At 77.7% G+C, this 57,671-nt stretch carries 4 protein-coding genes (2 of these 4 only partly in view); all 4 read left to right on the top strand.

All coding sequences use genetic code 11. The annotated features are described in order from the left end of the window. On the top strand, positions 1-19,369 hold the 3' portion of the coding sequence (locus AB2U05_RS29975) for an SDR family NAD(P)-dependent oxidoreductase (RefSeq protein ID WP_369184799.1). It extends 5,705 nt beyond the left edge of the window; 19,369 of the gene's 25,074 nt are visible here — the last part of the coding sequence; its start codon lies off the left edge, out of view; the stop codon is at positions 19,367-19,369. A gap of 88 nt (positions 19,370-19,457) precedes the next feature. Continuing rightward, a complete protein-coding gene (locus AB2U05_RS29980; protein WP_369184800.1) occupies positions 19,458-41,642 on the top strand; it encodes an SDR family NAD(P)-dependent oxidoreductase in 22,185 nt (7,394 codons plus the stop codon). Between the two features lie 61 nt (positions 41,643-41,703). Further along, the gene (locus tag AB2U05_RS29985; protein ID WP_369184801.1) at positions 41,704-51,984 is read left to right on the top strand and encodes a type I polyketide synthase; all 10,281 of its coding nucleotides are present in this window, start codon (positions 41,704-41,706) and stop codon (positions 51,982-51,984) included. Positions 51,985-52,032: 48 nt separating this feature from the next. Then, a protein-coding gene (locus tag AB2U05_RS29990) for a type I polyketide synthase (protein ID WP_369184802.1) crosses the window boundary here: on the top strand, positions 52,033-57,671 show its 5' portion. It continues 52 nt past the right edge of the window; the window shows 5,639 of its 5,691 coding nt (coding positions 1-5,639); the start codon lies at positions 52,033-52,035; the stop codon falls past the right edge of the window.

Consider the following 57,671-nt stretch of genomic DNA (forward strand, 5'->3'; position numbering starts at 1 on the left):
CGGCCCCCGGCAGGTCGACCTGCCCACCTACGCCTTCCAGCGCCGCCGCTACTGGCTGACCGCCGGGCCCGCGCAGACCCGCCCCGCCGACCTCGGCCTCGACGCCGTCGACCACCCGCTGCTCGGCGCCGTCACCACCACCCCGGACGGCACCACCCTGCTCACCGGCCGCCTCGCCGCCGACACCCGGCCCTGGCTGCCCGACCACGCCGTCACCGGCACCGTCGTGCTGCCCGGCACGGCCTTCCTCGACCTGGCGCTCCGGGCCGGCGCGCTCACCGGCTGCCCGCACGTCGAGGAACTGACCCTGGAGGCCCCGCTGGTGCTGCCCGGCACCGGGCGGGCGCAGCTGCGGGTGGCCGTCGCCCCCGCCGACCCGGAGGGCCGGCGCGCCGTCACCGTGGACTCCCGGCCGTACGAGTGTGCGGACGAGCCCGGCGAGCGGCCCTGGACGCGGCACGCCTCCGGCACGCTGACGGCCGCCGAGGTGGCCACCGTCCCGGCCGGGCAGGGCAGTTGGCCGCCGCCCGGCAGCGAACCGCTCGACCTCGCCGACGCCTACCAGCGCCTCGACCGGCTCGGCTACGGCTACGGCCCCTGGTTCCAGGGCCTCACCGCCGCCTGGCGCACCGGCGGCCACCTGTACGCCGAGGTCCGGCTGCCCGCCGAACCCGGCGGGGACGACGCCGGGCACGGCGTCCACCCCGCCCTGCTCGACGCCGCGCTCCACCCGCTGCTGCTGGCCGCCGAGGGCCCGGCCGCCGGGGCCCCGCGCATCCCGTTCTCCTTCACCGACGTCCGGCTGCACGCCACCGGCGCCACCGCGCTGCGCGTCCGGCTGACGCCCGCCCCGGACGGCACCACCGCGCTCACCGCCGAGGACACCACCGGCGCACCCGTCCTCACGGTCGGCGGCCTCGGCCTGCGCGAACTGCCCGCAGGGCGGCTGGCCCCGGCCGAACCCGCCCCGCGCGACGCGCTCTTCGCCCTGCGCTGGACGGAACTGTCCGCGCCCACCGCCGCGTTGGACGGCCCGGACTGTGCGGTTCTCGGCGCGGACGACCTGGGCCTCGGGGCGCGGGTTCTCCACCCGGACCTCGCCGCGCTCGACGCCCGCACCGCCGCCGGGCACCCCGCGCCTGCTCTGGTGGTCGCCCCCGTCCCCGCCACGCCCGGCGGCGACACCGCCGAGGCCGCGCACGCCGCCGCCCGCTGGGCCCTCGACACCGTCCGGGCCTGGCTGGCCGCCGACCGCCCGGCCGACACCCGCCTGGTCCTCGTCACCCGGGGTGCGGTCGCGGCCCGGGCCGGGGACACCCTGCCGGGCCTCGGCCAGTCCCCGGTCTGGGGCCTGCTGCGCACCGCCCAGTCCGAGCACCCCGGCCGCTTCGCCGTGATCGACCTCGACGACCCCGCCCGCTCCGGCCGCGCCCTGCGGTCCGCCCTCACCACCGGTGAACCCCAACTCGCCCTCCGCGACGGCATCCTGTACCGCCCCCGGCTCGTCCCGGCCGGGGCCCCGCCCGCCGGACGCCCGCTCGACCCGGAGCGTACGGCCCTGATCACCGGCGGCACCGGCACTCTCGGCGCGCTGATCGCCCGCCGACTGGTCACCGACCACGGCCTGCGCCACCTGCTGCTGGTCAGCCGGGCCGGGCAGAGTGCCGCCGACGCCGAACCGCTGCGCGCCGAACTGGCCGCGCTCGGCGCCGAGGTGACGATCGCCGCCTGCGACGTCGCCGACCGCGAGGACCTGGCGGCCCTGCTCGCCGCCGTCCCCGCCGCGCACCCGCTCGGCCTCGTCGTCCACGCCGCCGGCGTCCTCGACGACGGCACGGTGGAGAACCTGGACCCCGAGCGGCTGGCCGCCGTGCTGCGCCCCAAGGCGGACGCGGCCTGGCACCTGCACGAGCTGACCCGTGGGCAGGACCTGGACGGGCTCGTGCTGTTCTCCTCCGTCACCGCCGTCACCGGCAACGCCGGCCAGGGCGCCTACACGGCCGCGAACGCCTTCCTCGACGCCCTGGCCGAGCACCGCCGCGCCGCCGGACTGCCCGGCAGCGCGCTCGCCTGGGGCCTGTGGGCCGAGAGCAGCGGCATGACCCGCCACCTCGCCGCCGCCGACCGGGCCCGGCTCGCGCGCGGCGGCATCGGCCTGCTGTCCACCGAGGACGGACTCGCGCTCTTCGACGCCGCCCTGCGGTACGACCTGCCGTACGCCGTCACCGCCCGCCTCGACCGCGCGGCCCTGCGCGACCTCGCGGCCGCGGGCAGCGTGCCGCCCGTGCTCTCCGGCCTGGTCCGCGCCCCGCTGCACCGGGCGGCGCTCGGCCCGGCGGCGGTCCCGTGGACCGGGGACGCGCCCACCTGGGCGCGCCGGATGGCCGCACTCCCCGAGGACCGCCGCGCCCGCGCGGCCCTGGACCTCGTCCGGTCCCAGACCGCCGCCGTGCTCGGCCACGCCGAGCCGGACACCCTCGACGTCCAACGAGCCTTCCGCGAGCTGGGCTTCGACTCGCTCACCGCGCTGGACCTGCGCAACCGGCTCACCACCCTCACCGGCCTGCGGCTGCCCGCCACCGTCGTCTTCGACCACCCCAGCGCGACCGCGCTCGCGGCGCTCCTGGTCCGGGAGGCGGTCGGCGCCCCGGCCGTGCCCGAGGCGCCCTCCGCTGCCGTGCACGACGACGACCCGATCGTGATCGTCGGCATGGGCTGCCGCTACCCCGGCGGTGTCACCGGGCCCGAGGACCTATGGCGCCTCGTCGAGCAGGAGACCGACGCGGTCGGCGACTTCCCGACCGACCGCGGCTGGGACGTCGACGCCCTCTACGACCCGGACCCGTCCCGCACCGGCACGGTCTACACCCGGCACGGCGCCTTCCTGTACGACGCGGGCGACTTCGACGCCGAGTTCTTCGGCATCTCCCCGCGCGAGGCCCGCGCGACCGACCCGCAGCAGCGCCTGCTGCTGGAGACCTCCTGGGAGGCACTGGAACACGCCGGCATCGACCCGAGGTCGCTGCGCGGCTCCCGCACCGGCGTCTTCACGGGCGTCATGCACCACGACTACGCCTCCCGCCTGCACCGCGCGCCGGACGGCTACGAGGGCATGCTGCTCGCGGGCAACGTCGGCAGCGTCGTCTCCGGCCGGGTCGCGTACGCGCTCGGGCTGGAGGGCCCGGCGGTGAGCATCGACACGGCGTGCTCGTCCTCGCTGGTCGCCCTGCACCTGGCGGCCAACGCGCTGCGCGGCGGCGAATGCGACCTGGCGCTCGCGGGCGGCGTGACCGTCATGGCGACGCCGCACGTGTTCGTGGAGTTCGCCCGGCAGCGCGGCCTGGCGGCGGACGGCCGGTGCAAGCCCTTCGCGGCGGGCGCGGACGGCACGGGCTGGGGCGAGGGCGTGGGCCTGCTGGTGGTGGAGCGGCTGTCGGACGCGGTGCGGCACGGGCATCGGGTGTTGGCGGTGGTGCGGGGGTCGGCGGTCAATCAGGACGGTGCAAGCAATGGGTTGACGGCGCCGAACGGTCCGTCGCAGGAGCGGGTGATCCGGGCGGCGCTGGCGAGCGGGGGGCTGTCGGCGTCGGACGTGGACGTGGTGGAGGCGCACGGGACGGGGACGGCGCTGGGGGACCCGATCGAGGCGCAGGCGCTGCTGGCGACGTACGGGCGTGAGCGGGCGGGTGCGGGTGCGCCGTTGTGGCTGGGGTCGGTGAAGTCGAACATCGGGCACACCCAGGCGGCGGCGGGTGTGGCCGGGGTGATCAAGATGGTGATGGCGCTGCGGCACGGCCGGATGCCGAAGTCGCTGCACCTGGACAGCCCTTCACCGCACGTGGACTGGTCGGTCGGCGGGGTCGAGCTGCTGGCGGAGTCGGTGGACTGGCCGGACGCGGGCCGACCGCGCCGGGCCGGGGTGTCCTCGTTCGGGATCAGCGGGACCAACGCGCACGTGATCCTGGAGGAGGGGCCGGCGGCGGTCGTCTCGGAAGCGGTGAGCCCGGGCGGGGTGGTGGTGCCGTGGGCGCTGTCGGCGGGGTCGGGTGCGGCGTTGCGGGCGCAGGCGGAGCGGCTGCGGGCCTGGCTGGCCGACCGGCCGGACGTCGATCCGGCGGCGGTGGCGCGGACGCTCGCGTCGGGGCGCGCGGCACTGGAGCACCGGGCGGTGGTCGCCGGTCGGACGGTGGCGGAACTCGCCGAGCGGCTGGGTGAGGTGGCCGAGGGGGAGTCGGTTCCGGCTTCCGGTTCGGGTGCGGTGTTCGTGTTCCCGGGGCAGGGGTCGCAGTGGGCGGGCATGGCCGTCGAACTCCTCGCCGCCAGCCCGGTGTTCGCCGCCGCCGTCGAGGAGTGCGCGGCGGTGATGGATCCGTTGACGGACTGGTCGCTGGTGGACGTGCTGCGGGACGGTTCGGGCGCGCTGCTGGAGCGGGTCGACGTCGTGCAGCCCGGGCTGTTCGCCGTGATGGTCGGGCTGGCGCGTTGGTGGGAGTCCTGCGGGGTGCGGCCGTCCGCCGTGATCGGGCACTCGCAGGGGGAGATCGCGGCCGCGCATGTGGCCGGGTTGCTCTCGCTCGAAGATGCGGCCCGGGTGGTGGTGTTGCGCAGTCGGGCGCTGCGGCAGGTGTCGGGCGGCGGGATGCTGTCGGTCGGCGTCAGTGCTGCGAAGGCTGCCGAACTCATCAGTGGTGATGGCCGGTTGTCGTTGGCGGCGGTCAACGGCCCGTCCAGCGTAGTGCTGTCGGGTGACACCGAGGCCCTGGCCGCTGTGGTGGAGCGCTGCGAGCGCGAGGGCGTGCGGGCGCGCATGATCCCGGTCGACTACGCCTCGCATTCGGCGCACATGGACGCGGTGCGCGACGAGGTCGCCGAACTGTCCGCGAGCGTAAGGCCGTTGGCTGGCCGCATCGCGATGTACTCCACGGTCACCGGTGAAGTGGTCGCCGACCCCGAGCGGTTGGCGGGTTCGTACTGGTTCGACAACCTGCGCGGCACCGTCCGCCTGGACACGGCGGTCGCATCGGCGGTCGCGGACGGCCACACCCTGTTCCTGGAGTGCAGCTCCCACCCCGGCCTCACCATCCCCCTCGCCGACCAGCTGGAGGACACCCCCGGCGCCGCCGTCCTGGAGACCCTGCGCCGCGACGAGGGCGGCCCGGAACGCCTGGTGACGGCCCTGTCCGCCGCCTTCGGCGCCGGCCTGCCCGTCGACTGGGCCACCCAGCTGCCCGCCGGCCCCCGGGCCGACCTGCCGACCTACCCCTTCCAACGCCGCCGCTACTGGCTCGACGCCCCGCCCGTGGCGGGCGCCGCGCGGGACCTCGGCCTCACCGAGGTCGGCCACCCGCTGCTGGGCGCCGCCGTGCGCTCGCCCGAGGACGGCGGGACGTCGTACACCGGCCGCCTCTCCCGGTCTGCCCACCCCTGGCTCGCCGACCACGCCGTGCACGGCACCGTCCTGGTGCCGGGTACCGCCTTCCTGGACCTCGCGGCCTGGGCCGGCGCCGAGGCCGGCTGCCCGGTGGTCGACGAACTCACCCTGCACGAGCCGCTGGTGCTGCCCGACCGGGCCGGCGTACGGCTGCACGTGGCCCTGGCCGCGCCCGATGCGAACGGCGGGCGTGCGCTGGCCGTTCACTCCCGACCCGAGGACGCCCCCGAGGACGAGCCGTGGACGCGGCACGCCACCGCTGCCCTGTCCGAGGCCGGGTCGCCGCCCGCTGCCGATGACCTGCTGCCCTGGCCGCCCCCGCAGGCCGAGCCCGTCGACACGACCGCGCTCTACGACCGCCTGGCCGAGTTCGGCTACCACTACGGCCCGGCCTTCCAGGGCGTGCGGGAGGCCTGGCGGCGCGGCGACGACCTGTTCGCCGAGGTGGAACTCCCCGGGGAGTCCGACCGGTTCGCCCTGCACCCCGCCCTCCTGGACGCCGCCCTGCACCTCGCCGCGCTGGACGCGGCGGAGACCACGGGCCGCACCCTGCTGCCCTTCGCCTGGACGGGCGTCACCCGGGAACCGACGGCCGAGCCCGTGACCGCTCTGCGCGTACGGCTGCGGCGCACCGGCGCCGAGGCGCTGTCACTGCTGGCCACCGACCACGGCGGCGCCCCGGTGACGCGCGCCGAGTCGCTGGTGCTGCGCCCGCCGGCCCCCGGCCGGTTCGCGGACCCGGCAGCCGCCGACCCGGCCTGGTTGCACCGGGTGGACTGGACACCGACCGCCCTGCCGGACGCGGAACCCGGCCCGCACCGTCGCTGGGCACTGCTCGGCGCGCACCCGGACCACGAGCTGCCCGCCCACCCCGACCCGGTCGCGGCCGCCGAGGCCGGGACGGACGTCGCCGTCCTGCTCTGCCCGCCCGCGGACGGCACCGGGCCCGCCGCCGTCCCGGCTGCCGTCCACACCGCCCTAGGCGCCCTCCGCGACTGGCTCGCCGAGGAACGCCTGGCCGCGGCCCGCCTGCTGGTCGTCACCCGGGGCGCGATCGCGTCCGACCCGTCCGAGGACGTGCCGAGCCCGGCCCACGCGGCGGTCTGGGGCCTCCTCCGCAGCGCCCAGACCGAGCACCCGGACCGCTTCGTCCTCGTCGACCTCGACCCCGCCGACCCCGCCCAATCCGCCGACCCCGCCGACCCCGCCGGACCCGCTCTCCCGCTGGACCTGCTGCGCGGCGTCCTGGCGGCCGGCGAGGCCCAGGCGATCGTCCGGGACGGCGCCGTGCTGACCCCGCGCCTGGTCCGCGCGGGCGCCGAGGGGCCGCTGGTGCTGCCGGACGGGCCCGCGCCCTGGCGCGTCGAGTCCGGCCCGCGGCACACCGTCGACGCCCTCGCCGTGGTCGACCACCCGGCGGCGGCCGAACCGCTCGCCGCCGGGCAGGTCAGGGTCGCGGTGCGCGCGGCCGGGGTGAACTTCCGCGACGCGCTGATCACGCTCGGCATGTACCCCGGCCGGGCCGTCGTCGGCGCCGAGGCCGCCGGCGTCGTGGCCGAGGTCGGGCCGGGCGTCACGACCCTCGCGCCGGGCGACCGGGTGATGGGCCTGTTCGACGGCGCCTTCGGCCCGCTCGCCGTCACCGACCACCGCCTGCTCGCCCGCGTGCCCGCCGGCTGGTCGTACGCCCGGGCGGCCTCCGTGCCGGTGGTCTTCCTGACGGCGCTGTACGGGCTGCGCGACCTCGGCGGGCTGCGGAGCGGCGAGACCGTCCTGGTCCACGCGGCGGCCGGCGGCGTCGGCATGGCCGCCGTCCAGCTCGCCCGGCACTGGGGCGCCACCGTCCTCGCCACCGCGAGCCCCGCGAAGTGGCCGGCCGTGCGGGGCCTCGGCATCCCCGAGGAGCGGATCGCCTCCTCCCGCGACACCGGCTTCGAGCGGCAGTTCGCCGGGCCCGCCGGCGGCCGGGGCGTCGACGTCGTCCTGAACTCGCTCGCCGGGGAGTTCGTGGACGCCTCGCTGCGCCTGCTCGCGGACGGCGGCCGGTTCGTCGAGATGGGCAAGACCGACGTGCGCGGCCCCGAGGCCGTCGCGGCCGACCGCCCGGACGTCCACTACCGCGCCTTCGACCTCATCGACGCCGGCCCGGACCGGATCGCCGAACTGTTCGCCGAACTCGTCGAGCTCTTCGAGACGGGCGCCCTGCGGCCGCTGCCCGTCCGCACCTTCGACCTGCGCCACGCCCGCGAGGCGGTGCGCTTCGTCAGCCGCGCCCGGCACACCGGCAAGGTCGTGCTGACCCTGCCCCAGCCGCTCGCCACGGACGGCACGGTGCTGATCACCGGCGGCACCGGCACCCTCGGCGCCCTGCTGGCCCGCCACCTGGTCACCCGGCACGGCGTCCGGCACCTCCTGCTGCTCGGCCGATCCGGCCCGCAGGCCCCCGGCGCGGCCGACCTCGCCGCCGAACTCGCCGACCTCGGCGCCGCCGTGCGCATCGAGGCCTGCGACGCGGCCGACCGCGACGCCCTCGCCCGGGCGCTCGCCACCATCCCCGCCGAGCACCCGCTCACCGCCGTCGTCCACGCCGCCGGCGTCCTCGACGACGGACCGGTCGAGGCACTGACGCCCGACCAGGTCGACCGCGTCCTGCGCGCCAAGGCCGCTGCCGCCGCCCACCTGCACGACCTCACGCAGGACCGCGAGCTGGCCGCCTTCGTGCTGTACTCCTCCGCCGCCGGCGTCCTCGGCACCGCCGGCCAGGCCGGCTACGCCGCCGCCAACGCCTACCTGGACGCCCTCGCCCACCACCGGCGCGCCCGCGGCCTGCCCGCCACCTCCCTGGCCTGGGGCCTGTGGGCCGAACGCACCGGACTGACCGCACACCTCGCGCCCGCCGACCTCCAACGGCTCGCCCGCGCCGGGCTGCTGCCCTTCGCCACGCCCCAAGGGCTCGCCCTGTTCGACGCCGCCTGGCGGCGCCCCGAGGCGGCCCTCGTCCCCGCCCGGCTCGACCTCGCCGCGCTGCGCACCGCCACCGGCCCGGTGCCGCCGCTGCTGCGCGCACTCACCGGCCCGGCGGCACCGCGCCGCGGCGCGGACGGCGCGGACGGCGACCTGCCGTGGGCCCGGCGGCTGGCCGCCGCCTCCGCCGAGGAACGCGCGGACCTCGCGCTGCGCCTGGTGCGGACCGAGGCGGCCGTGGTGCTCGGCCACGACTCGGCGGAGCGCGTGCGCGCCGGGACGACCTTCCGCGACCTCGGCTTCGACTCGCTGACCGGCGTCGAGCTGCGCAACCGGCTGACCGGTGCCACCGGCCTGCGGCTGCCGTCGACGCTCGTCTTCGACCACCCGACGCCGCTGCGGCTCGCGGACTTCCTTGCCGCCGCCGTCCAGGGCGTGGCCGCCTCCGCCGCGGTGAGCCCGGCGACGCGTACCGACGAACCCGTGGCGATCGTCGCGATGGGCTGCCGCTTCCCGGGCGGCGTCGCCTCGCCCGAGGACCTGTGGGAGCTGGTCGCGGGAGGCACGGACGCGATCGGGGACTTCCCGACCGACCGGGGCTGGGACGTCGACGCGCTCTACGACCCCGACCCGGCGGCCACCGGGAAGAGCTACGTCCGGCGCGGCGGATTCCTGTCCGGCGTGGCCGAGTTCGACGCCGAGTTCTTCGGGATCTCGCCGCGCGAGGCGCTGGCCATGGACCCGCAGCAGCGCCTGCTGCTCGAAACCGCCTGGGAGACCTTCGAACGGGCCGGCATCGACCCGAGGTCGCTGCGCGGCAGCCGGACCGGCGTCTTCGCCGGAATGGCCGGGCACGACTACGCGACCGGCGGCATGCCGGCCGGCGTCGAGGGGCACGTGCTCACCGGCAACGCCACGAGCGTCGCCTCGGGCCGCGTCGCCTACACCTTCGGGCTGGAGGGCCCGGCGCTGACCGTGGACACGGCGTGCTCGTCCTCGCTGGTCGCCCTGCACCTGGCGGCCAACGCGCTGCGCGGCGGCGAGTGCGACCTCGCGCTCGCGGGCGGCGTCACGGCGATGTCCACCCCGGACTTCTTCGTCGAGTTCTCGCGGCAGCGCGGACTGTCCGTGGACGGGCGGAGCAAGGCCTTCGCGGCGGCGGCCGACGGCATGGGCGCGGGCGAGGGCGTGGGCCTGCTCCTGGTGGAGCGGCTGTCGGACGCCGTGCGGGCCGGGCATCGGGTGTTGGCGGTGGTGCGGGGGTCGGCGGTCAATCAGGACGGTGCGAGCAACGGGCTGACGGCGCCGAACGGGCCGTCGCAGGAGCGGGTGATCCGGGCGGCGTTGGCGAGCGGGGGGCTGTCGGCGTCGGACGTGGACGTGGTGGAGGCGCACGGGACGGGGACGGCGCTGGGGGATCCGATCGAGGCACAGGCGCTGCTGGCGACGTACGGGCGTGAGCGGACCGAACGGCCTTTGTGGCTGGGGTCGGTGAAGTCCAACATCGGGCACACCCAGGCGGCGGCGGGCGTGGCCGGGGTGATCAAGATGGTGATGGCGCTGCGGCACGGGGTGCTGCCGAGGACGCTGCACGTGGACGAACCCACGTCGCACGTGGACTGGTCGGCGGGCGCGGTGGAACTGTTGACGGACGAGGTGCCGTGGCCTGCGGGCGGTTCGCGGGTCCGGCGGGCCGGGGTGTCCTCGTTCGGGATCAGCGGGACCAACGCGCACGTGATCCTGGAGGAGGGGCCGGCGGCGGTCGTCGCGTCGGGTGATGTCCCGGGCGGGGTGGCGGTGCCGTGGGCGCTGTCGGCGGGGTCGGGTGCGGCGTTGCGGGCGCAGGTGGCGCGGCTGCGGGAGTGGGCGGCGGCGCATCCCGGCGCCGACCCGGTGGCGGTGGCGCGGACGCTCGCGTCGGGCCGGGCGGTGCTGGAGCACCGGGCGGTGGTGTCGGGGCGGGATCTGCCCGAACTCGTGGCGCGGCTGGGTGAATTGGCCGAGGCGGATTCGGTTCCGGCTTCCGGTTCGGGTGCGGTGTTCGTGTTCCCGGGGCAGGGGTCGCAGTGGGCGGGAATGGCTGTCGAACTCCTCGCCGCCAGCCCGGTGTTCGCCGCCGCCGTCGAGGAGTGCGCGGCGGTGATGGGTCCGTTGACGGACTGGTCGCTGCTGGAGGTGCTGCGGGACGGTTCGGGTGCGCTGCTGGAGCGGGTGGATGTGGTGCAGCCTGCACTGTTCGCGGTGATGGTGGGGCTGGCCCGGTGGTGGGAGTCGTGCGGGGTGCGTCCGGCGGCCGTGATCGGGCACTCGCAGGGGGAGATCGCGGCCGCGCATGTGGCCGGTCTGTTGTCGCTCGAAGATGCGGCCCGGGTCGTGGTGTTGCGCAGCCGGGCGCTGCGGAAGGTGTCAGGCGGCGGGATGCTGTCGGTCGGCGTCGGCGCCGAGCGTGCCGCTGAACTCATCGAAGCGGACGGCCGGTTGTCGTTGGCGGCGGTCAACGGCCCGTCCAGCGTGGTGCTGTCCGGCGACACCGAGGCCCTGGCCGCTGTGGTAGAGCGCTGCGAGCGCGAGGGTGTCCGGGCGCGCATGATCCCGGTCGACTACGCCTCGCACTCGGCCCACATGGACGCGGTGCGCGACGAGGTCGCCGAACTGTCGGCGAGCGTAAGGCCGTTGGCTGGCCGCGTCGCGATGTACTCGACTGTGACCGGCGAAGTCGTCACCGATCCGGAGCTGTTGTCGGGTTCGTACTGGTTCGACAACCTGCGCGGCACCGTCCGCCTGGACACGGCGGTCGCATCGGCGGTCGCGGACGGCCACACCCTGTTCCTGGAGTGCAGCTCCCACCCCGGCCTCACCATTCCCCTCGCCGACCAGCTGGAGGACACCCCCGGCGCCGCCGTCCTGGAGACCCTGCGCCGCGACGAGGGAAGCCGCGAACGCCTGGTGACGGCCCTGTCCGCCGCCTTCGTCGCCGGCCTGCCCGTCGACTGGGCCACCCAGCTGCCCGCCGGACCCCGGGCCGACCTGCCGACCTACCCCTTCCAGCGCGAGCGCTACTGGGTGACGGCCGCCGACGCCGCGTCCTCCGGCGCCGGGTGCGGCCAACTCGCCGTCGACCACCCGGTCCTGGGTGCCGCCGTCGAGCTGGCGGACGGCTCCGGGACGGTGCTGACCGGTCGCCTTTCCCTCTCCACCCACCCCTGGCTCGCCGATCACGCCGTACTCGGCACGGTCATCGCCCCCGGCACGCTGTTCGTCGAGCTCGCCCTGCAGGCCGGACACCAGGTCGGCCTCGGCGAGATCGCCGAACTGACGCTGCTTTCACCGCTCGTGCTGCCCGAGACGGCCGGCACCCGGCTCCAGGTCGTCGTCGGCGCGCCGGGCGCGGACGGCGCCCGCGAGATCGGCATCCACTCCCGGCCGGAGGGCGCACCCGCCGAGGAACCCTGGACCCGGCACGCCACCGGCACCCTGGTCGGGCCGGCCGAGGGGGCCGACGCCGACGCGCCGGACCTCACCGCCTGGCCGCCGCCGGGCGCCTCGCCCGTCGCGACCGACGGCGTCTACGAGCGGCTGGGCGTGGCCGGCTTCGACTACGGGCCGGCCTTCCAGGGCCTGCGCCTGGCCTGGCGGCGCGGCGACGAGCTGTTCGCCGAGGTCGAACTCCCCGGGGGTCCCGACCGGTTCACCCTGCACCCCGCCCTGCTGGACGCCGCCGTCCACGCGCTGGCGATCGCCCGGATGCCCGAGGCACAGGGCGCCGGGGCGCGGGTGGCCTTCGCCTGGCGCGGCGTCCGGTGGGCGGCGCGCGCCTCCCGCCTGCGGGTCCGGCTGGCGCCCGCCGGGACGGACGCGGTGTCGCTGCACCTGGCGGACGACACCGGGGCGGGTGTCGCGTCGGTGGCGGCGCTCACCGTCCGCCCGGTCACGGCGGACCAGCTGCGCCCGGCGGGCCCGTCGCACCGCGACGCGCTGTTCCGGGTGGAGTGGCGGGAGCAGCCCGCGCCCGGCTCGGTGTCGGTGCCGCCGTGGGCGCTGCTCGGCCCGGACGCGTCGGGCCTGGCCGCGCGGCTGCCCGAGGAGCACCGGCCGATCGCCCGGTTCGAGGACCTGGCGGCTGCTGCCGGGGCCGACGAGCCGGTCCCCGCGACGGTCGTGGTGCCCGTCCCGGCGGCGCCCGAGGCCGGGGAGGACGTCCCCGCCCGGACCCGCAGGCTGCTGGGTTCGGTGCTCGGCCTGTTGCAGGCCTGGTTGGCGGAGGACCGGTTCGACGGTTCCCGCCTGGTCGTCGCCACCACCGGCGCGCTCGCCGCCCGCCCCGGCGAGCCCGTCGCCGACGTCGCGGCGGCCGCGGTCCAGGGCTTGGTGCGCTCGGCGCAGTCGGAGCACCCCGGCCGGTTCGGGCTCCTCGACCTCGACGGCGGCGACGCCTCGCTCACCCGGTGGCCGCTCGCGCTGGCCGCCGAGGAGCCGCAACTGGCGCTCCGGGACGGGACGTTGCTCGTGCCCCGGCTGGTCCGCGCGACCCCCTCGCCGACCGCCGAGCGCCGGCTCGACCCGGCGGGCACCGTGCTGGTCACCGGAGCCACCGGCGGCCTGGGCGCGCGCGTCGCCCGCCACCTGGTGGCGAAGCACGGCGTGCGCCGGCTCCTGCTGCTGTCCCGGCGCGGCACCGCCGCCCCGGACGCCGCCGCACTCCTCTCCGAGCTCGCCGAGCTGGGCGCCGAGGCCACCCTGCTGGCCTGCGACCTCGCCGACCGGGCGGCTCTGGCCGGGGCCCTCGCCCGGGTGCCCGCCGAGCACCCGCTGACCGCCGTGGTCCACACCGCGGGCATCGTCGACGACGGACTGGTCGAGACCCTGACGGCCGACCACCTGGACCGGTCCCTCCGGCCCAAGGCCGACGGCGCGCACCACCTGCACGAGCTCACCCGGGACGCCGAACTCGCGGCCTTCGTGCTGTTCTCCTCCGGAGCGACCACCTTCGGCGGCCCCGGCCAGGGCAACTACGCCGCCGCCAACGCCTTCCTGGACGGCCTGGCGCAGCACCGCCGGGCCCTCGGCCTGCCGGCGATCTCCCTCGCCTGGGGCCTGTGGGGCGGCGAGCTGGGCATGGGCGGGCGGCTGAGCGAGGCCGACCTGGCCCGCTGGGCGCGGACCGGCGCGGTGGCGATGCCCGCCGAGGAGGCACTGGGCCTGTTCGACCTCGCGCTCGCCGATTCGGCCGACACCCTCGTGCCCGCGCACCTGGACCTCCCGGCCATCCGCGCCCGGGCGGCCTCCGTGCCCGCGCTGTTCCGCGACCTGCTGGGAACGGCGGGCCTCCGCCGCGCCCCGGAACCGACCGGCGGACCGACGGCCGCCCGGATCGCGGCGCTCGCGGCGGACGAACGCGAACCGGCTCTGCTGGAGCTCGTCCGCACCGAGGCCGCGGGCGCGCTGGGCCACCGGTCCGCGGACGCGGTGCACGCGGCCCGCGCCTTCAAGGACCTCGGCTTCGACTCGCTGACCGGTGTCGAGCTGCGCAACCGGCTGGCCGGCGCCACCGGCCTGCGGCTGCCGTCGACGCTCGTCTTCGACTACCCGACGCCCGCCCGGCTCGCCGCCCACCTCCTGGAACGGCTGCTCGGCGCCGCACCGGACGCCGCGCCCCCGGCGGTCGCCGCCGCACCCCTGGACGGCGACCCGGTGGTGATCGTCGGCATGGGCTGCCGCTTCCCCGGCGAGGTCGGCTCGCCGCAGGACCTCTGGGACCTGGTCGCCGCCGGCCGCGACGCGATCACCGACTTCCCGACCGACCGGGGCTGGGACGTGGGCGCGCTGTTCGACCCCGACCCGGAGGCCAGCGGGAAGAGCTACGTCCGGCGCGGCGGATTCCTGTCCGGCGTCGCCGAGTTCGACGCCGAGTTCTTCGGGATCTCCCCGCGCGAGGCGCTGGCCATGGACCCGCAGCAGCGCCTGCTGCTGGAGGCCTCCTGGGAAGCGGTCGAACGGGCCGGCATCGACCCGACCTCGCTGCGCGGCAGCCGGACCGGGATCTTCGCGGGCGTCATCGACAACGACTACGGCTCGCGGCTCGACCGCGTCCCGGAGGAGGTCGAGGGCTACGTCGGCTACGGCAGCGCCAGCAGCATCGCCTCCGGCCGGGTCGCGTACGCGCTCGGGCTGGAGGGCCCGGCGGTGAGCATCGATACGGCCTGCTCGTCCTCGCTGGTCGCCCTGCACCTGGCGGCCAACGCGCTGCGCGGTGGCGAGTGCGACCTGGCGCTCGCGGGCGGCGTCTCGGTCATGTCGACGCCCGAGTTCTTCGTCGAGTTCTCCCGCCAGCGCGGACTGTCCGTGGACGGCCGCTGCAAGGCGTTCTCGGCGGCGGCCGACGGCATGGGCGCGGGCGAGGGCGTCGGCCTGCTCCTGCTGGAACGGCTGTCGGACGCGGTGCGGCACGGGCACCTGGTGCTGGCGGTGGTGCGCGGGTCGGCGATGAACCAGGACGGCGCGTCCAACGGGCTGTCCGCCCCCAACGGGCCGTCCCAGCAGCGGGTCATCCGGCAGGCGCTCGCCAACGCGGGCCTGACCGCGGCGGACGTCGACGTGGTGGAGGCGCACGGGACGGGGACGGCGCTGGGGGATCCGATCGAGGCGCAGGCGCTTCTGGCGACGTACGGGCAGGGCCGGTCGGGCGAACTACCGCTGCGGCTGGGCTCGGTGAAGTCCAACATCGGGCACGCCCAGGCGGCGGCGGGTGTGGCCGGGGTGATCAAGATGGTGATGGCGCTGCGGCACGGGGTGCTGCCGAGGACGCTGCACGTGGACAGCCCTTCACCGCACGTGGACTGGTCGGCGGGCGCGGTGGAGCTGTTGACGGACGAGGTGCCGTGGCCTGCGAGCGGTTCGCGGGTCCGGCGGGCCGGGGTGTCCTCGTTCGGGATCAGCGGCACGAATGTGCACGTGGTGCTGGAGGAGGCGCCGGAGACGGTCGTGCCGGAGGCGGTGAGCCCGGGCGGGGTGGTGCCGTGGGTGGTGTCGGCGCGGTCGGGTGCGGCGCTGCGGGCGCAGGCGGAGCGGCTGCGGGAGTGGGCGGTGGCGCATCCCGACGCCGAGCCGGCGGACGTCGGCCGGGCGCTGGTGACGGGGCGGGCGGTGTTCGAGCACCGGGCGGTGGTGGCGGGGCGGGATCTGGCCGAGCTCGTGGCGCGGCTGGGTGAGGTGGCCGAGGGGGAGTCGGTTCCTGTTTCCGGTTCGGGTGCGGTGTTCGTGTTCCCGGGGCAGGGGTCGCAGTGGGCGGGGATGGCCGTCGAACTCCTCGTCGCCAGCCCGGTGTTCGCCGCCGCCGTCGAGGAGTGTGCGGCGGTGATGGATCCGTTGACGGACTGGTCGCTGCTGGACGTGTTGCGGGACGGTTCGGGTGCACTGCTGGAGCGGGTCGACGTCGTGCAGCCCGCGCTGTTCGCGGTGATGGTCGGGCTGGCGCGCTGGTGGGAGTCGTGCGGGGTGCGTCCGGCGGCCGTGATCGGGCACTCGCAGGGGGAGATCGCCGCCGCGCACGTGGCCGGGTTGCTCTCGCTCGAAGACGCGGCGCGGGTGGTGGTGTTGCGCAGTCGGGCGCTGCGGCAGGTGTCGGGCGGCGGGATGCTGTCGGTCGGTGTCGGTGTCGAGCGGGCGGCTGAACTCGTGGAGGCCGATGGCCGGTTGTCATTGGCGGCGGTCAACGGTCCGTCCAGCGTGGTGCTGTCGGGTGACACCGAGGCCCTGGCCGCCGTGGTCGAGCGCTGTGAGCGCGAGGGCGTGCGGGCGCGCATGATCCCGGTCGACTACGCCTCGCATTCGGCGCACATGGACGCGGTGCGTGACGAGGTCGCCGAACTGTCGGCGAGCGTACGGCCGTTGGCTGGCCGGATCGCGATGTACTCCACGGTCACCGGTGAAGTGGTCGCCGACCCCGAGCGGTTGGCGGGTTCGTACTGGTTCGACAACCTGCGCGGCACCGTCCGCCTGGACACGGCGGTCGCATCGGCGGTCGCGGACGGCCACACCCTGTTCCTGGAGTGCAGCCCCCACCCCGGCCTGGTCGTCCCGATCGCCGACCAGCTGGAGGACACCCCCGGCGGCGCCGTCCTGGAGACCCTGCGCCGCGGCGAGGGCGGCCCCGAGCGCCTGGTGACGGCCCTTTCCGCGGCCTTCGTCGCGGGCCTGCCTGTCGACTGGGCCACCCAGCTGCCCGCCGGACCCCGGGCCGACCTGCCGACGTACGCCTTCCAGCGTCGCCGCTACTGGCTCGACCAGGGTGTCCGGACGGGCGACCCGGCCGGGCTCGGGCTGGCGTCGGCCGGGCACCCGCTGCTGGGTGCGGCGGTCAGCTCGGCGCACGACGGCACCGTGCTGTTCACGGGCCGCCTCTCCACGGCCGCTCACCCTTGGCTCGCCGACCACGTCGTCCTGGGCGCGGCGATCGTGCCGGGGACGCTGTTCGTCGAGCTGGCGGCCTGGGCGGGCGGCGAGGTCGGCAGTCCGACCGTCGAGGAACTGACCCTGCACACCCCGCTCGTCCTGCCCGACACGGACGCCGAGGCGCTGTGGATCCAGGTCGTCGTGGGCGCGCCGGACCCGGCCGGCGTCCGTACGGTCAGCGTGCACTCGCGGCCGGAGCACGCGCCGGCCGAGGAGCCCTGGACGCGGCACGCGGACGGCACGCTGGCGGACGGCACGCTGGCGGACGGCGCGCCGGTCGACGGCACGCTGGCCGACGCCGCCGATCCCGCGTGGGCGAGCTGGCCGCCGACCGGCGCCGAGCCGCTGGACGTCGGCGACTTCTACGAGCGCCTGGCGGCCGCCGGGGTCGACTACGGCCCCGCCTTCCGGGGCCTGCGCCAGGCCTGGCGGCACGGCGACGACCTGTTCGCCGCCGTCGAACTCCCCGCCGAGCAGGAGCGCGAGGCGGCCGGTTTCGCCGTGCACCCGGCCCTGCTCGACGCCGGGGTGCAGGCGCTGCGGGCGGGCGCCGGTGCGGACGAGGAGGTGCGGGTGGCGTTCTCCTGGCGCGGCGTCCGCTTCTCCGGCGCGGGGCCGGTCGGCCTGCGGGTCCGGCTGTCCCCGGCCGGGGAGGGCGCGGTCTCGATGCGGGTCGCGGACGCGGCGGGCCGCCCGGTCGCCGTCGTCGAGTCGCTGTCCGTCCGCCCGGTCTCCGCCGAGCAGCTGCGCGCGGCCGGCGGGGTGCACCGGGACGCGCTCCTCCGACTGAGCTGGGACGCGTGCGAGGCGGCCGAGCCGCACTGCGACGCGCCCGGACACCTCGCCCTGCTCGGCGCGGCGGACGACCTCGAAGGCCTCGACGGCGTCGATGCGGTGCTCCGGTGTGCGGACGTGGCGGCGCTCGCCGCCGCCGTCGCGGCCGGTGAGCCCGCACCGGACGTCGTGGTGCTCGCCGCGACCGACCCGGGCTGTACCGTGGCCCAGGTCGCGGCCTGGGCGGCCGCACCGGGGCTGGCGGAGAGCAGGCTCCTGCTGGTGACCCGGCAGGCCGTCCGCGCGGCCGCCGAGGACCGGGTGCCCGACCCGGCGAGGGCGGCCGGGTGGGGGGCGGCGTGCGCGCTGCAGGCCGCGCACCCGGACCGGATCCTGCTCGTCGACCTGGACGACGACCCGGCCTCGGCCGCCGCGCTGCCCGTACTGGCGTCCAGCGGCGAACCGAGGCTCGCCCTGCGCGGCGGACGGCCGTTCGCCCCGTCCCTGGTCAAGGCCTCGGCGGACCAGCCGGCCACGGACGGGCCGCAGTTGGCCGGTGGCGGCACGGTGCTGATCGGCGGCGCGGACACCCCGCTCGCCGCCGTGCTGGCCGGACACCTCGTCGCCGCCCACGGCGTCCGCCGCCTCGTCCTCCTGCCGAGCGACAACACCGGCACCGGCACCGGCACCGGCACCGGCACCGACGCCGTGCGCCGGCTCGCGGGCCGGCTGGCCGAGGCGGGCGCCGAGGCCGAGGTCGTCACCTGGGCCTCCGGCGACCGCGAGGGGCTGAGCGCCGCGCTGAAGGCCGCCACCGCCGAGCACTCGGGCGCGCTCCTCCTGGCGCTCTCCCCGGCGAACGGGCTGCTCGGCGTGCCCGAGCAGCCCGAGGCTGCTGCGGCCGCCGCCTTCGCCGAGGCGCTGGCAGCCGCCCGGCACGCCGAGGGACTGCCCGCCGCGGTCCTTGCCTGGGGGCCCGTCGCGCTCGGCGGACACGACGCCGAACCCCCGGCAGGGCTCCTGGAGTTGACCGAGGCCGAGGCGGTCGCCCTCTTCGACGAGGCGCTGCGCATGGCCGGTGGTCCCGGACTGGTCCTCGCCCGGCCCGACCGCGCGGCGCTGCGCACCCGCCCGGAGGCCGTCCCCGGTCCGCTGCGGCACCTGCTGCGCGGCCTGGCGGCGCGACGCCAGGCGGGGGCCGCCGGGGCGGCCGAGACCCCGGGCGGCGAGGCCCTGCAACGGCGGCTGGCGGCGCTGTCCGGGGAGGAGCGCGAGCGCGAACTGGTCACGCTCGTCCGGACTTTGGCCGCCGCCGTGCTGGGCCACCAGGGAGAGGACCAGGTCGGGCCCGAGCGGGCGTTCAAGGAGGTCGGCTTCGACTCCCTGATGGCGGTCGACCTGCGGAACCGCCTGATCCGCGCCACCGGGGTGCACCTGCGCTCGACCCTGGTGTTCGACTACCCGAACCCGGTCAGCCTGGCCCGCCACGTCGTGACGCGTCTCGCCGAGGACGCCTCGGAGGCCACCCCCGTGCTCGCCGACCTGGACCGGCTGCACGAGGCCCTGCCGGCGGTCCTGGCCGAGGCTGGCGCCCGCGACCGGGTCGCCGAACGCCTGCGCGAGCTCCTGGCGTTGTGCGCGGACACCGGCGCGGACGCGGACGGCGGGGCGGAGGGGGCCGACGCGGACGACCTGCGGTCCGCCACCGACGACGAGCTGTTCTCCCTCGTCGACCAGGGCTTCGAGTGATCCCCGGGCACCGGCAGGACCGGCAGGACCGGCACCACCAGCACCAGACCAGCGACAACGACCGTTCGATCGAGGAGTCGGAGTAGACGTGGCCGAGTCGGAAGAGAAGCTGCGGTCGTACCTCAAGCGGGCCGTCGCCGACGCGCGGGACGCGCACCGGCGGGTGCGGGAGCTGGAGGAGCAGGGCCGCGAGCCGATCGCCATCGTGGGCATGGCCTGCCGCTTCCCGGGCGGGCTGTCGACACCGGAGCGGCTGTGGGAGTTCGTGGCGGGCGGCGGCGACGCGATCGGCCCCTTCCCGACCGACCGGGGCTGGGACCTGGAGGCCCTGTACGACCCCGACCCCGACACCCCCGGCACGGCGTACGTCCGCGAAGGCGGATTCCTCTACGACGCCGCCGAGTTCGACGCCGGCTTCTTCGGGATCTCGCCGCGCGAGGCGCTGGCCATGGACCCGCAGCAGCGCCTGCTGCTGGAGATCTCCTGGGAGGCGTTCGAGCGCGGCGGCATCGACCCGACGAGCCTGCGCGGCAGCCGCACCGGGGTCTACACCGGGATCAACTGGCTCGACTACACCACCGTCCTCGCCCGCACGGCCAAGGGCCGCGACGGCACGCTCGGCATGGCCAACGCCGCCAGCCTGCTGGCCGGCCGGGTGTCCTACGTCCTCGGCCTGGAGGGGCCGGCCGTGACCGTGGACACCGCGTGCTCCTCGGCGCTGGTCGCGCTGCACCTGGCGGTCGGCGCGCTGCGCTCGGGGGAGTGCGACCTCGCACTCGCGGGCGGCGCCACCGTGATGTGCACCCCGGAGACCTTCGTCACCTTCGCCCGCCAGCGCGGCCTCGCCCCGGACGGCCGCTGCAAGCCGTTCTCGGCCGCCGCGGACGGCTTCAGCCCGGCGGACGGGGCCGGGCTGCTCGTGGTCGAGCGGCTGTCGGACGCGCGGCGCCACGGACACCCCGTCCTCGCGGTGGTGCGCGGCAGCGCGGTGAACCAGGACGGCGCGTCCAACGGACTGACGGCGCCGAACGGCCCCTCGCAGGAACGGGTGATCCGGGCCGCCCTGGAGGCCGCCGGCCTGGCCGCTCGCGACGTCGACGCCGTGGAGGCGCACGGGACGGGCACGGCACTCGGCGACCCGATCGAGGCGCAGGCGCTGCTGGCCACGTACGGGCGGAGCCGCCCCGAGGACCGGCCGCTCTGGCTCGGCTCGGTGAAGTCCAACATCGGGCACACCCAGGCGGCGGCGGGCGTGGCCGGGGTGATCAAGACGGTGCTGGCGCTGCGGCACGAGGAACTGCCGCCGACCCTGCACATCGACGCCCCCTCACCGCACATCGACTGGGCGACGGGCAACGTCCGGCTGCTGACCGAGCCGGTGGCCTGGCCGCGCTCGGAGCGCCCGCGCCGGGCCGCCGTCTCGTCCTTCGGCGCGAGCGGCACCAATGCGCACGTGGTGCTGGAGGAGGCGCCGGACGCGGCGGACCCGTCGGCGGGCGAGACCGTCCGCGGGGTGGTGCCGTGGGTGCTCTCGGCACGGTCGGGTGCGGCGCTGCGGGCGCAGGCGGAGCGGCTGCGGGAGTGGGCGGCGGCGCATCCCGGCGCCGACCCGGTGGCGGTGGCGCGGACGCTCGCGTCGGGCCGGGCGGTCCTGGAGCACCGGGCGGTGGTGGCGGGGCGGGATCTGCCCGAACTCGTGGCGCAGCTCGGCGGGTTGGCCGAGGCGGAGTCGGTTCCGGCTTCCGGTTCGGGTGCGGTGTTCGTGTTCCCGGGGCAGGGGTCGCAGTGGGCGGGCATGGCCGTCGAACTCCTCGCCGCCAGCCCGGTGTTCGCCGCCGCCGTCGAGGAGTGTGCGGCGGTGATGGATCCGTTGACGGACTGGTCGCTGCTGGACGTGCTGCGGGACGGTTCGGGTGCACTGCTGGAGCGGGTCGACGTCGTGCAGCCCGCGCTGTTCGCCGTGATGGTCGGGCTGGCTCGCTGGTGGGAGTCCTGCGGGGTGCGGCCGTCCGCCGTGATCGGGCACTCGCAGGGCGAGATCGCCGCCGCGCATGTGGCCGGTCTGCTCTCGCTCGAAGACGCGGCCCGGGTGGTGGTGTTGCGCAGCCGGGCGCTGCGGCAGGTGTCGGGCGGCGGGATGCTGTCGGTCGGCGTCGGCGCCGAGCGTGCCGCTGAACTCATCGAAGCGGACGGCCGGTTGTCGTTGGCGGCGGTCAACGGCCCGTCCAGCGTGGTGCTGTCGGGTGACACCGAGGCCCTGGCGGCCGTGGTAGAGCGCTGTGAGCGCGAGGGTGTCCGGGCGCGCATGATCCCGGTCGACTACGCCTCGCACTCGGCGCACATGGACGCGGTGCGCGATGAGGTCGCCGAACTGTCGGCGAGCGTACGGCCGTTGGCTGGCCGTGTCGCGATGTACTCGACCGTGACCGGCGAAGTCGTCACCGATCCGGAGCTGTTGTCGGGTTCGTACTGGTTCGACAACCTGCGCGGCACCGTCCGCCTGGACACGGCGGTCGCATCGGCGGTCGCGGACGGCCACACCCTGTTCCTGGAGTGCAGCCCCCACCCCGGCCTCACCATCCCCCTCGCCGACCAGCTGGAGGACACCCCCGGCGCCGCCGTCCTGGAGACCCTGCGCCGCGACGAGGGCGGCCCGGAACGCCTGGTGACGGCCCTGTCCGCCGCCTTCGGCGCCGGCCTGCCCGTCGACTGGGCCACCCAGCTGCCCGCCGGACCCCGGGCCGACCTGCCGACGTACGCCTTCCAACGCCGCCGCTACTGGGTCGAGCCCGACGCCTCGGACCTCGGCGGCGTCGGCTGGGGCCAGTCGGCCGTCGACCACCCCGTGCTGGGCGCCGCCGTCGAGCTGGCGGATGGCTCCGGGACGGTGCTGACCGGCCGCATGTCCGTCGCCACCCACCCCTGGCTCGCCGACCACGCCGTGCTCGGCACGGTCATCGTCCCCGGCACGGCCTTCCTCGAACTCGCCCTCCGGGCCGCTGCCGAGACCGACTGCCCGGTGGTCGACGAACTCACCCTGCACACCCCGCTGGTGCTGCCCGACACCGAGGCCGTGCGGATCCAGGTCACCGTCGAGGACCCCGACGACACCGGGGCCCGTACCGTCAGCGTGCACTCCCGGCCGGAGGGCGCACCCGCCGACGCCGCCTGGACCCGGCACGCGACCGGCCTGCTCGCCGCCGCGCCCGAGGACCCGGCCGCCGGGGCGGCCCCCGAGCCGTGGCCCCCGACCGGCGCCCGACCGGTTGACGCGGACGGCCTCTACGACCGCGCGGCGGCGGCCGGGTTCGACTACGGCCCGCTGTTCCAGGGCCTGCGGCGGGTCTGGCGGCGCGGCGCCGAGCTGTTCGCCGAGGTCGAGATCCCCGACGAGGGCGGCGCGGACGCCGACCGCTTCCTCGTCCACCCGGCGCTGCTCGACGCGGCCGTGCACCCGATGCTGGCCCGGGACGACACCGACGCCGACACGGACGCCGACACCGGCGCCGAGCTGCAGCCCGGCCTGCCGTTCTCCTGGACGGCCGTCCGGCTGGACATCCGCCACGCCCGCGCGCTGCGGGTGCGGCTGACGGCGGGCGCCGCCGGCGAGGTCGCGCTGAGCGCGTACGACGAGGACGGCCGACCGGTCGTGTCCATCGGCTCGGTGGTCGTCCGACCCGTCTCCGCCGAGCAGTTGCCGACCGCCGGGGCCTCCGACCGCGACTCGCTCTTCGAACTCAGCTGGACGGAACGGGAGTTCCCCGCAGACGAGGCCCCGGGCCGGACCGTCGCCCTGGACGACGCCGCCGCCCTCCTCGACGAGCCCGAGGCGCCCCTCCCCGAGGCCGTGCTCGTCCGCCTCCCCGCGTCCGAGGACCCGGAGCCCGCGCGGGCGCACGCGCTCACCGCGCGCGTCCTCGACCTCCTGCGCCGCTGGCTCGCCGACCCCCGGACCGCCGACACCCGCCTGGTCCTGCTGACCACCGGCGCGGTCGCGGTCGACGCGGACGAGCAGGTCGCCGACCTCGCCTCGGCCGCCGTCTGGGGCCTGGTCCGCTCCGCGCAGGCCGAGCACCCGGGCCGCTTCGCCCTGATCGACGTCGACGCCGACACCCCCGACGAGGCCGCGCTCGCCCACGCCGCCTCCGGCGAGGACCAGCTCGCGCTGCGCCGAGGCACCGCGCTCGTCCCCGGCCTGGTCCGGGCGGCCGCCACCCGCCCCGAGGACACCGGCTTCGCGCCCGCTCCCGAAGGCACCGTCCTGATCACCGGCGGCACCGGCACCCTCGGCGCCCTGGTGGCCCGCCACCTGGTCACCGAGCGCGGCGTGCGGCACCTCCTGCTGCTCAGCCGGCGCGGCCCGCAGGCCCCCGGCGCGGCCGCGCTGGCCGCCGAACTCGCCGACCTCGGCGCCGACGTGCGCGTCGAGGCCTGCGACGCCGCCGACCGCGAGGCCCTCGCCCGGCTGCTCGCCACCGTCCCCGCCGAGCACCCGCTCACCGCCGTCGTCCACGCCGCCGGCGTCCTCGACGACGGCGTGGTCCAGGCGATGACCCCCGAACGGCTGGCCGCCGTGCTGCGCCCCAAGGCCGACGCCGCCTGGAACCTGCACCAGGCCACCCGGGGCCTGGACCTGGACGCCTTCGTCCTGTTCTCCTCGGCCGCCGGCCTGATCGGCAACCCCGGGCAGAGCAACTACGCCGCCGCCAACGCCTACCTGGACGCCCTCGCCCGCCACCGCCGCGCCCACGGCCTGCCCGCGACCTCGCTCGCCTGGGGCTGGTGGGCGGACGGCAGCGAGATGACCGCCGGGCTCGGCGCGGCCGACCGGCGGCGGATGACGGTCCTCGGCGTCCTGCCGCTCTCCGCCGAGCAGGGCTGTGCGCTGCTCGACTCGGCGACCAACCGCGCCGAGCCGGTCCTCATGCCGGTGCGGATGGACCTCGCCGTCCTGCGCCGGGCCGGCGCCGACGCGGTGCCCGCACTTCTGCGCGAGCTCGCCCGGGGTGCCCGCCGCCGTGGCGCGGCGGCCGCCGGGAGCAGCGCCCTGGCGGCCCGGCTGGCCGGCCTGTCGGCGGCCGAGCGCAGCCACCTGCTGGTGCGGACCGTGTGCACCCACGCGGCCGCCGTGCTCGGACACGCCGACGAGGACGGCATCGAGGAGGCCCGGGCGTTCCGCGAGCTGGGCTTCGACTCGCTCACCGGGCTCGAACTGCGCAACCGGCTGAGCCGCGCAGTCGGCCTGCGCCTGCCCGCGACGCTGGTCTTCGACTACCCGAACCCGAGGCTGCTGGCCGCCCGTCTGGCCGACCTCCTCGCCGACGGCCCGACCCCCGCGGCCCCCGCGGCCACGGCGGCTTCGGCGGGTTCGGACGAGCCGATCGCCATCGTCGGCATGGGCTGCCGGCTCCCGGGCGGCGTGACCTCCCCCCAGGAGCTGTGGGAGCTGGTCGCGGCCGGCGTCGACGCGCTCACCGACTTCCCGACCGACCGTGGCTGGGACACCGACCGGATCTTCGACCTCGACCCCTCGCGCCCCGGCAGCACCTATGTGCGGACCGGCGGATTCGTCGACGGCGCGGCCGAGTTCGACGCCGAGTTCTTCGGCATCTCGCCGCGCGAGGCGCTGGCCATGGACCCGCAGCAGCGCCTGCTGCTGGAGACCGCCTGGGCGACCGTCGAGCACGCCGGCATCGACCCGGAGTCGCTGCGCGGCAGCCGCACCGGCGTGTTCGCGGGCGCGATCTACTACGACTACGCGACCCGGCTGAACCGGGTGCCGGACGAGCTGGAGGGCTACCTCGGCAACGGCAACGTCGGCAGCGTCGCCTCGGGCCGGGTGGCCTACGCGCTCGGCCTCGAAGGCCCGGCGGTGACCGTCGACACGGCCTGCTCGTCCTCGCTGGTCACCCTGCACCTGGCCTGCCAGGCGCTGCGCGCCGGCGAGTGCGACCTGGCGCTGGCCGGCGGTGTGACCGTGATGTCGACCCCCGCCGTCTTCGTCGACTTCGCCCGCCAGCGCGGCCTGGCGGCGGACGGGCGGTGCAAGCCGTTCGCGGCGGGCGCGGACGGGACCGGTTGGGGCGAGGGGGTCGGCCTGGTGCTGGTGGAGCGGTTGTCGGACGCGGTGCGCAACGGGCACCCGGTGCTCGCGGTGGTGCGCGGCAGCGCGGTGAACCAGGACGGCGCGTCCAACGGGCTGACGGCGCCGAACGGCCCCTCGCAGGAGCGGGTGATCCGGGCGGCGCTCGCGAGTGGGGGCCTGACCACGGCGGACGTCGACGCGGTGGAGGCGCACGGGACGGGCACGACGCTCGGCGACCCGATCGAGGCGCAGGCCCTGCTGGCGACGTACGGGCAGGGCCGCGCGGCCGAACTGCCGCTGCTGCTCGGCTCGGTGAAGTCCAACCTCGGGCACACCCAGGCGGCGGCGGGTGTGGCGGGTGTGATCAAGATGGTGATGGCGCTGCGGCACGGGGTGCTGCCGAAGTCGCTGCACGTGGACGCGCCGTCGCCGCACGTGGACTGGTCGGCGGGCGCGGTGGAGCTGCTGGCGGAGGCGGTTCCGTGGCCGCGGACGGGTCGGCCGCGGCGGGCCGGGGTGTCCTCGTTCGGGATCAGCGGCACCAACGCGCACGTGATCCTCGAACAGACCCCGGAGTCACCGGAGTTGCCGCCGGAGCCCGCCGTTCCCGCCCCGTGGGTGGTCTCCGCCCGCACCGAACCCGCCCTGCGGGCCCAGGCGGCCCGGCTGCGCGACTGGGCGATCCAGCACCGGGAGGCCCGACTCGCCGACGTGGCGGCCGTGTTGGCCTCGGGGCGTACGGCGATGGCGCACCGCGCGGTCGTGCTCGGTGGGGACCCGGCGGAACTGGCCGCCGGCCTGGCCGCGTTGGCGGCGGGCGAGCCCGAGCCCGCCGGCGTGGTGACCGGCGTCGTGCCGCGCGGTGCCGGGCGGACCGCCCTGGTGTTCACGGGGCAGGGGGTGCGGGTCGCGGGTGCGGGGCGTGAACTGTACGACGCGTTCCCGGTGTTCGCGGCGGCGGTGGACGAGGTGTGCGGGGCGTTCGAGGGGGTGGTGCCGTTCTCGGTGCGGGAGGTGCTGCTGGGGGAGGCCGAGGGCGACGAGGAAACCGGTGTGGTGCAGCCGGTGTTGTTCGCGTTCGAGGTGGCCTTGTACCGGTTGTGGCGTTCGTGGGCCCCGGTGCCGGAGGTGGTGCTGGGGCATTCGCTGGGCGGGATCACGGCGGCGTACGTGGCCGGGGTGTTCTCGTTGGAGGGTGCGGTCGCTCTGGTGGCGGCGCGGGCCCGGTTGATGGGCGAACTGCCGTCCGGTGGGGGGATGCTGGCGGTGGGGGCGAGTGAGGCGCAGGTGGTGGCGCTGCTGGCGGAGTGCCGCCCGGGGGTGGTGGGGGTCGCGGCGGTGAACGGCCCGGCGTCGGTGGTGGTGTCGGGTGCGGCCGAAGCCATCGATGCGGTACGGGAGTTGTGCAGGGAACGTGGCTGGCGGGCGAAGCGCCTCGCGGTGTCGCACGCGTTCCATTCGGTGCTGATGGAGCCGGTGCTGGCCGGGCTGCGGGAGGTGGTGGCGGGCATCGAGCTCGCGGAGCCGTCGATCCCGTTGGCGTCGGACGTGACGGGCCGCCTCGCGACTCCGGCGGAGGTGTGCGATCCGGAGTACTGGGTGCGTCAGGTCTGCGAGCCGGTGCGTTTCGCCGACGCGGTGGGCGCGGCCCGGGCCGAAGGCGTGTCGGTGTTCGTGGAGTTGGGGCCGGAGGCGGCGCTGACGCCGATGGTCGCCGAGTGCACGGCCGGCACGGACGCCATCGCCATCCCCGTCCAGCACCGCGAGCGGGGCCGAGCCGAGACCCTCCGCACGGCGTTGGCCCGGGTGTTCGTCCGGGGCGGTGCGGTCGACTGGACGGCGCCGACCGGTGTCGACCTGGCCGCAGCCCGTGCCCGCGTCGGCGCGCTGCCGACGTACGCCTTCGAGCGGCAGCGCTACTGGCTCGACGCGGGCACCGGCACCGGCGACGCCGCCGGGCTGGGCCAGGGCGCGGTGGACCACCCGCTGCTCGGCGCGGTGGTCGGCCTCGCGGACGGCAACGGCGCGCTGTTCACCGGGCGCCTCTCGCTCGACACCCACCCGTGGCTCGCCGACCACGCCGTGCTCGACACGGTCCTCGTCCCCGGGACGGCCTTCCTCGAACTCGCGCTGCACGCGGGTGCCCGGCTCGACTGCCGGGGCGTCGACGAACTGACGCTGGTGGCGCCGCTCGCCGTGCCGCCGGCCGGGGGAGTGCAGCTGCAGGTGGCGGTCGGCGCGCCCGACGCCTCCGGCCTGCGGCCGATCACCGTCCACGCCCGCCCCGAGCCCACCGACGAGGGCCCGGACGCCCCCTGGACCTGCCACGCCACCGGCGCGCTGACGCCCGTCCGGGACCAGCAGGGCCCGGACGACCGGGCGCCCTGGCCGCCCGCCGGCGCGGAGTCCGTCGAGGTGGACGAGCTGTACGCCGACGCGGCCGACGCCGGGGTGCGCTACGGCCCGTCCTTCCAGGGCCTGCGGGCGGCCTGGCAGCTCGGCACCGAACTGTTCGCCGAGCTCGCCCTCCCCGAGGAGGCGGCCGGCGCCGGGTTCGCCCTGCACCCGGCCCTGCTCGACGCCGCCCTGCACCCGCTCGGGCTGACCGCACCGGTCGAGGATCCCGGCACCCGGGTCCGGCTGCCGTTCTCCTGGCGCGGCGTGCGGCTGCACGCGGCCGGCCCCCGGGCGCTGCGGGTGCGCCTGCGGCCGCTGGGCGCCGACACGGTCGCCGTCTCGGTGGCGGACGCGGACGGCCGGGCCGTGCTCTCGGCGGAGACCATGACGGTGCGGGCGCTCTCCCGCGACCAGCTGCCGGGCGTCGCGGCACCCGCCGCCGAGTACCTCTTCGACCTGGAGTGGGCCCCCGCCCCGGCCGTCGAGCCGCCCGCGCGCTGGGCGGTCGTGGGCGGTCCGACTGCCGATCCGGACCAGGCCGCCTTCGCGGCCCGTTTCGACGCCCGCCGGTACCCGGACCTGGCCGCGCTCGCGGCGGCCGTGGACGCCGGAACCCCGCCGCCCGAGGCCGTCCTGCTCGCCGCGCCGCCCGTCCGGGACCAGGCCGCCGACCACGAGGCCGTCCGGGCCGCCGTGCACGACGCGCTCGCCACCGCCCAGGCCTGGCTCGCCGACGAACGGTTCGCCGCCGCCCGCCTGGTGGTCACGCTGCGCGGCGCGCTCGCCGTCAGCGCCGACGACCTGCCCGACCCGGCCGCCGCCGCGGCGTGGGGCCTGCTCCGCGCCGCCCGCTCGGAGCACCCCGACCGCTTCGCGCTGCTCGACCTGGAGCCGGGCCCCGAGCCCGCCGACCCCGACGCGATCGCCGCCGCCGGCGCACTTCCCGAGGCGGCCCTGCGCGGGACGGCCCTGCTGGTGCCCAGGCTGCGCCGGGCACCGAGCCTGCCGACCGCCCCGCCCCCGCCGGAGCTCGACGCCGACGGCACCGTCCTGCTCACCGGCGGTACCGGCGCCCTGGGGGCCCTGGTCGCCCGGCACCTGGTCGCGGCGTACGGCGTGCGGCACCTGCTGCTGGTCTCCCGGCGGGGCGAGGACGCCCCCGGCGCGCGGGAGTTGCGGGAGGACCTCGCCGCGGCCGGAGCGCGGGCGACCTTCGCCGCCTGCGACGTCGCCGACCGCGCCGCGCTGGCGCGGGTGATCGCCGCCGTCCCCGCCGAGCACCCGCTGACCGCGCTGATCCACCTGGCGGCCGTGGTCGACGACGGCCTGCTCCCGGCGCTGACCCCCGAGCGGGTGGAGCGCGTCCTGCGGCCCAAGGCCGTCGCCGCCCTGCACCTGCACGAGCTGACCCAGGACCTCGACCTGCGGGCCTTCGTGCTGTTCTCCTCGGGGGCCGGTCTCACCGGCAGCCCGGGCCAGGGCGCCTACGCCGCCGCCAACCTGGTGCTCGACGCGCTCGCGCAGCGGCGGCGCGCGCTCGGTCTGCCCGCCCTCTCGCTCCAGTGGGGCCTGTGGGAGCAGGACAGCGCGCTCACCGCCGCCCTCGGCGCCGCCGACCGGCAGCGGATGGCCCGTTCCGGGATCCGGCCGCTGGACGCCGGGCTCGGCCTCGCCCTGTTCGACGCGGCACTGGCCCGCCCGGAGGCCGTCCTGGCGCCGGTCCGGCTCGACCTGGCCGGTCGCCACGCGGCCGAACTGCCGCCGCTCCTGGCCGGACTGGCCACCCGCCGCCCCGGAACGGAGCGGACGGCCCCCGACACCGGCCGCGCCCTCGCCCGCCGGCTGGCCGCCGCCCCGGCGGCGGAACAGCAGCGGCACCTGGTCGACCTGGTGCGCACCCACGCCGCCGCCGTCCTCGGGCACCCGGACGGCGGGGCGATCGACCCGGACCGCGCGTTCAGCGAGCTGGGCCTGGACTCGCTCGCCGCGCTCGAACTGCGCAACCGGGTCAACGCGTTCACCGGTCTGCGGCTGCCCGCCACCGTGCTGTTCGACCACCCGTCGGCGAGCGCCCTCGCCGCCCACCTGCGCGCCGAACTGCTCGACGGGCCGCGCCGCCCGCGCGCCGCCGCCCCGGCCGGTCCGGGTCCGGTGCCGAGCGACGAGCCGATCGCGATCGTCGCCGCCGGTTGCCGCTACCCCGGCGGGGTGGCGAGCCCGGAGGACCTGTGGCGGCTGGTGCGGGAGCGCGCCGACGCCATCGCGGGCTTCCCCGACAACCGCGGCTGGGACCTGGCCAACCTGTACCACCCCGACCCGGACCACCCCGGCACCTCGTACGTCCGCGAGGGAGGCTTCCTGTTCGACGCGGACCGCTTCGACCCCGGCTTCTTCGGCATCTCGCCGCGCGAGGCGCTGGCCATGGACCCGCAGCAGCGGCTGCTGCTGGAGGTCTCCTGGGAGACCATCGAGCGGGCGGCCGTCGACCCGCGCTCGCTGCGCGGCAGCCGCACCGGCGTGTTCGCCGGCCTGATGTACGCCGACTACGCCTCCCGGCTGGCCGCCGCCCCCGAGGGCGTCGACGGCTACCTCGGCAACGGCAGCGCCGGCAGCATCGCCTCCGGCCGGGTCGCCTACACCCTGGGTCTGGAGGGCCCGGCGGTGACGGTGGACACCGCCTGCTCCTCCTCGCTGGTCGCCCTGCACCTGGCCTGCCAGGCGCTGCGCCAGGGGGAGTGCGACCTCGCCCTGGCGGGCGGGGTGACGGTGATGTCGAGCCCGGCGACCTTCGTGGAGTTCTCCCGGCAGCGGGGCCTGGCCCCGGACGGGCGCTGCAAGTCCTTCGCGGCCGGCGCGGACGGCACCGCCTGGTCCGAGGGCATCGGCCTGCTGCTGGTGGAACGGCTCTCCGACGCGCGGCGCCACGGCCACCCCGTGCTCGCCGTGGTCCGGGGCAGCGCGGTCAACCAGGACGGCGCGAGCAACGGCCTCGCCGCGCCCAACGGCCGCGCCCAGGAGCGGGTGATCCGCGCCGCGCTCGCCCAGGCCGGGCTCACGTCGGCCGAGGTCGACGCCGTCGAGGCGCACGGCACCGGCACCGCCCTCGGCGACCCGATCGAGGCGCACGCGCTGCTCGCCACCTACGGCCAGGACCGGCCGGCCGAACGGCCGCTGTACCTCGGCTCGGTGAAGTCCAACCTCGGCCACACCCAGGCCGCCGCCGGCGTCGCCGGCGTCATCAAGACGGTGATGGCGATGCGGCACGGCGAACTGCCCGCCACCGTGCACGTGGACGCGCCCTCCCCGCACGTCGACTGGGCGTCCGGCGCCGTCGCCCTGCTCACCGAGCCGGCCGACTGGCCGGACACCGGCCGGCCCCGCCGGGCCGGGGTGTCCTCCTTCGGCGTCAGCGGCACCAACGCCCACGTGATCCTGGAGCAGGGCGACCCGGCCGAGGAGCCGGCGAGCCCGCTGCCCGACCCGGACGGGGACCCGGCCGCGCTGGCCTGGCCGCTGTCCGGCGCGACCCCGGCCGCCCTGCGCGAGCAGGCCGCCCGGCTGCGCGCCCACCTGGCGGCGCGCCCCGCCGTCCGGCCCGCCGACACCGCCCACGCGCTCGCCACCACCCGCGCCGCGCTCGACCACCGCGCCGTGCTCGTCGCCGCCGACCCCGCCGAACTCCTCGCCGCCCTCGACGCGTTGAGCACCGGCGCGCCCCACCCCGCGCTGGTCACCGGCACCGCCGGGCAGCCCGGCCGGACGGCCTTCGTGTTCGGCGGCCAGGGCTCCCAGTGGGCCGGCATGGGCGCCCGACTGCTGGACGAGTCCCCGGTGTTCGCCGAACGGATCGGCGCCTGCGCCGCCGCCCTCGCCCCGCACACCGACTGGTCGCTGCTCGACGTGCTGCGCCGGCGCCCCGGCGCGCCCTCGCTGGAGCGCGTCGACGTCGTCCAGCCCGCGCTGTTCGCCGTCATGGTGTCCGTCGCCGCCGTGTGGCGCTCGCTCGGCGTCGAACCGGCCGCCGTGGTCGGCCACTCCCAGGGCGAGATCGCCGCCGCCCAGGTGGCCGGCGCGCTCACCCTCGCGGAGGCCGCCCGGATCGTCGCCCTGCGCAGCCGCGCCCTGCGGTCCGTCGCGGGCGGCGGCGGCATGATGTCGGTGGCCGCCCCGGCCGCCCGGGTCGAGGAGCTGAGCCCCGGACTCGCCCTCGGCATCGCGGCCGTCAACGGCCCCGGCGCGGTGGTCGTCTCCGGCGAGGCCACGGCCCTGGACGAACTGCGCGAACGCTGCGCGGCCCAGGGCGTGCGGACCCGCCGACTGCCCGTCGACTACGCCGCGCACTCCGCGGCCGTCGAGCGCGTCCGCGCCGAACTCCTCGCCGGCATCGGCGAGATCACGCCGAGCGCGACCCCGGCGGTGGCGTTCTACTCCACCGTCACCGGCGAACCGCTCGACGGCACCGCCCTGGACGCCGCCTACTGGTACCGCAACCTGCGCGAGACCGTCGCCTTCGAGCGGGCCACCCGGGCCCTGCTGCGCGACGGCTACACCACGCTGGTCGAGACCAGCCCGCACCCGGTGCTCGCCCCCGCCGTCGAGCAGACCGCCCAGGAGACCGGCACGGACGCCCTGGTCGTCGGCTCGCTCCAGCGCGACGCCGACACCCTGCGGCGCCTGCTGACCGCCGCCGCCGGCCTGTCCGTGCGCGGCGTGCCCGTCGACTGGGCGGCCCCGCACGCGCACCGCACCCCGCCGCGCACCGACCTGCCCACCTACGCCTTCCAGCGCGAGCGCTACTGGCTGGACCCGGCCCCGGCCGCCGCCGACGTCGAAGGCCTCGGCCTGCGCTCCGCCGACCACCCGCTGCTCGGCGCCGCCCTCGCCCAGGCCGGGGACGACCGGCACCTGCTCACCGGCCGGATCTCGCTGCCCACCCACCCCTGGCTCGCCGACCACGCCGTCCTCGGCACCGTGCTGCTCCCCGGCACGGCCTTCGTCGAACTCGCCCTCCAGGCCGGGCAGTCGGCGCACTGCACGGTGATCGAGGAGCTCACCCTGGAGGCCCCGCTGCCCCTGGCGGAGCGCGGCGCCGTCCAGCTCCAGGTGCAGCTCGACGCCCCCGACCGGGACGGGCGCCGCGCGCTCACCGTGCACGCCCGCCCCGACACCGCCGAGCCGGGCCCGTGGACCCGGCACGCCGCCGGCGTCCTCGCCCCCGCCCGGCCCGGCGAGGAGCCCGCCGCCGAGGGCGGCGCGTGGCCGCCGGCCGGCGCCGAACCGCTGGACACCGAAGGCCTCTACGAGCGGCTGGCCGCCGCCGGCTACGGCTACGGCCCGCTGTTCCGGGCCGTCCGCGCCGCCTGGCGGCACGGCGACGACCTGCTCGCCGAGGTCGCCCTGCCCGGGGACGACCACGACGCCGGGCGGTTCGCCCTCCACCCCGCGCTGCTCGACGCCACCCTGCACGCCGCCGCCCCGGACCGGACGGACCCGACCGGCGTCGGCCTCCCCTTCGCCTGGACGGGCGTGCGGCTGTACGCGGTCGGCGCCCGCACCCTGCGCGTCCGGCTCGGCCGCACCGGCCCGGACACCGTCACCCTCGCCCTGACCGACCCGGCCGGCGCCCCCGTCGCCACCGTCGACTCGCTGCTCTCCCGACCGCTCGCCCCGGGCGGCCTCACCCCCGCCGGCCCCGGCGCCGCCGACGGCCTCCACCACGTCGCCTGGCCGCCGCTGACGCTGCCGCGGCCGGCCCCGCTCGGCCACTGGCAGCTGGCCGGGCCCGACGAACTCGGCGCCGGCGCGGCCCTGCGCGCGGCCGGCGCCACCGTCACCACGGCGCCGGACCCGGCCGCACCCGACCCCGACGCCCCGCCGCCGGACGCCGTCGCACTGAGCTGCGCCACCGACGGCTCCCCGCAGGCCGTCCGCGCCGCCACCCGGCGGGTCCTGGCGTTCCTGCAGACCTGGCTCGCCGCCGAGCGCCCCGCCGCCACCCCGCTGGTGGTGCTCACCCGCGGCGCCGTCCCCGGCCCGTACGGGCAGGACGTCGACGACCTCGGCGCGGCCGCCGTCTGGGGCCTGGTCCGCTCCGCGCAGACCGAGCACCCCGGCCGGATCGTGCTCGTCGACCTCGACCGGCACCCCGACTCCTACGCCGCCCTCGGCACCGCCCTGGCCTGCGGCGAACCCCAACTCGCCCTGCGCGCGGGCACCGCGGCCGCTCCCCGGCTCACCCGGGCCGACGCGGCCGAACGCCTCGCCGTGCCCGCCGGCACCGCCGCCTGGCGCCTCGACCTGACCGGCACCGGCACCATCGACGGCCTCGCCCTGCTCCCGCACGAGGACGGCGCCCGCCCGCTCGGCCCCGGCGAGGTCCGGGTCGCGCTGCGCGCCGCCGGCCTCAACTTCCGCGACGTCGTGGTCGCCCTCGGCATGGTCGCCGACACCCGCCCGCCCGGCGGCGAGGGCGCCGGCCTGGTGGTCGAGGTCGGCGCCGACGTCCACGACCTCGCCCCCGGCGACCGCGTCATGGGCCTGTTCTCCGGCGGCACCGGCCCGCTCGCGGTCACCGACCGCCGCCTGCTCGCCCCCGTCCCGGCCGGCTGGACGTACCCGCAGGCGGCGAGCGTCCCGGTGGCGTACCTGACGGCCTACTACGGCCTGGCCGACCTCGGCCGGGCCCGGCCCGGCGAGTCGCTGCTGCTGCACGCCGCGACCGGCGGCGTCGGTACGGCCGCCCTGGAACTCGCCCGGCACTGGGGCCTGGACGTGCACGGCACCGCCTCGCCCGCCAAGTGGCCGGTGCTGCGCGCCCTCGGCCTGGCCGAGGACCGCATCGCCAACTCCCGCGACCTCGACTACGAGCAGCGGTTCGCCGCCGCCCGCGCCGGACGGGGCTTCGACCTGGTGCTCAACTCGCTGGCCCAGGAGCACGTCGACGCCTCGCTCCGGCTGCTCGCCCCCGGCGGGCGGTTCCTGGAGATGGGCAAGACCGACATCCGCGACCGCGACGCCGTGCGCGCCGCCCACCCCGGCACCGACTACCGGGCCTTCGACCTGATGGACGCCGGCGCCGACCGCATCCAGCAGATCCTCACCGAACTCGGCCCGCTGTTCGCCGCCGGCACGCTCGCCCCGCTGCCCGTCACCACCTGGGACGTGCGCGACGCCGTCGCCGCCTTCCGCCACCTCGGCCAGGCCCGGCACACCGGCAAGGTCGTGCTCACCCTGCCGCCCACCCTCACCGCCACCGCCACCGGAGCCGTCACCGGCGCCGCCGACCCGCACGGCACCGTGCTGGTCACCGGCGGCACCGGCACCCTCGGCGCCCTGCTCGCCCGCCACCTCGTCACCGAGCACGGCGCCCGGCACCTGCTGCTGACCAGCCGCCGCGGCCCGGCCGCCGAGGGCGCGGCCGAACTCGCCGCCGACCTCACCGCCCTCGGCGCCGAGGTCCGCATCGAGGCCTGCGACGCCGCCGACCGCGCCGCGCTCGCCGCCCTGCTCGCCACCGTCGACCCCCGGCACCCGCTCACCGCCGTCGTGCACGCCGCCGGAGCCCTCGACGACGCCGCCCTGCACGCGCTCACCCCCGAGCAGCTCGACCGCGTGCTGCGCCCCAAGACCGACGCCGCCCGCCACCTGCACGACCTGACCCTCGACCAGGACCTCGCCGAGTTCGTGCTCTTCTCCTCGATGGCCGGCACCTTCGGCGGCGCCGGCCAGGCCAACTACGCCGCCGCCAACGCCTACCTGGACGCCCTCGCCCAGCACCGGCGCGCCCGCGGCCAGGCCGCCACCGCCCTGGCCTGGGGCCTGTGGGCGCAGGCCAGCGGCATGACCGGCCACCTCGACCGGGCCGACCTCGACCGGATCGCCCGCACCGGCGCCGCCGCCCTGGAGACCGGCGACGCGCTCGCGCTCTACGACGCCGCGCGCGCCGCCGACCACCCCACCGCCGTGCTCGCCCGCCTCGACCTCGCCGCGCTGCGCCGCACCGACCGCGCCCCCGCCCTGCTGCGCGACCTGCTGGGCGCCCTGCCGGGCTCCCGGCCCCGGCGGGCCGCCGCCGGCCCCGACCCGGACACCGCCGCCTTCGCCCAGCGCCTCGCCCGGCTCCCCGAGGACCGGCGCCGGCAGACCCTCACCACCCTCGTCCGGCAGGAGACCGCCGCCGTCCTCGGCCACGCCGGCGCCGACACGATCGAACGCGGCCGCCCGTTCAAGGCGCTCGGCTTCGACTCCCTCACCGCCGTCGAACTGCGCAACCGGCTCACCGCCGCGACCGGGCTGCGGCTGCCCGTCACCCTGGTCTTCGACCACCCGACCCCGGAGGCGCTGGCCGAGCACATCGGCGCCGAACTCCTGGGATCCGCCGAGCAGGTCGAGCCCGCCGCGGTGCGCACCCCCGAGACCGCCGAGGACCCGGTGGTCGTCGTCGGCCTCGGCTGCCGCTACCCCGGCGGCGTCGCCGACGAGCACGGCCTGTGGCGGCTGCTCGCCGAGGGCACCGACGCCATCACGCCGTTCCCGCGCGACCGCGGCTGGCCCCTCGACACCCTCTTCGACCCCGACCCCGACCGCCCCGGCAAGTCCTACGTGCGCGAGGGCGGCTTCATCGACGACGCGGTCGGCTTCGACGCCGAGTTCTTCGGCATCTCGCCGCGCGAGGCCGCCGCGATGGACCCCCAGCAGCGCGTCCTGCTGGAGACGGCGTGGGAGACCTTCGAACACGCCGGCATCGACCCCACCACGCTGCGCGGCTCCGCGACCGGCGTGTTCGTCGGCGCGATGGCGCAGGACTACCACACCGCCTCGGGCGCGGTCGCCGAGGGCCAGGAGGGCTTCCTGCTCACCGGCACCGCCACCAGCGTGATCAGCGGGCGGGTCTCGTACGTGCTCGGCCTCGAAGGCCCGGCCGTCACCGTCGACACCGCCTGCTCCTCCTCCCTGGTCGCCCTGCACCTCGCGGCCGCCGCGCTGCGCTCCGGCGAGTGCGACCTGGCGCTGGCCGGCGGCGTCGCGGTGCTCACCTCGCCGCACGCCTTCGTCGAGTTCAGCCGCCAGCGCGGGCTCGCCCCGGACGGCCGCTGCAAGCCCTTCGCGGCGGGCGCCGACGGCACCGGCTGGGGCGAGGGCGCCGGCCTCGTGCTGGTCGAGCGGCTGTCCGACGCCCGGCGGCGCGGGCACCGCGTCCTCGCCGTGCTGCGCGGCTCCGCGACCAACCAGGACGGCGCCAGCAACGGGCTCACCGCGCCCAACGGGCCGTCCCAGCAGCGGGTCATCCGCGCCGCGCTCGCCCAGGCCGGGCTCACCCCGGCCGACGTCGACGCCGTCGAGGCGCACGGCACCGGCACCCGGCTCGGCGACCCGATCGAGGCGCAGGCCCTGCTCGCCGTCTACGGGCGCGAGCACACCGCCGAACACCCGCTGTGGCTCGGCTCGATCAAGTCCAACATCGGCCACACCCAGTCCGCGGCCGGCATCGCGGGCGTGCTCAAGATGGTGCTCGCCCTGCGGCACGGCGAACTGCCGCGCACCCTGCACGCCGAGGAGCCGACCCCGCACGTCGACTGGGCGTCCGGCCACGTCGCGCTGGCCACCGAGCACCGGCCCTGGCCCGGGACCGGCCGCCCGCGCCGCGCCGCCGTCTCCTCCTTCGGCGTCAGCGGCACCAACGCGCACGTCATCCTCGAACAGGCCCCGGACGAGCCGGTCGTACCGGTCACCCGCGGGCCGGCGGGTCTGGCCGGGGTGCTGGCCTGGCCGGTGTCCGGCCGCACCGGCGCGGCGCTGCGCGCCCAGGCGGCCCGGCTGCGGGACTGGGCGCTGCGCCACCCGGAGGCCGAACCCGCCGACGTGGCCCGGGCGTTGGCCACCGGCCGGGCCGCCTTCGACCACCGGGCGGTGGCCCGCGGCCGGGACACCGCCGACCTGCTCGCCTCGCTCGGGGAGATCGCGGACGGCTCGGTGGAGGCCCCGGGCCCGCTGGTGGCCGGCCCCGGACCGGTCCTGGTCTTTCCCGGCCAGGGCTCCCAGTGGCCCGGCATGGCCGCCGAACTGCTCGACACCAGCCCGGTGTTCGCGCAGGCCGTGGCCGAGTGCGCGGAGGTGATCGACCCGCTGGTCACCGGCTGGCGGCTGCTCGACGTCCTGCGGGACGGCTCGGGCGCCCTGCTCGACCGGGTCGAGGTGCTGCACCCCGTGCTGTTCGCCGTGATGGTCGGCCTGGCCCGCTGGTGGGAGTCCTGCGGGGTGCGCCCGGCCGCCGTGGTCGGCCACTCCCAGGGCGAGGCCGCCGCCGCGTACGTGGCCGGCCGGCTCTCGCTGGCGGACGCCGCCCGGGTCGCCGTGATGCGGGTGCGGGCCGTGCAGGCCGTCGACGCCTGCCACGGCGGACTGCTCTCGGTCGCCCTCACCCCCGAGCTGGCCCGCGCCGAGATCGAGGCGGCCGGCGCCGCCGACCTGGTCTCGCTCGGCGCCGTCAACAGCCCGACCGGCGTGGTGCTCTCCGGCGACACCGACGCCCTCGCCGCGATCGCGGCCCGCTGCGAGGCCGCCGGCACCCGCGCCCGCCTCGTGCCGGCCGCCTACGCCTCGCACTCCGCGCAGATGGACCCGGCCCGCGCGGAGATCACCCGACTGCTCGCCGACCTGCGCCCGCTGCCGGGCCGCGTCCCGATGTACTCCACCGTCACCGGCGCCCTGCTGGACGAGGCGACCCCGCTGGACGCCGCCTACTGGTTCGAGAACATGCGCCGCACCGTGCTGTTCGAGAGCGCGATCGCCGCCGCCGCGGCCGACGGCCACGACGCCTTCGTCGAGTGCAGCCCGCACCCCGGCCTGCTGGTGCCGATCGGGGACACCCTCGACGACCTCGGCGCCACCGCCGCCGTCCTGGGCACCCTGCGCCGGGGCGACGGCGGCGCGGACCGGCTGGTCACCGCGCTCGCCGACGCCCACGTGCGCGGCCTGCCCGTCGACTGGCCCGGCCTGCCCGCCGAGGACGCCGCGACCCGGGTCGACCTGCCCGGCTACGCCTTCCAGCGCCGCCGGCACTGGATCGAGCCCGGCACCACCACCGGTACCGGAAGCGCCGGTTGGGGCCAGTGCGCGGTCGAGCACCCGGTGCTCGGCGCCGGCGTCGACCTCGCCGACGGCTCCGGGACGGTCTTCACCGGGCGGCTGTCCACCGCCGCCCACCCCTGGCTGGCCGACCACCACGCGCTCGGCGCCGCCGCCGTGCCCGGCACCCTGCTCGCCGACCTCGCGCTGCGGGCCGGCGGCGAGAGCGGCTGCCCGGTGCTGGCCGAACTGACCGTCCGCACCCCGCTGGTGCTGCCCGCGGCGGCCGGGGTCCACCTCCAGGTCGCCCTGGAGGCGCCGGACGGCGCCGGCGCCCGCACCGTCAGCGTGCACTCCCGGCCCGAGGACGCGCCCGCCGACGCCCCCTGGACCTGCCACGCCACCGGCACCCTGGCACCCGGCGGCCACCGCCCGGCCGCCGGCCCCGCCCAGTGGCCGCCGCTCGGCGCGGCCCCGCTGCCCGTCACCGAGGCGTACGAGCGGATCGCCCGCACCGGCCTGCGGCTCGGCCCGGCCTTCGCCGGGCTGCGCGCCGCCTGGCGGCGCGGTGACGACCTGTTCGCCGAGACCGCCCACACCGGCGGCGAGGCCGAGGCCGCCCGGCACGACCTGCACCCCGCGCTGCTGGAGGCCGCCCTGCTCGGCCTCGCCCCCGGCGAGCCGGCGGGCGACGGCCTGGTCCGCCTGCCGGCCGCCTGGCGCGGCGTCACCGCCGTGCCCGGCGCCCGCCAGGCCGTCCGGCTGACCCTGCGCGCCACCGCGCCGGACACCCTGGCCGTGCACCTCGCCGACGAGCAGGGGCGGTCCGTCGCCGCGATCGAGTCCGTCCGGCTGGGCAGCTGGTCGGCCGCCGAACTGCGCGCGGCCGGCCGGGAGCGCCCGGCGCTGGCCCGGCTGGAGTGGACGGCGCCCGAGCGGCCGGTCGCGCCGCCGTCGGGTGAGGCCTGGGCCGTGCTCGGCGCCGCCGGGCCGCTCGCCCGCGAACTCGGCGCCGCCGCCCACCCCGACTGGCCGGCCCTGGCCGCCGCGGTGACGGCCGGGGCGCCGGTGCCCGCGCGGATCGCCCTGCTGGCGGACACCCCGGCGGACGAGGTGCCGCGGGCCGTCCGGGAACTGCTCCGCACCGCCGTCGAGGTGCTGCGCGCGCACGCGGCCGACCGGCGCTTCGAGGGCTCCCGCCTGGTCCTGGTCACCCGCGGCGCGGTGCTCGCCGACCCCGCCGACCTGGTCCCCGACCCGGCCGCCGCCGCCCTGTGGGGGCTGTTGCGCTCGACCGGCCGGGACCGGGTCGTGCTCGCCGACCTGGACGGGCACGAGGCCTCCCCGCAGGCCCTGGCCGCGGCCGTGGACGCGGGCCTGACCGAGGTCGCCGTCCGGGCCGGACAGGTCCTGGTGCCGGTGCTCGGCCGGGCGCCCGCCGTCGCCGCCGACGCGCCGCGGTTCCGGGCGGACGGCACCGTCCTGGTCACCGGCGCGGCCGGACGCCCCGGCGCCGCCACCGCCCGGCACCTGGTGGCCGCCCACGGCGTGCGCCGCCTGCTGCTCGCCGACCCCGGCGCCACCGCGCCGGAAACCGCCGTGCTGGCCGAGGAGTTGACCGCCCTCGGCGCCGAGGTGCGGATCGCGGACTGCGACCCCGCCGACCGGGGCGCCCTGGCCGCGCTGCTGGCCGCCGTACCGGCCGAGCACCCGCTGCGCGCCGTGGTCCACGCGGCCGAAGCCCCCGACGTCGTCGACGGCGCCTGGCATCTGCACGAGCTGACCCGGGACGCCGAGCTGTCCGCCTTCGTCCTGCACGGCTCCTGGACCGGCCAGGCCGGCGCCCCCGACCGGGCCGGGCAGGCCGCCGGCGCCGCCTTCCTCGACGCCCTCGCCCAGCACCGGCGCGCCCAGGGGCTGCCCGGCCTCGCCCTCGCCTGGGGGCCCTGGGCCGCCCCCGGCGTGCCGGAGACCCCGGGCGCCCCGGGCGCCCCGGACACCGTGGCCGGGCTGCTGGCCCTCGCCGAGGCCGAGGCGATGGCCCTGCTCGACCAGGCCCTCGGCCGCCCGGAGCCCGCGCTCACCCCGCTCGCCGTCGACACCGCGGCCGTGCGCCGCGGCGACCCGGGCGTGGCGCCGCTGCTCGCCGGCCTGGTGACGGACCGCCGGCGCGGCCCGGCCGCGGGCCCCGCCGACACCGGACCGGCCACCGCCGCCCGGCTGCTGGAGCTGCCCGAGGACGAGCAGGAGCAGGCCTTCGTCGACCTGGTCCGCGGCAGCGCCGCCGCTGTCCTCGGCCACGCCGACCCCGCGGAGATCGACCCCGGGACGGCCTTCAAGGACCTCGGCTTCGACTCGCTCACCGCCCTCGCGGTGCGCAACCGGCTGCGGGCCGCCACCGGCCTGGCCCTGCCGGCCACGCTGGTCTTCAGCCACCCCAACCCGGCCGCCCTCGGCCGCCACCTGCGCACGGTGCTGCGCCGCGAGCACGGCGTCTCCTGGGACGCGGTGCTCGGCGAGATCGACCGGGTCGAGGCGATGCTCGCCCTGCTGGGCGAGGAGGACCGTGCCAGGGCGGCCCAGCGCCTGCGGGAGCTGGCCGGGGCCGGCCCGGACGCCCCGGACGCCCCGGCCGGCCCCGAAGCCCCCGCCCCGGAAGAGAAGTTCGAGTCGGCCACCGACGCGGAGCTGTTCGACTTCATCGACCGCGGTACCGATCGCTGATCACCCATCACGGGGCTGGGGCATCCCCGTCCCCCGCGGACCCTCACGGAGCAGACGAACGATGGCGAACGAAGAGCAACTGCGCGACTACCTGCGCCGTGCGGCCAACGAGCTGCACGAGACCCGGACGCTGCTGCGCGACGCCGAGGACCGGTGGCACGAGCCCGTCGCCGTCGTCGGCATGCAGTGCCGCTACCCCGGCGGCGTCACCTCGCCCGAGGAGCTGTGGGAGCTGCTGCGCACCGGCGGCGACGCCATCGGGCCCATCCCCGCCGGGCGCGGCTGGGAGCACGCCGAGCACACGGCCGGCGCCTCCTACCGGGGCGGGTTCCTGGACGACGCGGCCGAGTTCGACCCCGGCTTCTTCGGGATCTCGCCGCGCGAGGCGCTGGCCATGGACCCGCAGCAGCGGCTGCTGCTGGAGGCCTCCTGGGAGGCCGTGGAGCGGGCCGGCATCGACCCGGCCTCGCTGCGCGGCAGCCGCACCGGCGTCTTCGTCGGGGTGATCGCCAGCGACTACCTGTCCCGGCTGCCGAGCGTCCCCAAGGAGGTCGAGGGGCACCTGCTGACCGGCAGCCTGGTCAGCGTCGCCTCCGGCCGGATCGCCTACACCCTGGGCCTGGAGGGCGCGGCGGTGACCGTCGACACCGCGTGCTCCTCCTCGCTGGTCGCCCTGCACCTGGCCTGCCAGGCGCTGCGGGCCGGCGAGTGCGACCTCGCGCTGGCCGGCGGCGCCACCGTGCTGGCCACCCCGGGCGCCTTCGACGAGTTCGCCCGCCAGCGCGGCCTGGCGGCGGACGGGCGCTGCAAGTCCTTCGCGGCGGCGGCCGACGGCACCGGCTGGAGCGAGGGCGTCGGCGTGCTGCTGGTCGAGCGGCTGTCCGACGCGCGGCGCCACGGGCACCCCGTGCTCGCGGTGGTGCGCGGCTCGGCGGTCAACCAGGACGGTGCCTCCAACGGCCTCACCGCGCCCAACGACCTGGCGCAGGAACGGGTGATCCGCCAGGCGCTGGCCAACGCCCGGCTGACCCCGGCCGACGTCGACGCGGTGGAGGCGCACGGCACCGGCACGGTGCTCGGCGACCCGATCGAGGCCCAGGCGCTGCTCGCCACCTACGGGCAGGGCCGCTCGCCGGAGCGGCCGCTGCGGCTCGGCTCGGTGAAGTCCAACCTGGGCCACGCCCAGGCCGCCGCCGGGGTGGCCGGCGTGATCAAGACGGTGCTGGCGCTGCGGCACGGCCTGCTGCCGCGCACCCTGCACGCCGAGGAGCCCACCCCGCACGTCGACTGGGCGTCCGGCCACGTCGCGCTGCTCACCGAGCCGGTCGCGTGGCCGGCGGGGGAGCGGGTGCGCCGGGCCGGGGTCTCCTCCTTCGGGGTCAGCGGCACCAACGTGCACGTGATCCTGGAGGAGGCGCCGGCCGAGGACGAGCCGCCCGCCGCCCTGCCGTCGGTGACCCCCGTGCCCTGGGTGGTCTGCGCGCGCACCGCCTCCGGGCTGCGCGCCCAGGCCGCCCGGCTGCGCGCCTGGGCGCTCGCGCACCCCGGGGCCCGGCCGGCCGAGGTGGCCTGGTCGCTGGCCACCGGGCGGGCCGTGCTGGACCACCGCGCCGTCCTGGTCGGCAGTGAACTCGCTGACTTCACCGCCGAGTTGGGTGCGCTCGCGGAGGGCTCGGCGGAGGCCGGGGCGCCGCGCCGCACCGGGCGCACCGCCGTCCTGTTCACCGGCCAGGGCACCCGGACCAGGGGCATCGCCCGCGCCGCCTACCGGGCCTTCCCGGTGTTCGCCGCCGCGCTGGACGAGGTCTGCGCCGCCTTCGAGGGCGTGACGCCGTTCGACGTGCGCGAGGTGCTGCTCGGCGAGCCCGGCGGGCCGCAGGTCGAACATGCGGGGGCGGAGGACACCGGGCTGGCCCAACCGGCCCTGTTCGCCTACGAGGTGGCCCTCTACCGGCTCTGGACGGCCTGGGCGCCCGCGCCCGACCACGTGGCCGGCCACTCGCTGGGCGAGATCGTCGCCGCCCACGTGGCCGGGGCGCTCACCCTGGACGACGCCGTCGCCCTGGTCGCCGCCCGGGCCCGGCTGATGAGCGCGCTGCCGCCCGGCGGCGCGATGCTCGCGGTCGGGGCGGGCGAGGCCGAGGCCGCCGCCGTCCTGGCCCCGCTCACCGGCGTCGGGCTCGCCGCCGTCAACGGGCCCGCCAGTGTGGTGGTCTCCGGCACCGCCGAGGCCGTCGAGCAGGTCCGCGCCGTCTGCGCGCAGCGCGGCTGGCGGCACCGTCGGCTGCCGGTCTCGCACGCCTTCCACTCCGAGCTGATGGACCCGGTGCTGGAGAAGTTCGCCACCGTGGTCAACGGGCTGCGCCCGCGCCGCCCGCGGATCCCGCTCGCCTCCACCGTCACCGGCACCGTCCTGGCCCCCGAGCGGCTGGGCGACCCGGCGCACTGGATCGCCAACCTGCGCGACACCGTCCGCTTCGCCGACGCGGTCGGCGCGCTGCGGGCGGCCGGGGTGACCGAGTTCGTCGAACTCGGGCCCGGCGCCGTGCTCACCCCGATGGCCACCGAATGCCTCGCCGCCGAGGAGGCCGAGCGGACGGTGGCCGTCATCCCCACCGCCGACCGCGAGGGCCCCACCGCCCGGGGCTTCCTGACCGCGCTCGGCCGCGCCTTCGTCCGCGGCACGGCCGTGGACTGGGCGGGCCTGACCGCCGGCGCCCTCACGACCGGTGCGGCCGTTCCGGGTGCGGCCACCGACCCCGCCGCGCTCGCCCGCCACCGCGTCGACCTGCCCACCCAGGCCTTCGAACGCCGCCGGTTCTGGCTGGACGCGGGCGTCGGCGCCACCGACGCGACCGGCCTCGGGCAGCGCCCGGCCGAGCACCCGCTGCTCGGCGCCGTGGTCGAACTCGCGGACGGGCACGGCTCGCTGTTCACCGGCCTGCTGTCGCTCGACAGCCACCCCTGGCTCGGCGACCACGTGGTGCTCGGCACCGTACTGCTCCCCGGCACCGCCTTCCTGGAACTCGCCCTGCACGCGGGCCGGCGGGCCGGCTGCGAACTCGTCGAGGAGCTGTCCCTGGAGGCCCCGCTGGTCCTGCCCGAGCGCGGCGCCCGCCAGCTCCAGCTGTGGCTGGAGGCCCCGGACGGGGACGGCCGGCGGGCCGTCGCGATCCACTCGCGGCCCGACACCGGCGACCCGGCCGAACCGTGGACCCGCCACGCGGTCGGCACCCTGGCCCGCGCCGAGGCCGCCTCCGCGCCCGCCTCCGCGCCCGCTGACGACCTGCCCGCCCGGCCGCCGGCCGACGCGACCGCCGTCCCGCTCGACGGCTTCTACGACTGGCTCGCCGACACCGGCGTCGCCTACGGCCCGGCCTTCCTCGGCGTGCGCGCCGCCGCCCGGCACGGCGCCGAGGTCTACGGCGAGATCGCGCTGCCCGAGGCCGTCGCCCACGACGCCGACCGCTTCGCCGTCCACCCGGCGCTGATGGACGCCACCCAGCACCTGCTCGGCATCGCCGCCTTCGCCGACCGCACCGACCCCGGGGACGGACCGGTCTCGCTGCCGTTCTCCTGGCGGGACGTGCGCCTGTTCGCCCCCGGCGCCGCGGCGGCGCGGGCCCGGCTGCGCCGCACCGGCCCGGAGTCCGTCGCCCTCACCCTCGCCGACGCCCACGGCCGGCCGGTCGCCGAGGTCGGCTCGCTGTCCGTGCGGCCGGTCTCCCCGGACAAGCTGCGCGCCGCCGCCACGGCCCCGCAGGACCCCCTGTACGCCGTGCGGTGGACGGCCCTGCCGCACCCCGCGCAGCCCGCCGCCCCCGGCGCCTGGGCGGTGCTCGGCGACGGCGGGCTCGCCCCCGTGCCGGACGCCACCCGGCACTCCGACCTCGCGGCCCTCGCCCGGGCCCTGGACGACGGGCTGCCCGCGCCCGCCGTGGTCGTGCTGCCCTGGCCGACCGCCGAGACCCCGGGCCTGCCGGCCCCCGAGGCCGTGCACGCCGCCGTCGCCCGCGCCCTGGACACCGTGCAGACCTGGCTCGCCGACCCGCGCCTGGCCGCCACCCGGCTGGCCGTGGTGACCCGGGGCGCCGTCTCGGTCGGCGACGACGACCCGGTGCGCGACCTCGCCGCCGCCGCGGTCGGCGGCCTGGTGCGCTCCGCCATGTCCGAGAACCCGGACCGGATCGTCCTCGTCGACCTCGACGACGACCCGGCCTCGGTGCCCGCCCTCGCCGCCGCCACCGCGACCGCCGCCGACACCGGCGAACCCCAACTCGCCGTCCGAGCTGGCACGTTGTACGCGCCGCGGATCGCCCGCAGCACCCCCGGAGACGCTGCCCGGCCCGCCTTCGACCCGGACGGCACCGTCCTGGTCACCGGCGGCACCGGCGCGCTCGGCGCCCTCGCCGCCCGGCACCTGGTCACCGCCCACGGCGTCCGCCGCCTGCTGCTGACCAGCCGGCGCGGCCCCGCCGCCCCCGGCGCCGCCGAACTCGCCGCCGAGCTCACCGCCCTGGGCGCCACCGTCGAACTCGCCGCCTGCGACGTCGCCGACCGGGCCGCCCTCGCCGCCCTGCTCGCCGCCGTCCCCGCCGCGCACCCGCTGCGCGCCGTCGTGCACACCGCCGGCGCCGTCGACGACGGGGTGATCGCCGCCCTGACGCCCGAGCGCTGCGGCCCCGTCCTGCGCCCCAAGGTCGACGCCGCCGTCCACCTGCACGAGCTCACGCACGACCTCGACCTGACCGCCTTCGTGCTCTACTCCTCCGTCGCCGGCGTCATCGGCAGCCGCGGCCAGGCCAACTACGCGGCCGGCAACGCCTTCCTGGACGCCCTCGCCCAGCACCGGCGGGCAGCCGGCCTGCCCGGCGTCTCGCTCGCCTGGGGCCTGTGGGAGGAGGAGAGCGGCCTGATGCGGGAGGACTTCTCCGCCACCGACCGCCACCGGATCGACCGCAGCGGCGTGCTCCCGCTCTCCGCCGCGCAGGGCCTCGCCCTGTTCGACGCCGCCCTCGGCCGGCCCGAGGCGCTGCTCGCGCCCGTCCGGCTCGACCTGACCGCACTGCGCCGCTTCGACGAACTGCCGGTCATCCTCAGCGCGTTGGTCCCCGCCCGGCGCCGGGCCGGCGGCGAGGAGGCCCGCCGGCTCGCCCAGCGGCTGGCCGGCCGCCCCGAGGCGGAACAGGTCCAGCTGCTCACCGACCTGACCCGCCGGCAGGCCGCCGTCGTCCTCGGACACTCCGGCCCCGAGACGGTCGGCGCCGACCGGGCCTTCACCGAGCTGGGCTTCGACTCGCTGACCGCGCTGGAGATGCGCAACCGGCTCAACACCGCGACCGGCCTGCGGCTCCCGGCCACCGTCCTGTTCGACCACCCCAGCGCCACCGCCCTGGCCCGCTACCTGCGCACCGAACTGCTCGCCCTGCCCGAGTACGGCCGGGCCCCCGCCGCCGCCCCCGCCCGGGTGACGGACGAGCCGATCGCCGTCGTCGCCATGAGCTGCCGCTTCCCCGGCGGCATCGCGAGCCCCGAGGACCTGTGGCGCTGCGTCGCCGACGGCGTCGACACCGTCTCGGCCCTGCCCACCGACCGCGGCTGGGACCTCGCCGAACTGTACGACCCCGACCCGGACCGCTCCGGGCGCTGCTACACCCGCCAGGGCGCGTTCATGCGCGGCATCGACCGCTTCGACTCCGAGCTGTTCGGGATCTCCCCGCGCGAGGCGCTGGCCATGGACCCGCAGCAGCGCCTGCTGCTGGAGACCTCCTGGGAGGCCTTCGAACGGGCCGGCATCGACCCGCTCTCGCTGCGCGGCAGCAACACCTCCGTCTTCGCCGGGCTGATGTACTCCGACTACGCCGCCGGCCGCGTCCAGGACGTCGACGACGAGCTGGAGGCGTACATCGGCAACGGCAACTCCTTCGGCGTCGCCTCCGGGCGCGTCGCCTACACCCTCGGCCTGGAGGGCGCCGCCGTCACCGTCGACTCGGCCTGCTCCTCCTCGCTGGTGGCCCTGCACTGGGCGAGCCACGCGCTGCGCACCGGCGAGTGCGACCTCGCGCTGGCGGGCGGGGTCACGATCATGTCGACCCCGAGCGTGTTCGTCGAGTTCGCCCGCCAGCGCGGCCTGGCCCCGGACGGGCGCTGCAAGTCCTTCGCGGCCGGCGCGGACGGCACCGCCTGGGGCGAGGGCATCGGCATGCTGCTGCTGGAACGCCTCTCCGACGCCCGCCGCCTCGGACACCCCGTGCTCGCGGTCGTCCGCGGCTCGGCGGTCAACCAGGACGGCGCGAGCAACGGCCTCACCGCGCCCAACGGGCCGTCCCAGCAACGGGTGATCCGCCAGGCGCTGGCCAACGCGCGGCTCACCCCGGCCGACGTCGACGCGGTGGAGGCGCACGGCACCGGCACGGTGCTCGGCGACCCGATCGAGGCGCAGGCGCTGCTCGCCACCTACGGCCAGGACCGGCCCGCGGAGCGGCCGCTGTGGCTCGGCTCGGTGAAGTCCAACGTCGGCCACACCCAGGCGGCGGCGGGCGTCGCCGGGGTGATCAAGATGGTGATGGCGATGCGCCACGGCGTGCTGCCCAAGACCCTGCACGTGGACGCGCCGACCCCGCACGTCGACTGGACGGCCGGCCGGGTCGAGCTGCTGGCCGAGGGCCGGCCCTGGCCCGCGCTGGAGCGGCCGCGCCGGGCCGCCGTCTCCTCGTTCGGGATCAGCGGCACCAACGCGCACGTCATCCTGGAGCAGGCGCCCGACGCCGTGGCCGCCGGGCCGGTCGCCGAGGGGCCGGCGGGCGTCGCCGGGGTGGTGCCCTGGGTGCTCTCGGCCCGCACCGAGGGCGCGCTGTGCGACCAGGCCGCGCGGCTCGGGCAGTGGCTGACCGGGCGCCCGGCTGCCGAACTCGCGGGGGGCGGACTCGCGGACGGCGAAATCGCCGACGCCGCCTGGTCGTTGGCCGCCGGACGGGCCGCCCTGGAGCGCCGGGCGGTGGTCTGGGGCCGCGACGGCGCCGAACTGGCCGCCGGGTTGCGGGCGGTGGCGGACGGCATGGCCTCCACCGCCCCGAACGCCGTCGCGGGCGACGCGGGCGGGCCCGGCGCCACCGTCACCGGGCCGGTGTTCGTGTTCCCCGGGCAGGGGTCGCAGTGGGCGGGCATGGCGGCCGAACTCCTCGACGTTTCGCCGGTGTTCGCCGCCGCCGTCGAGGAGTGCGCGGCGGTGATGGACCCGCTGACGGACTGGTCGCTGCTGGAGGTGCTGCGGGACGGTTCGGGCGCGCTGCTGGAGCGGGTGGATGTGGTGCAGCCCGCGCTGTTCGCGGTGATGGTGGGGCTGGCGCGGTGGTGGGAGTCGTGCGGGGTGCGGCCGTCCGGCGTGATCGGTCACTCGCAGGGGGAGATCGCCGCCGCGCATGTGGCCGGTCTGCTCTCGCTCGAAGACGCGGCCCGGGTCGTGGTGTTGCGCAGCCGGGCGCTGCGGCAGGTGTCGGGCGGCGGGATGCTGTCGGTCGGCGTCGGCGCCGAGCGTGCCGCTGAACTCATCGAGGCCGATGGCCGGTTGTCGTTGGCGGCGGTCAACGGCCCGTCCAGCGTGGTGCTGTCGGGTGACACCGAGGCCCTGGCGGTCGTGGTCGAGCGGTGTGAGCGCGAGGGCGTGCGGGCACGCATGATCCCGGTCGACTACGCCTCGCACTCGGCCCACGTGGACGCGGTGCGTGACGAGGTCGCCGAACTGTCGGCGAGCGTACGGCCGTTGGCGGGCCGCACCGCGATGTACTCGACCGTGACCGGCGAAGTCGTCGCCGACCCCGAGCAATTGGCGGGTTCGTACTGGTTCGACAACCTGCGCGGCACCGTCCGCCTGGACACGGCGGTTCGGGCGGCCCTGGTGGACGGACACACCGTGTTCCTGGAGTGCAGCCCGCACCCCGGCCTGGTCGTCCCGCTGGAGGACCTGATCGCCGAGGCCGCCGCCCCCGCCACCGTGCTGCACACCCTGCGGCGCGACGAGGGCGGCCCGGACCAGCTGGTCTCCGCCCTGGCCGCCGCCTTCGCCCGCGGCGTGCCCGTCGACTGGGCCGGCCTGCTGCACCGGCCCGGCACCCGCCGGGTCGACCTGCCCACCTACGCCTTCCAGGGCCGCCGCTACTGGCTCGACCCCGACAGCGGCACCGCGCTGCCGGGCCGCGCCAAGCGCTCCGCCGCCCCGAGCGGCGACCCGGTCGACGCCGGCCTGTGGGACGCCGTCACCGCCGCCGACGCGCCCGGCCTCGCCGCGCTGCTCGACGTCCCCGAGGACGCGCCGCTGCACGAGGTGCTGCCCGCGCTCGCCGCCTGGCGCACCCGCCGGCGGGCCGACACCGCCGTCCGCTCCTGGCGCTACGCTGAGCGGTGGGAGCCCTGGACGGACGCCCCCGCCGCGCCCGGCCGGCTCACCGGGCGCTGGCTGGTCCTCGCCCCGGCGGGCGGGGGATCCCCGGTCGTGGACGCGCTCACCGAGGCCGGCGCCGAGGTCGTCGCCCCCGAATCCGGCCGGGTACCGGACGGGCGTGAAGAGCTCGCCGCCTGGCTCCGGGCGACCGCGCCCGCCGCCGTCCTGCTGCTGCCCGACCCGGAGCCCGACCTGGCCGACCCGACCCCCGCGCTGACCGCGCTCGCCACGCTCGTCCAGGCCCTCGGCGACGCCGGACTCGACGCACCGCTGTGGTGCGCCACCCGGGGCGCGGCCTCCCCGCTCGGCGAACCCCCGGCCAGCGCCGTGGCCGCCGCCCTCTGGGGGCTCGGCCGCGTCGCCGGCCTCGAACACCCGGAGCGCTGGGGCGGCCTGGTCGACCTGCCCGAGACCGTCGACGGGCGCGCCGCCGCGATCCTGGCGGCCGTCCTCGGCGCCGGCTCGGCCGAGGACGAGATCGCGATCCGCCCGCTCGGCACCTTCGTCCGGCGCCTCGTCCGCTTCCCGCACGCCGAGGACGCCCCGCGCCAGGACGTCCCCGACGGTGACGCCCCCTGGCGGCCCGGCCGCACCGCGCTGGTCACCGGCGGCACCGGCGCGCTCGGCGGCCACCTCGCCCGCTGGCTGGTCCGGGCCGGCGCCGAGCACCTGGTGCTGGCCGGTCGGCGCGGCGCGGCCGCACCCGGTGCCCAGGAGCTGCGTGAGGAACTGACGGCCGCCGGCGCCGAGGTGGAGCTCGCCGCCTGCGACGTCAGCGACCGCGCGGCCGTCGCCGCCCTGCTCGCCGGGCTGCGCGAGCGCGGGCTGCGGGTGGACACCGTGGTCCACGCGGCCGGGGCCGAGGTCGGCGGGCCGTTCGACCGGATCACCGGCGAGTCGATCGCCGAGGCCGTCGCCGCCAAGGTCGGCGGCGCGCTCGCCCTCGACGAGCTGCTGCGCGCCGACGAACCCGACACCTTCGTGCTGTTCAGCTCCGGCGCGGGCGTGTGGGGCGGCGCCGGCCAGGGCGCGTACGCGGCCGCCAACGCCTACCTCGACGCGCTCGCCGCCCGGCGCCGCGCCGCCGGCCGGGCCGCCACTGCCGTCGCCTGGGGCCGCTGGGCGGGCGGCGGGATGTCCGACAGCCCGACCGTCGCGGCGGCGCTCGACCGGATCGGCGTGGGCGCGATGGACCCCGAACTCGCCCTCGAAGCGCTGCGCCAGGCCCTGGACGAGGACCTGGAACGGGTGACCGTCGCCGACCTCGACTGGCCGCGCTTCGCGGTCGGCTACACCGCCGCCCGCCCGCGCCCGCTGATCGCCGCACTCGTCGCCGCCGAGACCCCGGCCCCGGCCGCGGCGGAGCCGGGCACCGGCACCCGGGCGCCCGAGCAGCTGCGCGAACGCCTCGCCCCGCTCACCGCCGCCGACCGCCACGGCGAGCTCGTCACCCTGGTGTGCGCCGAGGTCGCCGCCCAGCTCGGCCACGCCGACCCGGCCGCGGTCGAGCCCGAACGGCCGTTCCGCGAGCTCGGGTTCGACTCGCTGGCCGCCGTCGGCCTGCGCAACCGGCTCGCCACGGCCACCGGGCTGTCCCTGCCGACCACGCTGGCCTTCGACCACCCGACCGCGCAGGCGCTGGCCGCCCACCTCGGCTCCGAGCTCTTCGCCGACACCGCACCGGACGTGTCGGCGCTCGACGAGCTGGACCGGCTGGAGGCCGGCCTGGCGGCGCTGTCCGGCGCCGCGGACCGCGACCGCGTCGCCGCCCGCCTGACCGAGCTCGCCCAGCGGCTGCGGGCCGGCGCGCCGCAGCAGTCGGCCGAGGCCCGACGCGACCTGCACGCCGCCAGCGACGACGAGATGTTCGACATCCTCGGGGAGGAGTTCGGGATCTCCTGACCAGCAGTCCGCACCGGATATCTCGAAGACCGACAGGGGTACACACACATGTCCACCCAGGCCACCGCGCCCGGCCCGTCCGGCGCGCCGAACCCGTCCGACGGGTCGACCGAGGAGAAGCTGCGCCACTTCCTGCGGCTGACCGCCGCCGACCTGCGCGCCACCAAACAGCGGCTGCGCGAGGCCGAGCAGGCGGGGCGGGAGCCGATCGCGATCGTCGCGACCGGCTGCCGACTGCCCGGCGGCGTCCGGTCCGCCGAGGACCTGTGGCGCCTGGTGGCGGCCGGCACCGACGCGGTCTCCGCCTTCCCGACCGACCGGGGCTGGGAGACCGGGCCCGAGCGGTTCACCGCCGGCTCCGCCGCCCGGCAGGGCGGATTCGTCCACGACGCGGCCGAGTTCGACGCCGAGTTCTTCGGCATCTCGCCCTTCGAGGCACTGGCGATGGACCCGCAGCAGCGCCTGCTGCTGGAGACCGCCTGGGAGACCGTGGAACGCGCCGGCATCGACCCCACCTCGCTGCGGCGCAGCCGCACGGGCGTCTTCGTCGGCGCCTCCGCGCTCGGCTACGGCGGCGGCCACCGGGACGACGCCGCCCCGGCGGTGGCGGGCCACCGGGTGACCGGCGGCTCGATGTCCGTGGTCTCGGGCCGGGTCGCGTACGCGCTCGGCCTGGAGGGCCCGGCGGTCACCCTCGACACGGCCTGCTCCTCCTCCCTGGTCGCCCTGCACACGGCGGCCCAGGCGCTGCGCGCGGGGGACTGCGACCTGGCGCTGGCCGGCGGCGTGACCGTGATGGCCCGGCCGACCGCCTTCGTCGAGTTCGCCCGGCAGAACGGCCTGGCGGCGGACGGGCGCTGTAAGCCGTTCGCGGCGGGCGCGGACGGGACGGGCTGGGGCGAGGGGGTCGGCCTGGTGCTGGTGGAGCGGCTGTCGGACGCGGTGCGCAACGGGCACCCGGTGCTCGCGGTGGTGCGCGGCTCGGCGGTCAACCAGGACGGCGCCTCCAACGGGCTGTCCGCGCCGAACGGGCCGTCGCAGGAGCGGGTGATCCGGGCGGCGCTGGTGAACGCGGGGCTCTCCACGGACGAGGTGGACGTGGTCGAGGCGCACGGGACGGGCACCACGCTCGGCGACCCGATCGAGGCGCGGGCCCTGCTGGCGACGTACGGGCGCCGGCGCGCCGGCGCGCCGCTGTGGCTGGGGTCGGTGAAGTCCAACCTCGGGCACACCCAGGCGGCGGCGGGTGTGGCGGGTGTGATCAAGATGGTGATGGCGTTGCGGCACGGGGTGCTGCCGAAGTCGCTGCACGTGGACGCGCCGTCGCCGCACGTGGACTGGTCGGCGGGCGCGGTGGAGCTGCTGGCGGAGGCGGTTCCGTGGCCGCGGACGGGTCGGCCGCGCCGGGCCGGGGTGTCCTCGTTCGGGATCAGCGGCACCAACGCGCACGTGATCCTCGAACAGGCCCTGGAGACGCCGGAGTCGGCGCCGCAACCCCCGGCGGCCGGGGTGGGCGGGCTGGTCCCCTGGGTGCTGTCGGCCCGGACCCCCGCGGCGCTGCGGGCCCAGGCGGCCCGGCTGCGCGACTGGACGCGCGAACACCCGCGGGCCCGGCCCGCCGACGTCGCCTGGTCCGCCGTCACCGGCCGGGCCCTGCTGGAACACCGCGCCGTGGTGCTCGGCCGCGACCTCGCCGAGCTGACCGCCGGGCTCACCGCCCTCGCCGACGGCGCACCCCGGCCGGCCGAGGCCACCGGGCTCCCGATCGCGGTGACCGGGGTGGTGCCGCGCCGGGCGGGGGCGGTCGGCAAGCACGCCCTGGTGTTCACGGGGCAGGGGGTGCGGGTCGCGGGGGCGGGGCGTGAACTGTACGACGCGTTCCCGGTGTTCGCGGCGGCGGTGGACGAGGTGTGCGGGGCGTTCGAGGGGGTGGTGCCGTTCTCGGTGCGGGAGGTGCTGCTGGGGGAGGCCGAGGGCGACGAGGAAACCGGTGTGGTGCAGCCGGTGTTGTTCGCGTTCGAGGTGGCGTTGTACCGGTTGTGGCGCTCCTGGACGCCGCAACCCGAGGTGGTGCTGGGGCATTCGCTGGGCGGGATCACGGCGGCGTACGTGGCCGGGGTGTTCTCGTTGGAGGGTGCGGTCGCTCTGGTGGCGGCGCGGGCCCGGTTGATGGGCGAACTGCCGTCCGGTGGGGGGATGCTGGCGGTGGGGGCGAGTGAGGCGCAGGTGGTGGCGCTGCTGGCGGCGCGCCGTCCGGGGGTGGTGGGGGTCGCGGCGGTGAACGGCCCGGCGTCGGTGGTGGTGTCGGGTGAGGCCGAAGCGGTGGACCTCGTACGGGAGTTGTGCAGGGAACGTGGCTGGCGGGCGAAGCGCCTCGCGGTGTCGCACGCGTTCCATTCGGTGCTGATGGAGCCGGTGCTGGCGGGGCTGCGGGAGGTGGTGGCGGGCATCGAGCTCGCGGAGCCGTCGATCCCGTTGGCGTCGGACGTGACGGGCCGCCTCGCGACTCCGGCGGAGGTGTGCGATCCGGAGTACTGGGTGCGTCAGGTCTGCGAGCCGGTGCGTTTCGCCGACGCGGTGGGCGCGGCCCGGGCCGAAGGCGTGTCGGTGTTCGTGGAGTTGGGGCCGGAGGCGGCGCTGACCCCGATGGTCACCGAGTGCACGGCCGGCACCGACGCCACCGCCCTGCCCCTCCAGCGCCGGAACCGCGACCCCCGGGAGGCCCTGGCGGCCGGACTCGCCGCCGCCTTCGTCCACGGCACACCGGTCGACTGGGCCGCCACCGTGACCGGCGCCCAGCGGGTGGACCTGCCGACCTACGCCTTCCAGGGCCGCCCCTACTGGCTCGCCCACGAGGGGCCCGCACCGGAACCGGGCCCCGCCACCGAACCACGGCCGGAGCCCGCCGCCGCACTCCCGGACAGCGGGTTCTGGGAGGCCGTCGAGCACACCGACCTCGACCGGCTCACCGCGCTGCTGGACGTCCCCGCCGACGCGCCGCTGCGCGAGCTGCTGCCCGCGCTCGCCGCCTGGCGCACCGAGGACCGCGCCGATCGTACGGCCCGCTCCTGGCGCCACGAACTGCGCTGGGAGCCCTGGACCCCCGCCGCGACGCCCGCCGCCCTCACCGGGTGCTGGCTCCTCGTCCACACCGCCGCCGGCGCCGGCCTCGCCGACGCGGTGGAGCCGGTGCTCACCGCCGCCGGCGCCCGGGTGCTGCGCCGCGAACTCGCCGCCGAGACCGCCGGGACCGCCGGGACCGCCGACCGGGCCGACCTCGCCGCCTGGCTGGCCGAGTCGGCGCCCGCCGGAGTCGTCTCCCTGCTCGGCGCGGAGCCCGCGAAGGAGGCCGGTGACGGCCCGGCCCTGGTGCGGGCCGTGACGGCCGCCGCCACCCTGGTCCAGGCCCTGGCGGACGCGGGCACCGCCGCCCCGCTCTGGTGCCTGACGGCCGGCGCCTGCTCGGTGCTCGGCGAGGACCTGGCCGGCGCGACGGGCGCGGGGATCTGGGGCCTGGGCGGCGTCATCGGCCTCGAACACCCGGACAGCTGGGGCGGGTTGGTCGATCTGCCCGCCGCCCCCGACGACCGCTCCCTGGCCACCCTGCCGGCCGTCCTGGCCGAGGCCGGGGGAGAGGACCAGTTCGCGATCCGCCCGCTCGGCACCTTCGTCCGCCGCCTGGCCCGCCCCGCCGACGCGGAGCGCCCCGCCCGTCCGGCCCGGCGCTGGCGGACCGGTGGCACCGCGCTGATCACCGGCGGCACCGGCGCCCTGGGCGGGCACGCGGCCCGCTGGCTGGCCTCCCGCGGGGCCGAGCGGGTGCTGGTGCTGGGCCGCCGCGGCGCGGCCGCCCCCGGCCTGGACGGGCTGCGCGCCGACCTGGCGGCGGACGGCGTCGACCTGGTGCCGATCGCCTGCGACCTCGCCGCGCCGGACGCCGTCGACCGGCTCGGCGAGGCGCTGCGCGACGAACTGCCGTACATCCGCACGGTGCTGCACGCCGCCGGGGTCGCCGGACCGGCCCGGCTGCTCGACACCGACCCGGCCGGGATTGCCGCCACGATCACCGCCAAGGCCGCCGGGGCGCTGGCCCTGGACGAGCTGTTCGGCACGGCCGAGCTCGACGCCTTCGTGCTCTACTCCTCCGGCGCCGGGGTCTGGGGCGGCGCCGCCCAGGGCGCCTACGCGGCCGCCAACGCCCACCTGGACGCGCTGGCCGTGCTCCGCCGCCGGCGCGGTCTCGCCGCCACCGCCGTCGCCTGGGGCCCGTGGGCCGCCGGCGGCATGGCGGACGGCGAGGCCGGCCGCCACCTCGCCCGGCTCGGCGTGCGGCCGATGGACCCGGCCACCGCCCTGACCGCCCTCGGCCAGGCCCTGGACGAGGACCTGACCTGCGTGACGGTCGCCGACGTGGACTGGTCCCGCCTCGCCCGCAGCTACGCCGCCGCCCGCCCCCGGCCGCTGATCGCCGACCTGGTCGGGCCCGAGCGCGCGACGCCCGACGCACCGCCGGCGAGCCCGGCCCCCGCCGACGCGCCGCACCGGCTCCGGGACCGCGCGGCCGAACTGTCCCCCGCCCAACTGGCCGCCGAACTGCTCGACCTGGTCCGCACCGAGGTCGCCGCCCAGCTCGGCCACCCCGACGCCGGCGCCGTCGACCCGCACCAGCCTTTCCGCGAGATGGGCTTCGACTCGCTGGCCACCATCGGGCTCGCCCGGCGGCTCGGCGAGGCCACCGGCCTGGACCTGCCCAGCACCCTGGTCTACGACCACGCCGGCGCGACCGCGCTCGCCGCGCACCTGGCCGACGCGCTCGCCGACGCCCCGGCCGGGGGCAGCGCCGCGCGGCACCTGCCCAGGCCGGAGCCCGGCACCGAGGAGTCCAACGAACTGCTCGGCTCCCTCTACCGCCAACTCGCCCTGCGCGGACAGATGGACGACGCGGAGGCGCTGCTGGTCGGCGCCTCCGGGCTGCGCGAGACCAGCGCGGACCGGCGGCGGCTGGCCGCCCTGGCCGGCTCCGTCCGGATGTCCGAGGGCGGCGGGCACCCCCGGCTGATCTGCTTCCCGCCGTTCGCCCCGGTCGACGGCGCCATCCAGTTCGGCCGGCTGGCCACCGCCTTCGACGGGTTCTGCGCGACCGCCGTCCTGACCGTCCCCGGCTTCCGCTCCGGCGAGCCGCTCGCGGCCTCCCGCGACGTCCTGCTCGACCTGCTCGCCGACGCCACCCTGCGGTGCGCCGGGGGCGAGCCGTTCGTGGTGCTCGGCTACTCCTCCAGCGGCTGGCTCGCGCACGGCGTCACCAGCCGCCTCCAGGCGTCCGGCAGCGCCGCCGCCGGCACCGCGCCGACCGGCCAGGTGCTGCTGGACACCTACCTGCCGGCCAGCATGTCGCGCCGGATGCGCAGGGCGATGAACTACGAGGTGATCGTGCGCCGCCACGCGTTCACCGCGCTCGGCTACGTCGGCCTCACCGCGATCGGCAGCTACCGGCGGATGTTCCGGGGCTGGGAGCCCGAGCCGACCGCCGTGCCGACGCTGTTCGTCCGGCCGTCGCGCTGCGTCCCGGGCTCGCCCGAGGACCCGATGACCGGCGAGGACTGGCGCTCCGCCTGGCCCCACGCGCACACCGCCGCGGAGGTCGAGGGCGACCACTGCACCATGATCGGCGAGCACGCGGAGCGGAC

It is taken from the genome of Streptomyces sp. Y1 (assembly GCF_041053115.1).
GTDB classification, from domain to species: domain Bacteria; phylum Actinomycetota; class Actinomycetes; order Streptomycetales; family Streptomycetaceae; genus Kitasatospora; species Kitasatospora rubellomurina.

Excerpts from the sequence above, each read along its gene's own strand:
- AB2U05_RS29985 (WP_369184801.1), top strand. The coding sequence starts at position 41,704 with ATGGCGAACGAAGAGCAACTGCGCGACTACCTGCGCCGTGCGGCCAAC.